Source organism: Streptomyces sp. NPDC051776 (assembly GCF_040681345.1).
GTDB lineage: Bacteria > Actinomycetota > Actinomycetes > Streptomycetales > Streptomycetaceae > Streptomyces.
Genome location: NZ_JBFAYQ010000011.1, coordinates 91,764 through 146,287, shown reverse-complemented (window position 1 = coordinate 146,287; position 54,524 = coordinate 91,764). Strand labels below are relative to the sequence as shown.

Sequence of the window (54,524 nt, the reverse complement as noted above, 5' to 3'; positions counted from 1 at the left end):
GGTGGCCGGGTGGTGGCGCGTTGTGCGGTGAAGGACGGCTCGTTCAGCAAGCACAGCCAGGTCGAGGGCGGCGGCGCCCGAGCCGAAGGCGGCTCCAGCACAACCAGCAACGTGTTGCAGCAGGGTGTGGCGCAGGAGGGGCGGCAGAACAACAACTGCAACAGCCCCAACAGCAACACGGACATCACGGTGACGGGGGGCCGGGTGGATGCGCGCTGCGCGGACAAGGACTTTTCGTTCAGTAAGCACACCCTCGTCAAGGGCGGCGGTGCCCGGGGCGATGGCGGCAGTGCAGCGGCCTCCGTGGTCCAGCAGAGTGTGGCGCAGGAGGGCCGGCAGAACAACAACTGCAACAACCCAACCGAAGTCTCGGACCTCGACGTGATCGGTGGCCGGGTGGTGGCGCGTTGTGCGGTGAAGGACGGCTCGTTCAGCAAGCACAGCCAGGTCGAGGGCGGCGGCGCCCGAGCCGAAGGCGGCTCCACCACAGGCGGCGCCGTGGTGGAGCAGAACATTGCGCAGGAGGGGCGGCAGAACAACAACTGCAACAACCCCAACAGCGACTCGAGCACCACCGTGACCGGGGGCGGGTTGGCGTTGCGCTGTGAGAACAAGGACAGTTCGTTCAGCAAGCACACGCGTATCAAGGGTGGCGGCGCCCGAGCCGAAGGCGGCTCCAGTACAACCAGCACCGTGTCCCAGCAGAATGTGGCGCAGGAGGGGCGGCAGAATAACAACTGCAACAACCTCAACGGGTCGGACATCGCGGTGGAGGGTGGCCGATCGGAGGCGGACTGTAAGACGGTGAACCGGTCCGCGAGTCTGGGCACCGTGGAGATCGGCGGGGGTGCTCAGGCGGAGGGGGGCTCCAGCACAGGGGTGCTGTTCCAGCAGAATGTGGCGCAGGAGGGCCGGCAGAGCAACAACTGCAACAACGCCAACAACCTGAGCCTCACTGCTACGGGCTCCAACAGCACCTCCCAGTGCCGGGCCGTCGACAACTCCCGCAGCATCGGAACGGTCGACCAGTAGCCACAAGCTCCGGCTAGCTTGAGACGCCGACAGCTTCGGCCAGGTCAGGCAGCCCCTCAGGCTTGTCTGACCTGCCGGTTTTCAGCCGCGCAGCCGTAACCGCTATCGTTGTGCGGTATGCCTCCAACCGGATGAACCGGGCTCGGAGGCGAACCACCTCTTAATGGACCCGGAGAGAGCATGCCTCCCAAGAAGAAGAAGGTCACGGGGCTGATCAAGCTCCAGATCCAGGCCGGTGCCGCCAACCCGGCTCCGCCGGTCGGCCCCGCGCTGGGTCAGCACGGCGTCAACATCATGGAGTTCTGCAAGGCCTACAACGCGGCGACCGAGTCGCAGCGCGGCATGGTCGTGCCGGTGGAGATCACGGTCTACGAGGACCGTTCCTTCACCTTCATCACCAAGACTCCGCCGGCCGCGAAGCTGATCCTCAAGGCCGCAGGTGTGGAGAAGGGCTCCGGCGAGCCGCACAAGACCAAGGTCGCCAAGATCACTCGCGACCAGGTCCGCGACATCGCCAACACCAAGATGCCCGACCTGAACGCCAACGACCTGGACGCCGCCGAGAAGATCATCGCCGGCACCGCCCGTTCCATGGGCATCACGGTCGAGGGCTGATCCTCCCCGCACCACCCCCAGTGGAGGGGCCACGCGCCGGCCCGCACCACGACTCCATCAGACATAGGAGCAGCAGTGAAGCGCAGCAAGACTCTCCGCGCTGCGGACGCCAGGATCGACCGGGAGCGCCTGTACGCCCCGCTCGAGGCCGTCCGTCTCGCCAAGGAGACCTCCGCGACCAAGTTCGACGGCACAGTCGAGGTCGCCTTCCGTCTGGGCGTCGACCCCCGCAAGGCCGACCAGATGGTCCGCGGCACCGTGAACCTCCCGCACGGCACCGGCAAGACCGCCCGGGTCCTGGTCTTCGCGACCGGTGACCGTGCCGAGGCCGCGCGTGCCGCGGGCGCCGACATCGTCGGCGCCGACGAGCTCATCGACGAGGTGTCGAAGGGCCGTCTGGACTTCGACGCCGTCGTCGCCACCCCGGACCTCATGGGCAAGGTCGGCCGCCTCGGCCGCGTCCTCGGCCCGCGTGGTCTGATGCCGAACCCGAAGACCGGCACCGTCACCCCGGACGTCGCCAAGGCCGTCACCGAGATCAAGGGCGGCAAGATCGAGTTCCGTGTCGACAAGCACGCGAACCTGCACTTCATCATCGGCAAGGTCTCGTTCGACGAGGCCAAGCTGGTGGAGAACTACGGCGCAGCCCTGGAGGAGATCCTCCGTCTGAAGCCGTCCGCGGCGAAGGGCCGGTACATCAAGAAGGCCGCCATCAGCACCACGATGGGCCCCGGCATCCCGGTCGACGCCAATCGCACCCGCAACCTCCTCGTCGAGGAGGAACCCGCCTCCGTCTGATCCGGACGGCGGCCGCGGACCGTGCGGTCATGTGCACGCAGCGCCGGTCCCCGTATCTCCTCGGAGGCACGGGGGCCGGCTCTTTGCCGTGCTCAGGTTTCCTTCGGCTCCCCCGCCGGCCCCCGCGTACGGGCCGGGGGAGGGACGCTTGAGAGTTCACGGGCCTGGGCTCAAGGAGGGCGATTTGCCTGCGGGGGGCCTGCTCACGTACTCTCCTCGGGAAGCCAAAGACCGCTGGTCGTTGCTGTGTGCCCGCAAGGGTGTACGGCGGCCGAAGGATCCGCTCCGTGCGGGCGACCTGCGCAGGTGACTGTGGAGAGCTCCCGGCTGTTGTCCGGTCGAGCGACGCCCCGTGCGCCTGCGCCGGGGCGTTTCGTATGCGCTCAGCTCCTTCCTCGCGCGCCCGACGTGGGCGGTCCGGCGTTATGACCGGCCGGAATTGCCGGTCGAGGATCGCATCACCCGGAAGGAGGGCCGAGGCTCATGGCGAGTCCCGACAAGGTCGCAGCCGTTGCGGAGATCAAGGAGAAGTTCCAGAACTCCAATGCCGCTGTTGTCACCGCGTACACCGGTCTCAGCGTGGCACAGCTCAAGGACCTGCGCCGTTCTCTCGGTGAGAACGCTCAGTACCGAGTGGCGAAGAATACCCTGACCAAGATCGCGGCGAACGAGGCCGGGGTCAGTGAGCTGGACGAGTTCTTCGTCGGTTCCACGGCGGTCGCCTTTGTGACCGGTGACCCGGTCGAGGCGGCGAAGGGTCTTCGTGACTTCGCGAAGGAGAACCCCGCGCTCGTCATCAAGGGCGGTGTCCTTGACGGCAAGGCGCTGTCCGCCGACGACATCAAGAAGCTCGCGGACCTCGAGTCCCGTGAGGTGCTGCTCGCCAAGCTGGCCGGTGGCATGAAGGCGTCCATGGCCAAGGCCGCGGCGACCTTCCAGGCCCCGCTCTCGAAGTTCGCCCGCACCGCGGACGCGCTTCGCAGCAAGGTCGAGCAGGGCGGTGCCGGTACGCCGGCTCCCGCCGAGGCCGAGTCCGCCGAGTAATCACTCGCGCTCGGTCGCAGCGGGCCCGTACGCCCGCCGATATGTACACCCGGCACCAGCCGAATTAGTGGAAGGACCGCCAAAATGGCGAAGCTCAGCCAGGAAGACCTGCTCGAGCAGTTCAGCGAGATGACCCTCATCGAGCTCTCCGAGTTCGTGAAGGCGTTCGAGGAGAAGTTCGACGTCGAGGCCGCCGCCCCGGTCGCCGTCGCCGCCGCCGGTGCCCCCGGTGCTCCGGCCGTCGAGGCCGCCGAGGAGAAGGACGAGTTCGACGTCATCCTCACTGGCGCCGGCGACAAGAAGATCCAGGTCATCAAGGTCGTGCGGGAGCTGACCTCCCTGGGTCTGAAGGAGGCCAAGGACCTCGTCGACGGCACCCCGAAGCCGGTCCTCGAGAAGGTCAACAAGGAGCAGGCCGACAAGGCCGCCGAGTCCCTCAAGGGCGCCGGCGCCAGCGTCGAGGTCAAGTGACCTCGCGAGTCTGCTGACTCTTGCTCGTTCCGAGGGCGATCACCCGAAAGGGTGGTCGCCCTCGGGCGTCCCCGGACGGGGGTCCTTGCCCCTCGCGCGGTGACAGGTATGGTGATCTTCGATGCCCGTCCTGCCGGGCCCCTGGATGATCCCGAAGAGGGTGGGGGCCTTGACGAACGGCACGCAGCGCGCAATTCTCAGGACGCGTCGTTGACCGATCCAGGATCCGAGGCATGGATCGCAGACGAAGAGGGCAGGATCGATATGCGCTTCGAGCGCGTGGCTTGATGCAGGCGATGAAGAACAACAAGGGATGCATTCGCAGCTCCGGGGAACCGGTCTGGACATCAGTGGGCCAAGTGGCTACACTGACCCTTTGCGCTGCCTGTTAGCTGCTCCCTGCCCGTCACCAGGGGCACGCCCACGTTCGATCATTACTGAATGAACTCCCTGACCTGGGATTTCTCCGGGTGTGTATCGAACTGGACCGGTACGCGCGTAGTGAGTCCGAGCCCTCGGAAGGACCCCCTCTTGGCCGCCTCGCGCAACGCCTCGACTGCCAATACGAACAACGGCGCCAGCACCGCCCCGCTGCGCATCTCTTTTGCGAAGATCAAGGAGCCCCTCGAGGTTCCGAACCTCCTTGCGCTGCAAACCGAGAGCTTCGACTGGCTGCTCGGCAACGCCGCGTGGAAGGCTCGCGTCGAGTCGGCCCTGGACAGTGGACAGGACGTCCCCACCAAGTCCGGTCTGGAAGAGATCTTCGAAGAGATCTCCCCGATCGAGGATTTCTCGGGCTCGATGTCGCTGACCTTCCGCGACCACCGCTTCGAGCCGCCGAAGAACTCGATCGACGAGTGCAAGGAGCGCGACTTCACCTACGCGGCGCCGCTCTTCGTCACCGCAGAGTTCACCAACAACGAGACCGGTGAGATCAAGTCCCAGACGGTCTTCATGGGCGACTTCCCGCTCATGACCAACAAGGGCACCTTCGTGATCAACGGCACCGAGCGTGTCGTCGTGTCACAGCTGGTCCGCTCTCCCGGTGTCTACTTCGACTCCTCCATCGACAAGACGTCCGACAAGGACATCTTCTCCGCCAAGATCATCCCGTCCCGGGGTGCCTGGCTGGAGATGGAGATCGACAAGCGCGACATGGTCGGTGTGCGCATCGACCGCAAGCGCAAGCAGTCCGTGACCGTCCTGCTCAAGGCGCTCGGCTGGACCACCGAGCAGATCCTCGAGGAGTTCGGCGAGTACGAGTCCATGCGCGCCACCCTGGAGAAGGACCACACCCAGGGCCAGGACGACGCGCTGCTCGACATCTACCGCAAGCTGCGTCCGGGCGAGCCGCCGACGCGTGAGGCCGCGCAGACCCTGCTCGAGAACCTCTACTTCAACCCCAAGCGCTACGACCTCGCCAAGGTCGGCCGCTACAAGGTGAACAAGAAGCTCGGCGGGGACCAGCCGCTCGACGCCGGTGTGCTCACCGTCGACGACGTGATCGCCACCATCCGGTACCTGGTCAAGCTGCACGCGGGCGAGACCGAGACGGTCGGCGAGAACGGCACGCAGATCGTCGTCGAGACCGACGACATCGACCACTTCGGCAATCGGCGCCTGCGTAACGTCGGCGAGCTCATCCAGAACCAGGTCCGCACCGGCCTGGCCCGTATGGAGCGCGTCGTCCGCGAGCGCATGACCACGCAGGACGTCGAGGCGATCACGCCGCAGACCCTGATCAACATCCGGCCGGTCGTCGCCTCCATCAAGGAGTTCTTCGGCACCAGCCAGCTGTCGCAGTTCATGGACCAGACGAACCCGCTGTCGGGTCTGACCCACAAGCGTCGTCTGTCGGCGCTGGGCCCCGGTGGTCTGTCCCGTGAGCGGGCCGGCTTCGAGGTCCGGGACGTGCACCCGTCGCACTACGGCCGTATGTGCCCGATCGAGACCCCTGAGGGCCCGAACATCGGTCTCATCGGCTCGCTGGCCTCGTACGGCCGGGTCAACGCGTTCGGCTTCGTCGAGACCCCGTACCGCCGTGTCACCGACGGTGTCGTGACCGACGAGGTCGACTACCTCACCGCCGATGAGGAGGACCGCTTCGTCATCGCACAGGCCAACGCCCCGCTGACGGACGACCTCCGCTTCGCCGAGTCCCGTGTGCTCGTCCGCCGCCGTGGCGGCGAGGTCGACTACATCCCGGGCACCGAGGTCGACTACATGGACGTCTCGCCGCGCCAGATGGTGTCGGTCGCGACCGCCATGATCCCGTTCCTCGAGCACGACGACGCCAACCGCGCGCTCATGGGATCGAACATGATGCGCCAGGCCGTGCCGCTGATCAAGGCGGAGTCCCCGCTGGTCGGCACCGGCATGGAGTACCGCTGCGCGGTCGACGCCGGTGACGTGATCAAGGCCGAGAAGGACGGTGTGGTCCAGGAGGTCTCCGCCGACTACGTCACGGTGGCCAACGACGACGGCACGTACACCACGTACCGCGTCGCCAAGTTCAACCGCTCCAACCAGGGCACCTCCTTCAACCAGAAGGTCGTCGTGGACGAGGGCGCGCGGGTCATCGAGGGCCAGGTCCTCGCCGACGGTCCGTCCACGGACGAGGGCGAGATGGCGCTCGGCAAGAACCTGCTCGTGGCGTTCATGCCGTGGGAGGGCCACAACTACGAGGACGCGATCATCCTCAGCCAGCGGCTGGTGCAGGACGACGTCCTCTCCTCGATCCACATCGAGGAGCACGAGGTCGACGCCCGTGACACCAAGCTCGGCCCCGAGGAGATCACCCGGGACATCCCGAACGTCTCCGAGGAGGTCCTGGCCGACCTCGACGAGCGCGGCATCATCCGCATCGGTGCCGAGGTCGTCGCCGGCGACATCCTGGTCGGCAAGGTCACCCCGAAGGGTGAGACCGAGCTGACCCCGGAGGAGCGCCTGCTCCGCGCGATCTTTGGTGAGAAGGCCCGTGAGGTCCGGGACACCTCGCTGAAGGTGCCGCACGGCGAGACCGGCAAGGTCATCGGCGTCCGCGTCTTCGACCGCGAGGAGGGCGACGAGCTGCCCCCGGGCGTGAACCAGCTGGTCCGCGTCTACGTCGCGCAGAAGCGCAAGATCACCGACGGTGACAAGCTCGCCGGCCGTCACGGCAACAAGGGCGTCATCTCCAAGATCCTCCCGGTCGAGGACATGCCGTTCCTGGAGGACGGCACCCCGGTCGACATCATCCTCAACCCGCTCGGCGTCCCGTCCCGGATGAACCCGGGACAGGTCCTGGAGATCCACCTCGGCTGGCTCGCCAGCCAGGGCTGGAAGGTCGACGGCAACGAGGAGTGGATGGAGCGTCTGCGGGCCATCGGCGCCGACGACGTCGCGGCCGGCACCAACGTCGCCACCCCCGTCTTCGACGGCGCGCGCGAGGACGAGATCGCCGGTCTCTTCCAGGCCACGGTCCCCAACCGCGACGGTGAACGGATGGTGCTGCCCTCCGGCAAGGCCCGGCTGTTCGACGGCCGCTCCGGCGAGCCGTTCCCGGACCCGATCTCGGTCGGGTACATGTACATCCTCAAGCTGCACCACCTGGTCGACGACAAGCTGCACGCCCGGTCGACCGGCCCGTACTCGATGATCACCCAGCAGCCGCTGGGTGGTAAGGCCCAGTTCGGTGGCCAGCGGTTCGGCGAGATGGAGGTGTGGGCCCTCGAGGCCTACGGCGCCGCCTACGCCCTTCAGGAGCTGCTGACCATCAAGTCCGACGACGTCACCGGCCGCGTGAAGGTCTACGAGGCCATCGTCAAGGGCGAGAACATCCCTGAGCCCGGCATCCCCGAGTCCTTCAAGGTGCTCATCAAGGAGATGCAGTCCCTGTGCCTCAACGTGGAGGTGCTGTCCTCGGACGGCATGTCCATCGAGATGCGCGACACCGACGAGGACGTCTTCCGCGCTGCGGAGGAGCTCGGTATCGACCTGTCCCGGCGCGAGCCGAGCAGCGTCGAAGAGGTCTGACGGGTCTGGCCGGGATCCCCGAAAGGCCCCGGCCAACCCCGGACCCCGCCCCCCAGGCCCAGCGGGCGTGGGGGGACCCCCAGTCAGACTTCTGAACACGACCCCGAAAGAGGGATTGACGACAAGTGCTCGACGTCAACTTCTTCGACGAGCTGCGGATCGGCCTGGCCACTGCTGACGACATCCGTCAGTGGTCGCACGGCGAGGTCAAGAAGCCGGAGACCATCAACTACCGCACCCTCAAGCCCGAGAAGGACGGACTCTTCTGCGAGAAGATCTTCGGCCCCACCCGGGACTGGGAGTGCTACTGCGGAAAGTACAAGCGCGTCCGCTTCAAGGGCATCATCTGCGAGCGCTGCGGTGTCGAGGTCACTCGTGCCAAGGTGCGCCGTGAGCGGATGGGCCACATCGAGCTGGCCGCTCCCGTCACCCACATCTGGTACTTCAAGGGCGTCCCGTCGCGTCTGGGCTACCTGCTCGACCTCGCCCCGAAGGACCTCGAGAAGGTCATCTACTTCGCCGCCTACATGATCACGTGGGTGGACGAGGAGCGCCGCACGCGCGACCTGCCCTCCCTGGAGGCCCAGGTCTCCGTGGAGCGCCAGCAGGTCGAGCAGCGCCGCGACGCCGACCTCGAGGCCCGTGCCAAGAAGCTCGAGGCCGACCTGGCCGAGCTCGAGGCCGAGGGAGCCAAGGCCGATGTGCGCCGCAAGGTGCGCGAGGGCGCCGAGCGCGAGATGAAGCAGCTCCGCGACCGTGCCCAGCGCGAGATCGACCGTCTCGACGAGGTGTGGACCCGTTTCAAGAACCTCAAGGTCCAGGACCTCGAGGGCGACGAGCTGCTCTACCGCGAGCTGCGGGACCGCTTCGGCACGTACTTCGACGGCTCCATGGGTGCCGCCGCGCTGCAGAAGCGCCTGGAGACCTTCAACCTCGACGAGGAGGCCGAGCGCCTCCGCGAGATCATCCGGACCGGCAAGGGCCAGAAGAAGACCCGTGCGCTCAAGCGCCTCAAGGTCGTCTCCGCCTTCCTGCAGACCAGCAACAGCCCCAAGGGCATGGTGCTCGACTGCGTCCCGGTGATCCCGCCGGACCTGCGTCCGATGGTGCAGCTCGACGGTGGCCGCTTCGCGACCTCAGACCTCAACGACCTGTACCGCCGCGTCATCAACCGGAACAACCGCCTGAAGCGGCTTCTCGACCTCGGTGCGCCCGAGATCATCGTCAACAACGAGAAGCGCATGCTGCAGGAGGCCGTCGACGCGCTGTTCGACAACGGCCGCCGCGGTCGCCCGGTCACCGGGCCCGGCAACCGTCCGCTGAAGTCCCTGAGCGACATGCTCAAGGGCAAGCAGGGCCGGTTCCGTCAGAACCTGCTCGGTAAGCGCGTCGACTACTCGGCCCGTTCCGTCATCGTCGTCGGCCCGCAGCTCAAGCTGCACCAGTGCGGTCTGCCCAAGGCCATGGCGCTGGAGCTCTTCAAGCCGTTCGTGATGAAGCGCCTGGTGGACCTCAACCACGCGCAGAACATCAAGTCGGCCAAGCGCATGGTCGAGCGCGGCCGTACGGTCGTGTACGACGTGCTGGAAGAGGTCATCGCCGAGCACCCCGTGCTGCTCAACCGTGCGCCGACCCTGCACCGCCTCGGCATCCAGGCCTTCGAGCCGCAGCTCGTCGAGGGCAAGGCCATTCAGATCCACCCGCTCGTCTGCACCGCGTTCAACGCGGACTTCGACGGTGACCAGATGGCCGTGCACCTGCCGCTGTCCGCGGAGGCGCAGGCCGAGGCCCGCATCCTGATGCTGTCCTCGAACAACATCCTCAAGCCCGCCGACGGTCGCCCCGTCACCATGCCCACCCAGGACATGGTGCTCGGCCTCTTCTTCCTCACAACGGACGAGGAGGAGCGCGAAGTCAAGGGCGAGGGACGGTCGTTCGGCTCCACCGCCGAGGCGATCATGGCCTTCGACGCCCGCGAGCTCTCGCTCCAGGCGAAGATCGACATCCGCTTCCCGATCGGCACCGTCCCGCCGCGCGGCTGGACCCCGCCGGCGCCGGAGGAGGGCGAGCCGGAGTGGCAGCAGGGCGACAGCTTCCGGCTGCGGACGACTCTGGGCCGCGCGCTCTTCAATGAGCTGCTGCCCGAGGACTACCCGTTCGTCGACTACTCGGTGGGCAAGAAGCAGCTCTCCGAGATCGTCAACGACCTGGCCGAGCGCTACCCGAAGGTCATCGTGGCGGCGACGCTCGACAACCTGAAGGCGGCGGGCTTCCACTGGGCCACCCGGTCCGGTGTCACCGTGGCGTTCTCCGACATCGTCGGTCCGCCCGAGAAGCCGGCGATCCTCGAGAACTACGAGGAGCAGGCACTCAAGGTCCAGAAGCAGTTCGAGCGCGGTCTCATCACCAAGGACGAGCGCCACCAGGAGCTGGTCGTCATCTGGAACAAGGCCTCCAACGAGGTCTCCGAGGCGATGCAGCGCAACTTCCCGCGGACCAACTCGATCTTCATCATGATCGAGTCCGGTGCCCGAGGAAACATGATGCAGATGCGTCAGATCGCCGGTATGCGTGGTCTGGTGGCGAACGCCAAGAACGAGACCATCCCGCGTCCCATCAAGGCGTCGTACCGTGACGGTCTTTCCGTGCTGGAGTACTTCATCGCCACGCACGGTGCCCGTAAGGGTCTGGCGGACACCGCTCTGCGTACCGCCGACTCGGGTTACCTGACCCGTCGTCTGGTCGACGTCTCGCAGGACGTGATCATCCGCGAGGAGGACTGCGGCACCGACCGCGGCCTCAAGCTGGAGATCGCTTCCCGCGACACCGAGGGCGTCCTGCGCAAGGCGGAGAACGTCGAGACGAGCGTGTACGCGCGCTGCCTCGCCGAGGACATCGTCGTCGACGGCAAGGTGCTGGCCCCGGCCGGTACCGACCTGGGCGACGTGCTCATCGACGAGCTGGTCCGCTACGGCGTCGAGACGGTCAAGACCCGCTCGGTCCTGACCTGCGAGTCCGCGGTCGGCACGTGCGCGATGTGCTACGGCCGCTCGCTGGCCACCGGCAAGCTGGTCGACATCGGTGAGGCCGTCGGCATCATCGCGGCGCAGTCCATCGGTGAGCCCGGTACCCAGCTGACGATGCGTACTTTCCACACCGGTGGTGTGGCCGGTGACGACATCACCCAGGGTCTGCCCCGTGTCGTCGAGCTCTTCGAGGCGCGTACGCCCAAGGGCGTCGCCCCCATCTCGGAGGCGGCCGGCCGGGTCCGCATCGAGGAGACCGAGAAGACCAAGAAGATGGTCGTCACCCCGGACGACGGCAGCGACGAGACCTCGTACGGCGTCTCGAAGCGTGCCCGCCTCCTGGTGGGCGAGGGCGACCACGTCGAGGTCGGCCAGCCGCTGACCGTGGGTGCCATCAACCCGCACGACGTGCTGCGCATCCTCGGTCAGCGGGCCGTGCAGGTCCACCTGGTCGGCGAGGTGCAGAAGGTCTACAACTCGCAGGGTGTGTCGATCCACGACAAGCACATCGAGATCATCATCCGGCAGATGCTGCGCCGCGTGACGATCATCGAGTCCGGCGACGCCGAGCTGCTGCCCGGCGAGCTCGTGGAGCGCTCGCGCTTCGAGGGCGAGAACCGGCGCGTGGTGCAGGAAGGCGGCCACCCGGCCTCCGGCCGTCCGCAGCTCATGGGTATCACCAAGGCCTCGCTGGCGACCGAGTCCTGGCTGTCGGCGGCGTCCTTCCAGGAGACGACCAGGGTCCTGACCGACGCGGCGATCAACGCCAAGTCGGACTCCCTGATCGGCCTCAAGGAGAACGTGATCATCGGTAAGCTCATCCCGGCCGGTACGGGCCTGTCCCGCTACCGCAACATCCGGGTCGAGCCGACCGAGGAGGCGAAGGCCGCAATGTACTCGGCCGTCGGTTACGACGACATCGACTACTCGCCCTTCGGCACGGGCTCCGGCCAGGCGGTCCCGCTGGAGGACTACGACTACGGGCCGTACAACCAGTAAGGTCCGCAGGCACGTTGCCCACAGGGCGGTCCCCTTCGGGGGGCCGCTCTGCGGCATCTCTACAGGATCACCGGCCACGCCCAATGGCGGGGGAACTGCGCGAGGCAGCCGGACGTCGGGAATGATGGGGAGAGATTCCTGGGCGGGGAGGTGGGTGCGGTGTCGATGCAACCGTGGCCGGGTGGTGGACATCCGCAGCAGGGGCAGGCTCAGTCCTCGGTGATGCGGGCCTCGCACGCAGACCGGGAGCGCACGATCGATGTGCTCAAGGCCGGTTTCGCCGAGGGCCGCCTGTCCCAGCAGGAGTACGAACAGCGGCTGACGCGCGCTCACCATGCCCAGACCTACGGGCAGTTGCAGACGCTGGTCGCCGATCTGCCGCAGGGGCCCGGGAGCACGAGCGGCTACGCCTACCCCGTACGGCAACAGGTCGCTCCGACGTTCTGGGCGCCGCCGCCCCCGCCGCCGACCAACGGGTCGGCCACCGCCTCCATGGTGTGCGGCGTGCTGACGCCGGTCACGTGGGGTCTGACCGCGATTCCCGCGGTGATTCTCGGCCACAAGGCGCGGGCGGAGATGCGGCGTACGGGGGAGAGCGGCGAGGGGTACGCGACGGCCGGTCTGGTACTGGGCTATCTGGCGCTGGCCATCGGCATACTGGTGATCATCGGCGTGACGGTGGCTGCGGCGTCGACTTGACCCGCGCCGCGGCGCCCCGCGGTGCCAACTCCGCGGCGTAGCCGAGCAGGTGCCCGGAGTGTCCTAGCCAGGTGCTTTTGTTTTGACCGAAGCCGGTGCTATAGGTACGCTCTGACCTTGTGCCTGGGGTGTGCCCGGGTTCTTGTGCGTGCCATCCCAGCCATCGGCCGGGTGGGCCCCCTCCCGGACCGGGTCCGGGGGAGGACTCCGGCCGCACGGGACCGAGGCCGAATCGCCGATCACATCCGCGCTTTCCGTTTCACGGAGCAGGTGTGGGATCTGCGACACACCCGACCGCGTGGGTCGGAGAAGCCTCAGGTTAGCTTCACTAGACGGCACACAGAAACCGGAGAAACGGTGCCTACGATCCAGCAGCTGGTCCGCAAGGGCCGGCAGGACAAGGTCGAGAAGAACAAGACGCCCGCGCTCGAAGGATCCCCTCAGCGCCGCGGCGTCTGCACGCGTGTGTTCACGACCACCCCGAAGAAGCCGAACTCGGCCCTGCGTAAGGTCGCGCGTGTGCGTCTGACCAGCGGCATCGAGGTCACGGCCTACATCCCGGGTGAGGGACACAACCTGCAGGAGCACTCCATCGTGCTCGTGCGTGGTGGCCGTGTGAAGGACCTGCCGGGTGTTCGCTACAAGATCATCCGCGGTTCGCTCGACACCCAGGGTGTCAAGAACCGCAAGCAGGCCCGCAGCCGTTACGGCGCCAAGAAGGAGAAGTAAGCATGCCTCGTAAGGGCCCCGCCCCGAAGCGCCCGGTCATCATCGACCCGGTCTACGGTTCTCCTCTGGTCACCTCGCTCATCAACAAGGTGCTGCTGAACGGCAAGCGCTCCACCGCCGAGCGCATCGTGTACGGCGCCATGGAGGGCCTGCGCGAGAAGACCGGCAACGACCCGGTCATCACGCTCAAGCGTGCTCTGGAGAACATCAAGCCGACCCTCGAGGTCAAGTCCCGTCGCGTCGGTGGCGCCACTTACCAGGTGCCGGTCGAGGTCAAGCCCGGCCGTGCCTCCACCCTCGCGCTGCGCTGGCTCGTCGGCTACTCGCGCGCCCGTCGTGAGAAGACCATGACCGAGCGTCTGATGAACGAGCTGCTGGACGCCAGCAACGGTCTGGGCGCCTCCGTCAAGCGTCGCGAGGACACCCACAAGATGGCCGAGTCCAACAAGGCCTTCGCGCACTACCGCTGGTAGTCGCTACCCCATCGAGATCCGAGAGAAGACTGAGCCTTATGGCCACCACTTCACTTGACCTGGCCAAGGTCCGCAATATCGGGATCATGGCCCACATCGACGCGGGCAAGACGACCACCACCGAGCGGATCCTGTTCTACACCGGTGTGAGCTACAAGATCGGTGAGGTCCACGACGGCGCTGCCACCATGGACTGGATGGAGCAGGAGCAGGAGCGCGGCATCACCATCACGTCCGCCGCGACCACCTGCCACTGGCCGCTGGACAACGTCGACCACACCATCAACATCATCGACACCCCGGGCCACGTCGACTTCACCGTCGAGGTGGAGCGCTCCCTGCGCGTGCTCGACGGTGCGGTGACGGTGTTCGACGGCGTTGCCGGTGTCGAGCCCCAGTCCGAGACGGTGTGGCGTCAGGCGGACCGCTACCGCGTGCCGCGCATCTGCTTCGTCAACAAGCTGGACCGGACCGGCGCAGAGTTCCACCGCTGTGTCGACATGATCGTCGACCGGCTGGGCGCGACGCCGCTCGTCATGCAGCTCCCGATCGGCGCCGAGGCCGACTTCAAGGGCGTCGTCGACCTGGTGAGCATGAAGGCCCTCGTGTGGTCCGCCGAGGCGACCAAGGGCGAGATGTACGACACCGTCGACATCCCCGACACCCACGCCGAGGCCGCCGACGAGTGGCGCGGCAAGCTGCTCGAGGCCGTCGCCGAGAACGACGAGGAGATGATGGAGCTGTACCTCGAGGGCCAGGAGCCCTCCGAGGAGCAGCTGATCGCGGCGATCCGCCGCATCACCATCAACTCCGGCAAGGGCGGCGACACCACGGTCACCCCGGTGTTCTGTGGTACCGCGTTCAAGAACAAGGGCGTTCAGCCCCTGCTCGACGCGGTCGTGCGCTACCTGCCGTCGCCGATCGACATCGAGGCGATCGAGGGACACGCGGTGAACAACCCCGAGGAGGTTGTGACCCGTAAGCCGTCCGAGGATGAGCCGTTCGCCGGTCTTGCGTTCAAGATCATGAGCGACCCGCACCTCGGCAAGCTCACCTTCGTCCGGGTGTACTCGGGCCGCATGGTGACCGGTACGCAGGTGCAGAACTCCGTCAAGGGCAAGAAGGAGCGCATCGGCAAGATCTACCGGATGCACGCGAACAAGCGTGAGGAGATCGAGTCGGTGGGTGCCGGTGACATCGTCGCCGTCATGGGTCTGAAGCAGACAACCACCGGTGAGACCCTCTGCGACGGTTCGAACCCGGTGATCCTGGAGTCGATGGACTTCCCGGCGCCCGTCATCCAGGTCGCGATCGAGCCCAAGTCGAAGGGCGACCAGGAGAAGCTGGGCGTCGCGATCCAGCGGTTGGCCGAGGAGGACCCGTCCTTCCAGGTCAACACCGACGAGGAGACCGGCCAGACGATCATCGCGGGCATGGGCGAGCTGCACCTCGACGTGCTGGTCGACCGTATGAAGCGCGAGTTCAGGGTCGAGGCGAACGTCGGCAAGCCGCAGGTCGCCTACCGCGAGACCCTCCGCAAGGCGGTCGACCGCGTCGACTACACGCACAAGAAGCAGACTGGTGGTTCCGGCCAGTTCGCAAAGGTGCAGATCGCGCTCGAGCCGCTCGAGGGCGACGGGTACGAGTTCGAGAACAAGGTCACCGGTGGCCGTATCCCGCGGGAGTACATCCCGTCCGTGGATGCCGGCTGCCAGGAGGCAATGGAGTTCGGTGTGCTGGCCGGCTACCCGCTGACCGGTGTGAAGGTGACGCTGCTCGACGGCGCCTACCACGACGTCGACTCCTCCGAACTCGCCTTCAAGATCGCCGGTTCGATGGCCTTCAAGGAGGCCGCCCGCAAGGCCAGTCCGGCCCTGCTCGAGCCGATGATGAAGGTCGAGGTCACGACGCCCGAGGATTACATGGGCGACGTGATCGGTGACATCAACTCCCGTCGCGGTCAGATCCAGTCCATGGAGGACCGGGCCGGCGCCAAGCTGGTCACCGGTCTGGTTCCGCTGTCGGAGATGTTCGGCTATGTCGGAGACCTGCGCAGCAAGACCTCCGGTCGTGCCAGTTACTCCATGCAGTTCGACTCTTACGCCGAGGTTCCGCGGAACGTGGCGGAGGAGATCATCGCGAAGGCCAAGGGTGAGTAACGGGGCTCCGCCCACGTTTCTTACGCTTTAGGCTGGAGCAAAGGCATCGGGGCAATCCGCCGCAAAGCAACCGCTTTGCGGCGGGGCCCCGCAGCCGGCCCCCAAGCGAATACGGCCAAGGGCATCCCCTCGGGGTCCTGGTCGATTCGGTAAGACCACCTGAACCCACTCGCAAAGCGCGGGTGGAGTACAGCACCAGTCCACAGGAGGACCCCAGTGGCGAAGGCGAAGTTCGAGCGGACTAAGCCGCACGTCAACATCGGCACCATCGGTCACATCGACCACGGTAAGACCACTCTTACCGCGGCGATCACCAAGGTGCTGCACGACGCGTACCCGGAGCTGAACGAGGCCTCGGCGTTTGACCAGATCGACAAGGCTCCCGAGGAGCGCCAGCGCGGTATCACCATCTCCATCGCGCACGTCGAGTACCAGACCGAGACGCGTCACTATGCCCACGTTGACTGCCCGGGTCACGCGGACTACATCAAGAACATGATCACCGGTGCGGCGCAGATGGACGGCGCCATCCTCGTGGTCGCCGCCACCGACGGCCCGATGCCGCAGACCAAGGAGCACGTGCTCCTGGCCCGTCAGGTCGGCGTTCCCTACATCGTCGTCGCCCTGAACAAGGCCGACATGGTCGACGACGAGGAGATCCTGGAGCTCGTCGAGCTCGAGGTCCGTGAGCTGCTGTCCGAGTACGAGTTCCCGGGCGACGACGTTCCGGTCGTCAAGGTCTCGGCGCTCAAGGCGCTCGAGGGCGACAAGGAGTGGGGCGAGTCCGTCCTCAACCTGATGAAGGCTGTGGACGAGTCCATCCCGCAGCCGGAGCGCGATGTCGACAAGCCGTTCCTGATGCCGATCGAGGACGTCTTCACCATCACCGGCCGCGGCACGGTCGTCACCGGCCGAATCGAGCGTGGTGTCCTCAAGGTCAACGAGAACGTCGACATCATCGGCATCAAGCCGGAGAAGACCTCCACCACGGTCACCGGTATCGAGATGTTCCGCAAGCTGCTCGACGAGGGCCAGGCCGGTGAGAACGTCGGTCTGCTCCTCCGCGGCATCAAGCGCGAGGACGTCGAGCGCGGCCAGGTCATCATCAAGCCGGGCTCGGTCACCCCGCACACCGAGTTCGAGGCCCAGGCCTACATCCTGTCGAAGGACGAGGGCGGCCGCCACACCCCGTTCTTCAACAACTACCGCCCGCAGTTCTACTTCCGTACGACTGACGTGACCGGCGTCGTGACCCTCCCCGAGGGCACCGAGATGGTCATGCCGGGCGACAACACCACCATGTCCGTCCAGCTGATCCAGCCGGTCGCCATGGAGGAGGGCCTCAAGTTCGCCATCCGTGAGGGTGGCCGGACCGTGGGCGCCGGCCAGGTCACCAAGATCAACAAGTGACCTGCCGCTCCTAGGAGCACCGGGGAAGGGCTCGTACGGTTTCGTCCGTGCGGGCCCTTCGCGTTGCTCGCGCGAAGCCAGGACATGCAGCTGATGCTTGGTCAAAATCCGTTCGTGGAACGGGACCCGGGTGTCCTGAGTCATGGCGTGGGGCGATCCGATCGGGGTCATGGTGAGCGCTCCCCCTCGTCTGCGGAGGGCGAGCGCGTCGAGATCGACTTCGACGTCAACCCACGCTCCATCCGGTGTCCGACGCCGACGAACACGGCGTCCGTTTCCCGGAGTTGCTCGCCGAGCCGGCCAAGGACGCGCTTGTCGGCTCCGGGGCCAGGTGTCCGTTCCCTGCGCCGCTACGGAAACAACGGGCACCCGGTGTCCAGGCGATGAGCGCCGCCCATATTGCGCCTCACCCGGGAGCGGTCACCGTCCTCGTCGGCGACGACAGGCTGACCTGTGTCCCTGCGGGCGCGGGCCCCGAAGGGGGGGCCGGGCACCGGTGAATCGCGCGTGGCCTGGCCGGGAGGGCGCGACACACGGAATACGCGTCGGGAACAGGGCGACTGCCTCTGACGGGGCGGCGGCCGGAAGTGCGGGAGCGGTTGCCGCGGAAACGGCACGCGCCAGGAGGTTCCGTGGATCGGGGAGCCGGTCCTGAGGAGATCAGCCGCCCGGCCCCTCGTACGGCCCCGGCTGCGATGCCTCGGCCGGGGTGGTGAGGTAGCCTCCTCGGCTCGATTCGCGACCACCTGGCCCCATATGGCACACTGTCCAGGTTGCTCGGTTGAGTGCCGATGCTGCGCGCCTCCCGCCGGGAGGACTGGAAGCGAGTCCCGCAGTACTCGTCGTCCCTGATCAGGGGCGGAAGTACGGGAATCTTCCGGGAAGCGTCAGCGGGGTACCGACCAGGCGCCCGGTGGGTGTCCTCCCCCGGTCCAGCGGTCTCGTGGCCGCATCCCCCAGCAGGGAAATCCTTCGGGAAATCAGCTGTGAAGGGATTGCGACACGCCCGACCGCGGGGGTCGGAGGGTCGGAAAGTCGCCGGGTCCCAGAGCGTTACGAGAGACAGGACTACGAAGCAGCCATGGCGGGACAGAAGATCCGCATCCGGCTCAAGGCCTACGACCACGAGGTCATCGACTCCTCGGCGAAGAAGATCGTCGAGACGGTGACCCGCACTGGTGCGTCGGTCGCGGGCCCGGTGCCGCTGCCCACAGAGAAGAACGTGTACTGCGTCATCAAGTCGCCGCACAAGTACAAGGACTCGCGCGAGCACTTCGAGATGCGTACGCACAAGCGCCTCATCGACATCCTCGACCCCACGCCGAAGACCGTCGACTCGCTCATGCGTCTCGACCTGCCGGCCGGCGTCGACATCGAGATCAAGCTCTGAGGTGACGCGCGAGATGGCTAAGCAGATCAAGGGCGTCCTGGGCGAGAAGCTCGGTATGACGCAGGTGTGGGACGAGAACAACCGCGTCGTCCCGGTCACCGTCGTCAAGGCCGGCCCCTGCGTCGTGACCCAGGTCCGCACCAACGACGCCGACGGCTACGACGCCGTCCAGATCGCCTTCGGCGAGATCGACCCGCGCAAGGTGAACAAGCCCCTAAAGGGCCACTTCGCCAAGGCCGACGTCACCCCGCGCCGCCACCTGGTGGAGCTGCGTACCACCGACGCCGGTGAGTACACGCTCGGCCAGGAGGTCACCGCCGAGGTGTTCGAGTCCGGTGTCAAGGTCGACGTGACCGGCACCAGCAAGGGCAAGGGCACCGCCGGTGTCATGAAGCGCCACGGCTTCGGCGGCCTCGGTGCCGGCCACGGCACGCAGCGCAAGCACCGCTCGCCCGGCTCCATTGGTGGCTGCGCCACGCCGGGCCGCGTGTTCAAGGGCCTGCGCATGGCCGGCCGCATGGGCAACGAGCGGGTCACCACCCAGAACCTGACCGTCCACGCCGTTGACGCGGAGAAGGGCCTGCTGCTCATCAAGGGCGCAGTTCCTGGTCCGAACGGCGGCCTCGTCCTGGTCCGTACCGCGGCCAAGGGGGCCTGAGGTAACCGATGAGCACCATTGACATCCTTTCGCCGGCAGGCGACAAGGCCGGGTCCGTCGAGCTCCCCGCGGAGATCTTCGACGTGCAGGTCAGCATTCCGCTGATCCACCAGGTCGTCGTCGCCCAGCTGGCCGCTGCCCGCCAGGGCACGCACAAGACCAAGACGCGCGGCGAGGTCCGCGGCGGTGGCAGGAAGCCCTACCGCCAGAAGGGCACCGGCCGCGCCCGCCAGGGCTCGACCCGTGCGCCGCAGTTCGCCGGTGGTGGCACCGTGCACGGTCCCGTGCCGCGTGACTACTCGCAGCGGACCCCGAAGAAGATGAAGGCCGCCGCGCTCCGCGGTGCCCTCTCCGACCGGGCGCGTCACAACCGCATCCACATCGTCTCCGGCGTGGTCGAGGGCGAGATCTCCACCAAGGCCGCGAAGACCCTGTTCGGCAAGATCAGCGAGCGCAAGAACCTGCTCCTGGTCGTCGAGCGGTCCGACGAGGCCGCGTGGCTGTCCGCCCGCAACCTGCCCCAGGTCCACATCCTGGAGCCGGGCCAGCTCAACACGTACGACGTGCTCGTCTCCGACGACGTGGTCTTCACCAAGGCCGCCTTCGAGTCCTTCGTGGCTGGTCCCAAGGCCGCTCAGCTCGAAGGGAGCGACGCCTGATGACTGAGGCGACCGCTGTCACCAGCAAGACCTTCACGGACCCCCGCGACGTTCTCGTCAAGCCGGTGGTCTCGGAGAAGAGCTACGCGCTGCTGGACGAGAACAAGTACACGTTCATCGTCGACCCGCGTGCGAACAAGACCCAGATCAAGCAGGCCGTCGAGGCGGTCTTCTCGGTCAAGGTCACCGGGGTCAACACGATCAACCGCCAGGGCAAGCGCAAGCGCACCCGCACCGGTTTCGGCAAGCGCAAGGACACCAAGCGCGCCATCGTGACCCTCGCCGAGGGCGACCGTATCGACATCTTCGGCGGCCCGGTCTCCTAACGGAGTCCGAGTCGTCCGATATCGGACGAGGACTGAGAAATGGGTATCCGCAAGTACAAGCCGACGACCCCGGGCCGTCGTGGCTCCAGCGTCGCCGACTTCGTCGAGATCACGCGGTCCACGCCGGAGAAGTCGCTGGTCCGCCCGCTGCACAGCAAGGGCGGCCGTAACAACGCCGGTCGTGTGACCGTTCGCCACCAGGGCGGTGGCCACAAGCGCGCCTTCCGCGTGATCGACTTCCGTCGTCACGACAAGGACGGCGTGCCGGCCAAGGTCGCGCACATCGAGTACGACCCGAACCGCACCGCGCGCATCGCGCTCCTGCACTACGCGGACGGCGACAAGCGCTACATCCTCGCCCCGGCCCGCCTGGGTCAGGGCGACCGGGTGGAGAACGGCCCCGGTGCCGACATCAAGCCCGGCAACAACCTCCCGCTGCGCAACATCCCGGTGGGTACGGTCATCCACGCCATCGAGCTGCGCCCCGGCGGCGGCGCGAAGATCGCCCGTTCCGCGGGCTCTTCCGTCCAGCTGCTGGCGAAGGAGGGCACCTACGCCCACCTGCGCATGCCCTCCGGCGAGGTCCGTCTGGTCGACATTCGCTGCCGCGCCACCGTTGGCGAGGTCGGCAACGCCGAGCAGTCGAACATCAACTGGGGCAAGGCCGGCCGTATGCGCTGGAAGGGCGTCCGCCCGACCGTCCGCGGTGTCGCCATGAACCCCGTCGACCACCCGCACGGTGGTGGTGAGGGCAAGACCTCCGGTGGTCGCCACCCGGTCTCGCCGTGGGGTCAGAAGGAGGGCCGTACGCGCTCGCCGAAGAAGGCCAGCAACAAGTACATCGTCCGCCGCCGCAAGACGAACAAGAAGCGCTAGGAGCAGGTTCGATGCCGCGCAGTCTCAAGAAGGGGCCTTTCGTCGACGACCACCTCAGCAAGAAGGTGGACGCTCAGAACGACGCAGGCACCAAGAACGTCATCAAGACCTGGTCTCGCCGCTCGATGATCGTCCCGGCCATGCTCGGCCACACGATCGCGGTGCACGACGGCCGCAAGCACGTCCCGGTGTTCGTCACCGAGTCGATGGTCGGCCACAAGCTCGGCGAGTTCGCGCCGACCCGCACCTTCCGCGGCCACGAGAAGGACGACCGCAAGTCGCGTCGTCGCTGATCTGCGGAACAAGCGAAGACCGATGACAGACACCGAAGGGACAACCATGGAAGCCAGGGCCCAGGCGCGGTACATCCGCGTCACGCCCATGAAGGCCCGCCGCGTGGTGGACCTCATCCGTGGCATGGATGCCACGGAGGCTCAGGCGGTCCTGCGATTCGCTCCGCAGGCCGCGAGCGTGCCGGTCGGCAAGGTGCTGGACAGCGCCATTGCCAACGCCGCGCACAACTACGACCACACCGACGCCGGCAGCCTCTTCATCTCCGAGGCGTACGTCGACGAGGGCCCGACCCTGAAGCGGTTCCGTCCGCGCGCCCAGGGCCGTGCCTACCGGATCCGCAAGCGGACCAGCCACATCACCGTGGTCGTCAGCAGCAAGGAAGGAACCCGGTAATGGGCCAGAAGGTTAACCCGCACGGGTTCCGGCTCGGCATCACCACGGACTTCAAGTCCCGGTGGTACGCCGACAAGCTGTACAAGGACTACGTCAAGGAAGACGTCGCCATCCGCCGGATGATGACGAAGGGCATGGAGCGCGCCGGTATCTCCAAGGTGGAGATCGAGCGCACCCGTGACCGCGTCCGCGTCGACATCCACACCGCCCGGCCGGGCATCGTCATCGGCCGCCGCGGCGCGGAGGCCGACCGTATCCGCGGCGAGCTGGAGAAGCTCACCGGCAAGCAGGTCCAGCTGAACATCCTCGAGGTCAAGAACCCCGAGACCGATGCCCAGCTGGTCGCGCAGGCGGTCGCCGAGCAGCTCTCCTCCCGCGTCTCCTTCCGTCGCGCCATGCGCAAGAGCATGCAGTCGACGATGAAGGCCGGCGCCAAGGGCATCAAGATCCAGTGCGGTGGCCGTCTCGGCGGCGCCGAGATGTCCCGCTCGGAGTTCTACCGCGAGGGCCGTGTGCCCCTGCACACGCTCCGTGCGAACGTCGACTACGGCTTCTTCGAGGCAAAGACGACCTTCGGCCGTATCGGTGTGAAGGTCTGGATCTACAAGGGCGACGTCAAGAACATCGCCGAGGTCCGCGCCGAGAACGCGGCCGCCCGCGCCGGCAACCGCCCGTCGCGCGGTGCCGGTGACCGTCCGGCCCGTGGTGGCCGCGGTGGCGAGCGCGGCCGCGGCCGCAAGCCGCAGCAGCAGTCGGCCCCGGCTGCCGAGGCCCCCAAGGCCGAGGCTCCCGCCGCTGCCGCTCCGGCTGCCGAGGCTGGTTCCTCCAACAGCGCCGGAACGGAGGCCTGACCGTCATGCTGATCCCCCGTAGGGTCAAGCACCGTAAGCAGCACCACCCGAAGCGCAGTGGTATGGCCAAGGGCGGCACCGAGCTTGCGTTCGGCGAGTACGGCATCCAGGCGGTGACTCCGGCCTACGTGACGAACCGCCAGATCGAGTCGGCTCGTATCGCCATGACCCGCCACATCAAGCGTGGCGGCAAGGTCTGGATCAACATCTACCCGGACCGCCCGCTCACGAAGAAGCCGGCGGAGACCCGCATGGGTTCCGGTAAGGGTTCTCCGGAGTGGTGGGTCGCGAACGTCAAGCCCGGTCGGGTGATGTTCGAGCTGTCCTACCCGAACGAGAAGATTGCTCGCGAGGCGCTCACCCGCGCCGCGCACAAGCTTCCGATGAAGTGCCGGATCGTGCGGCGCGAGGCAGGTGAGTCGTGATGGCGGCCGGAACCAAGGCGTCCGAGCTGCGCGAGCTGAACAACGAGGACCTCGTTGCCAAGCTTCGTGAGGCCAAGGAGGAGCTGTTCAACCTCCGCTTCCAGGCGGCGACCGGACAGCTCGAGAACCACGGCCGGCTGAAGGCCGTTCGCAAGGACATCGCCCGGATCTACACCCTGATGCGGGAGCGCGAGCTCGGCATCGAGACGGTGGAGAGCGCCTGATGAGCGAGAAGAATGTGACTGAGACGAACGACCGCGGCTTCCGCAAGACCCGTGAGGGCCTCGTCGTCAGCGACAAGATGGACAAGACCGTCGTCGTCGCCGTCGAGGACCGCGTCAAGCACGCGCTGTACGGCAAGGTCATCCGCCGTACGAACAAGCTCAAGGCGCACGACGAGCAGAACGCCGCGGGTATCGGCGACCGCGTCCTCCTCATGGAGACCCGGCCGCTGTCCGCGACCAAGCGCTGGCGCGTCGTCGAGATCCTCGAGAAGGCCAAGTAGGCAATTCCCGCAAGGGGATTCCAAAGAAAGTCAGCCTGAAGGCAACAGCCTTCTGGACAGTTCCGCCAGGCTCGGCAGGGGCCGTGACACGGCCCCTGCCGGGAACCGGCAGACGATCAGGAGATAGACGTGATCCAGCAGGAGTCGCGACTGCGTGTCGCCGACAACACTGGTGCGAAGGAAATCCTTTGCATCCGTGTTCTCGGCGGTTCCGGTCGCCGCTACGCGGGCATCGGTGACGTCATCGTCGCCACCGTCAAGGACGCGATCCCCGGTGGCAACGTGAAGAAGGGCGACGTCGTCAAGGCGGTCATCGTGCGCACCGTGAAGGAGCGCCGCCGCCCGGACGGCTCGTACATCCGCTTCGACGAGAACGCGGCCGTCATCCTCAAGAACGATGGCGACCCCCGCGGCACCCGTATCTTCGGCCCCGTGGGCCGCGAGCTGCGCGAGAAGAAGTTCATGAAGATCATCTCGCTCGCGCCGGAGGTGCTGTAACCGATGAAGATCAAGAAGGGCGACCTGGTCCAGGTCATCACCGGTAAGGACAAGGGCAAGCAGGGCAAGGTCATTCAGGCCTACCCCCGCGAGGACCGCGTTCTGGTCGAGGGTGTCAACCGGGTCAAGAAGCACACCAAGGCCGGCCAGACCGCTCGTGGTTCGAAGACCGGCGGCATTGTGACGACCGAGGCCCCGATCCACGTGAGCAATGTGCAGCTCGTGGTGGAGAAGGACGGCAACAAGGTCGTCACCCGCGTCGGGTACCGCTTCGACGACGAGGGCAACAAGATCCGCGTTGCCAAGCGGACCGGTGAGGACATCTGATGACTGCCACCACCAACGCGCCGCGTCTCAAGACGCGCTACCGCGAAGAGATCCAGGGCAAGCTGAAGGACGAGTTCTCCTACGAGAACGTCATGCAGATCCCTGGTCTGACCAAGATCGTGGTCAACATGGGTGTGGGCGACGCCGCCCGCGACTCCAAGCTGATCGAGGGCGCCATCCGCGACCTCGCCACGATCACCGGCCAGAAGCCGGCCGTCACCAAGGCCCGTAAGTCCATCGCGCAGTTCAAGCTGCGCGAGGGCCAGCCGATCGGTGCCCATGTCACCCTCCGCGGTGACCGCATGTGGGAGTTCCTGGACCGCCTGCTGTCGCTGGCGCTGCCGCGCATCCGCGACTTCCGTGGTCTGTCTCCGAAGCAGTTCGACGGTCGGGGCAACTACACCTTCGGTCTCACCGAGCAGGTCATGTTCCACGAGATCGACCAGGACAAGATCGACCGTACCCGGGGTATGGACATCACCGTGGTCACCACGGCGACCAACGACGATGAGGGCCGCGCTCTCCTTCGTCACCTCGGCTTCCCGTTCAAGGAGGCGTGAGCGAGATGGCGAAGAAGGCTCTTATTGCCAAGGCTGCTCGCAAGCCCAAGTTCGGTGTGCGCGCGTACACCCGCTGCCAGCGCTGCGGCCGTCCGCACTCCGTTTACCGCAAGTTCGGCCTCTGCCGCGTGTGCCTTCGTGAGATGGCTCACCGCGGCGAGCTGCCGGGCGTGACCAAGAGCTCCTGGTAACCAGCCTTACGGGCTGCTACCGGACTCTTGGTAAGCATCTGGTCGGCAGGAAGCCCTCCTCACGTCCCCTAGGATTGTGGGGTTGGGCGCCTGCCGCCCAAGACCGTCTTACTACGCCGTAGGTCCCCGCACCGCACCCGTCCCGGCTTGTTCCGGGGAGAGGGATGGAGCAGACAGGAAACCCCGGCGAGAGAGGCCGAAGGCCATCATGACCATGACCGATCCGATCGCAGACATGCTGACGCGTCTGCGAAACGCGAACTCGGCGTACCACGACTCCGTGTCGATGCCGCACAGCAAGATCAAGTCGCACATCGCGGAGATCCTCCAGCAGGAGGGCTTCATCACCGGCTGGAAGGTCGAGGACGCCGAGGTCGGCAAGAACCTCGTCCTCGAGCTGAAGTTCGGCCCCAACCGCGAGCGCTCGATCGCCGGTATCAAGCGGATTTCGAAGCCGGGTCTGCGGGTCTACGCAAAGTCCACCAATCTGCCGAAGGTGCTCGGCGGCCTGGGCGTGGCGATCATCTCCACGTCCCACGGTCTCCTCACCGACAAGCAGGCCAGCAAGAAGGGTGTGGGCGGGGAAGTCCTCGCCTACGTCTGGTAGTCGGGAACGGAGGAACAGCAATGTCGCGTATCGGCAAGCTCCCCATCCCGGTTCCCGCCGGCGTGGACGTCACCATCGATGGCCGGACGGTCTCGGTGAAGGGCCCCAAGGGTTCCCTCTCCCACACCGTCGCCGCGCCGATCGAGATCGCCAAGGGCGAGGACGGCACCCTCGCGGTGACCCGCCCCAACGACGAGCGTCAGAACAAGGCCCTCCACGGCCTGTCGCGCACGCTGGTGGCGAACATGATCACCGGTGTGACCACGGGATACGTCAAGAGGCTCGAGATCAGCGGTGTCGGCTACCGCGTCCAGGCCAAGGGCTCCAACCTGGAGTTCTCCCTGGGCTACAGCCACCCGATTCTCGTCGAGGCCCCCGAGGGCATCACCTTCAAGGTGGAGTCCCCGACCAAGCTGAGTGTCGAGGGCATCGACAAGCAGAAGGTCGGCGAGGTGGCCGCGAACATCCGCAAGCTGCGCAAGCCCGACCCGTACAAGGCCAAGGGCGTCAAGTACGAGGGCGAAGTCATCCGCCGCAAGGTCGGAAAGGCTGGTAAGTAAGCCATGGCATACGGTGTGAAGATCGCCAAGGGCAAGGCCTACAAGGCTGCCGCTCTCAAGCGTCGCCACATCCGCGTCCGCAAGCGGGTCTCCGGTACGCCGGAACGTCCGCGCCTGGTCGTGACGCGGTCCAACCGCCATATGGTCGCCCAGGTCATCGACGACATCGCGGGCCACACGCTGGCCTCGGCGTCGTCCCTGGACGCGTCGATCCGTGGTGGCGAGGGTGACAAGAGCGCGCAGGCCAAGCAGGTTGGCGCCCTGGTCGCCGAGCGGGCCAAGGCCGCCGGTATCGAGGCCGTCGTGTTCGACCGCGGTGGCAACAAGTACGCCGGGCGCATTGCAGCGCTGGCCGACGCCGCCCGCGAAGCCGGGCTCAGGTTCTGAGCCGGTTCCTACGCAAGCGGATTAGACGAGAGAGGTAATTCCAATGGCTGGACCCCAGCGCCGCGGTGGCGGCGCCGGTGGCGGCGAGCGGCGGGACCGGAAGGACCGGCGGGACGGCGGCGCTGCCGCCGAGAAGACCGCGTACGTCGAACGTGTCGTCGCGATCAACCGCGTCGCCAAGGTTGTGAAGGGTGGTCGTCGCTTCAGCTTCACCGCGCTGGTCGTGGTGGGCGACGGTGACGGCACCGTGGGTGTCGGATACGGGAAGGCCAAGGAGGTGCCGGCCGCCATCGCCAAGGGTGTTGAGGAGGCCAAGAAGCACTTCTTCAAGGTCCCGCGGATCCAGGGCACCATCCCGCATCCGATCCAGGGCGAGAAGGCTGCGGGCGTCGTCCTGCTCAAGCCGGCTTCCCCCGGTACCGGTGTGATCGCCGGCGGTCCTGTGCGCGCCGTTCTGGAGTGTGCGGGCATCCACGACGTGCTGAGCAAGTCGCTCGGCTCGGCGAACCCGATCAACATCGTGCACGCCACGGTGGAGGCTCTCCAGGGGCTGCAGCGTCCCGAGGAGATCGCCGCCCGTCGCGGCCTGCCGCTGGAGGATGTCGCTCCCGCCGCTCTGCTGCGGGCGCGTGCCGGGGCGGGTGCGTAATGGCTCGCCTCAAGATCACGCAGACGAAGTCCTACATCGGCAGCAAGCAGAACCACCGCGACACCCTGCGTTCGCTCGGGCTCAAGCGCCTGAACGACGTGGTTGTCAAGGAGGACCGTCCCGAGATCCGCGGCATGGCCAACACCGTGCGCCACCTCGTGACGGTTGAGGAGGTCGACTGACATGGCGGAGGAGAAGCCGCTGAAGGTCCACAACCTCCGGCCCGCCCCGGGCGCCAAGACCGCCAAGACCCGTGTCGGTCGTGGTGAGGCGTCCAAGGGTAAGACCGCAGGTCGTGGCACCAAGGGCACCAAGGCCCGCTACCAGGTTCCGGAGCGCTTCGAGGGTGGGCAGATGCCCCTCCACATGCGTCTCCCGAAGCTCAAGGGCTTCAAGAACCCGTTCCGCACCGAGTACCAGGTCGTCAACCTGGACAAGCTGGCCGCGCTCTACCCGCAGGGTGGCGAGGTCACGGTGGCCGACCTGGTCGCCAAGGGTGCGGTGCGCAAGAACCAGCTCGTGAAGGTGCTGGGTACCGGCGAGGTCTCCGTGGCGCTGCAGGTGACGGTCGACGCCGTCTCCGGCTCCGCCAAGGAGAAGATCACCGCAGCCGGCGGTACCGTCACCGAGCTCGTCTGAGCGCGATGACGCATTCGACCGGGGATGTCTCACATGAGGCATCCCCGGTTGGTCGTTCCACGGGACACAGGTGCGCCGGTAAGGTGGCGTGCACTGTTGCTTGCAGCACCTGGGGCCCCGCCCCGGGCCGCGCGGTCCGCAGCCGCGCGGCTTTTGACTGATCAGTACTCGTCGTTTTCCAGACCGTCACCTCTCGCGCAGATACGCGGGGGTCGCAGGAGGCACCGTGCTCACCGCGTTCGCCCGGGCGTTCAAGACGCCCGACCTGCGCAAGAAGCTGCTCTTCACGCTGGGCATCATTGTGTTGTTCCGGCTCGGGGCGCACATTCCGATCCCCGGGGTCAGCTACCCGAACGTCAACTACTGCATGAAGCAGGCCGAAGGCAGCCAGGGGCTGTTCGGCCTGGTCAACATGTTCAGCGGTGGCGCTCTGCTGCAGATCACGATCTTTGCGCTCGGCATCATGCCGTACATCACGGCGAGCATCATCCTGCAGCTGCTGACCGTGGTCATTCCACGGCTGGAGGCCCTGAAGAAGGAGGGGCAGTCCGGGCAGGCGAAGATCACGCAGTACACGCGTTATCTGACGGTCGCCCTCGCCGTACTCCAGGGCACCGGGCTGGTGGCCACCGCCCGCTCCGGCACCCTCTTCCCGCGCTGTGACCGCGCGGGGCAGATCATCCCGGACCAGTCGATCTTCGTGACCATCACCATGGTCATCACCATGACCGCGGGTACGGCGCTGATCATGTGGCTCGGCGAGCTGATCACCGACCGCGGCATCGGCAACGGCATGTCGATCCTGATGTTCATCTCGATCGCCGCCGGTTTCCCGCAGGCGCTGTGGGCGATCAAGCTCGAGGGCAAGATCATCGGCGGATGGCTCGAGTTCGGCGTGGTGATTCTGGTCGGCCTGGCAATGGTCGGACTGGTGGTCTTCGTCGAGCAGGCGCAGCGCCGTATTCCCGTGCAGTACGCAAAACGAATGATCGGCCGCAGGTCCTACGGCGGTACGTCTACGTACATCCCGCTGAAGGTCAACCAGGCGGGTGTGATTCCCGTCATCTTCGCGTCCTCACTGCTCTACATCCCGGCTCTGATCGTTCAGTTCAGTGGATCGCAGGCGGGCTGGGCGACGTGGATTCAGCAGCACTTGGTCAAGGGGAACCACCCCTATTACATGATCACATACTTTGTCCTCATTGTTTTCTTCGCCTTCTTCTATGTGGCCATCTCGTTCAACCCCGAGGAAGTCGCCGACAACATGAAGAAGTATGGTGGCTTCATCCCGGGCATCCGGGCTGGTCGACCCACTGCTGAGTACCTGAGCTACGTGCTCAATCGGATCACCTGGCCGGGGTCGCTGTACCTGGGCTTGATCGCACTAGTGCCGACAACGGCGTTGGCAGGTTTCGGAGCGAACCAGAACTTCCCGTTCGGCGGGACCAGCATCCTGATCATCGTGGGTGTGGGCCTGGAGACCGTAAAGCAGATCGAGAGCCAGCTTCAGCAGCGTAACTACGAAGGGTTCCTCCGCTGATGCGAATCGTCCTCGTCGGGCCTCCCGGGGCCGGCAAGGGTACGCAGGCCGCGTACCTCGCCGAGAACCTGTCGATCCCGCACATCTCCACGGGCGACCTGTTCCGCGCCAACATCAGCCAAGGCACGCCCCTTGGCCGTCAGGCGAAGGAATTCATGGACGCCGGCGAGTTGGTACCGGACGAGGTGACCATCGGCATGGCCAAGGACCGGCTCGAGCAGCCCGACGCGGGGAACGGCTGTCTGCTCGACGGGTTCCCCCGCAACCTCACCCAGGCCAAGGCCCTCGACCAGATCCTCGAGGAGAAGGGCATCGGGCTCGACGCGGTGCTCGATCTGGAGGTCCCCGAGGAAGAGGTCGTCAAGCGGATCGCGGGTCGCCGCACCTGCCGCAACAACAGCGCGCACACCTTCCACGTCGAGTACAAGCCGCCGAAGGCCGAGGGCGTCTGCGACGAGTGCGGCGGTGAGCTGTACCAGCGCGAGGACGACAGCGAGGAGACGGTCCGCAAGCGCCTCGAGGTCTACCACGAGCAGACCGAGCCGATCATCGACTACTACAAGACCCAGGGCCTGGTCGTGACGATTCCGGCCCTCGGCAAGGTCGCAGAGGTCACGCAGCGGGCCATGGAGGCCCTGCGGCAGCAGGCCGCCTAGAGTTCCGACGGCGTCAGACGGCCGCGGTGTCCTCGACGGACGCCGCGGCTGTCCGCTGCCGGGAGCCGTTACCGTAGAGCGGTAACCGATGATGGAGCACAACAGTGGAGGGCAACCACCTCCGCGGAAGCGGCGGCTGGGCCGCCCGGAGGAGCCGTACGCCGATGGTAGAGATCAAGACCCCGGACCAGATCGCGAAGATGCGCGAGGCGGGGCTGGTCGTGGCCGCGGTGCACGCGGCTTGCCGGGAGGCCGCCGTCCCGGGCGCCACCACCAAGGACCTGGACGACGCCGCGCGCAAGGTGCTCGCCGAGCACGGCGCCAAGTCCAACTTCCTTGGCTACGGCGGCTTTCCCGCCACCATCTGCACCTCGGTCAACGAGGTCGTGGTCCACGGGATCCCTGACACCGCGACCGTGCTGAGGGACGGCGACCTCATCTCCATCGACGCAGGCGCCATCGTCGACGGCTGGCACGGCGATGCGGCGATCACCGTCTTCGTCGGCTCCGGTCACGCTCCGGAACTGCATGAACTCAGCCGGGTGACCGAGGAGTCCATGTGGGCGGGCATCGCCGCGGTCAAGCAGGGCAACCGGCTCGTCGACATCTCCAAGGCGATCGAGGGCTACATTCGCCGCCAGCCGCGCCCGGCCACCGGGAAGTACGGAATCATCGAGGACTACGGCGGCCACGGCATCGGCTCCCAGATGCACATGGATCCGCATCTGCTCAACTACGTGGACCGCAGGCGCGGTCGAGGGCCCAGGCTGGTGCCCGGGTTCTGCATCGCGATCGAGCCGATGGTGAGCCTCGGCACCCCGCGTACCCATGTCCTCGAGGACGACTGGACGGTCAAGACCGATGACGGGACATGGAGCAGTCACTGGGAGCACTCGGTCGCGCTGACCGAGGAAGGCCCCCTGGTGCTGACCGCCGTGGACGGCGGCAAGGCCAAGCTCGCCGAGCTGGGCGTCACCGCGGCTCCCGATCCGCTGGGTTAAGGATCTTGGTCGCCGGGCAGATTCCAGGCCCGATTCGTCTTTCCGGATGCCCTGACGTAGACTGATGCGTCGGCTCTCGTGCATCCGCATGTCCGCATGCGCGCGCGAGAGCTGATCAAGGTAGCCGATTCGAAGGGCGAAGCGTGGCCAAGAAGCAAGGTGCCATCGAGATTGAGGGCACCGTGATCGAGTCCCTCCCGAACGCCATGTTCAAGGTGGAGCTCCAGAACGGTCACAAGGTCCTCGCGCACATCAGCGGCAAGATGCGGATGCACTACATCCGTATCCTCCCGGATGACCGGGTCGTTGTGGAGCTGTCTCCGTACGACCTGACGCGCGGCCGGATCGTCTACCGCTACAAGTAGATCTTGCCCGCCCCCTCCCGTGGGGTGGCGCACTGACCCGGAGAACCTCACATCCCATGAAGGTCAAGCCGAGCGTCAAGAAGATCTGCGACAAGTGCAAGGTGATCCGCCGACACGGCCGGGTCATGGTCATCTGCGACAACCTGCGCCACAAGCAGCGCCAGGGCTGACGCACGCCGACCTGCACTCCGCAGTTCTTCGCGCGACGCACGCGACAACACGTACATACGCAGTCACCCGATTCCGCCCCCGAGGCGGGTCGACACCCTCGGTCGGAGGCCGGGGACCCGGTACGTACCTGGTACGGCGGCCGGGACCGGTGCTGCGGAAGACCTCCGCAAGTCAACAGGAGCCATGAATGGCACGCCTTGCAGGCGTTGACCTTCCGCGCGAGAAGCGCGTGGAGGTTGCCCTCACCTACGTCTTCGGCATCGGGCGCACCCGCGCCCAGGAGACGCTGAAGAACACCGGTGTGAACCCCGACACCCGCGTTCGCGACCTGGCCGAGGAGGACCTGGTCAAGATCCGCGAGTACGTCGACGCGAACTACAAGACCGAGGGTGACCTCCGTCGCGAGATCCAGGCCGACATCCGCCGCAAGGTCGAGATCGGCTGCTACCAGGGTCTCCGCCACCGCCGTGGCCTTCCGGTCCACGGTCAGCGCACTCACACCAACGCCCGCACCCGCAAGGGCCCGCGTCGCGCGATCGCCGGCAAGAAGAAGCCGGGCAAGAAGTAGTCCTCACCGGACGCTGCCGAGCGGTCCGAGCTGTAGGACCGACCACCTCCACAGGAGAAGATTCACTCAATGCCTCCGAAGAGCCGTACGGCCGGCGCCAAGAAGGTGCGCCGCAAGGAGAAGAAGAACGTCGCCCACGGGCACGCTCACATCAAGAGCACGTTCAACAACACGATCGTCTCGATCACCGACCCGACCGGGAACGTGATCTCTTGGGCCTCGGCCGGCCATGTCGGCTTCAAGGGCTCGCGCAAGTCCACCCCCTTCGCCGCGCAGATGGCCGCCGAGTCGGCCGCCCGCCGTGCGCAGGAGCACGGCATGCGCAAGGTCGACGTCTTCGTCAAGGGTCCCGGCTCCGGCCGTGAGACCGCGATCCGCTCCCTCCAGGCCACCGGCCTCGAGGTCGGTTCGATCCAGGACGTCACCCCCACCCCGCACAACGGATGCCGCCCGCCGAAGCGCCGCCGCGTCTGATCATCTGAGGTAGGAGACAAGACAACAATGGCGCGTTACACCGGGGCCGACTGCAAGCGTTGCCGTCGGGAGAAGCAGAAGCTCTTCCTCAAGGGGAGCAAGTGCGAGAGCGCGAAGTGCCCGATCGAGATCCGTCCTTACCCCCCGGGTGAGCATGGGCGCGGGCGCACCAAGGACAGCGAGTACCTGCTGCAGAAGCGTGAGAAGCAGAAGGCCGCTCGGATCTACGGTGTCCTCGAGAAGCAGTTCCGTGGTTACTTCCAGGAGGCCAACCGCAGGACCGGCAAGACCGGTGAGAACCTGCTGCGCATCCTGGAGACCCGTCTCGACAACGTGGTCTACCGGGCCGGCTTCGCCAAGTCCCGTGACCACGCCCGTCAGCTGGTCCGCCACGGGCACATCCTCGTGAACGGCCGCAAGACCGACATCCCGTCGGCCCGCGTCACCGTGAACGACATCATCGAGGTCCGCGAGTCCTCCCGGAACCTGACCCCCTTCCAGGTGGCCCAGGCCGAGGCGGGTGACAGGACCGTCCCGGCGTGGCTGGAGGCGATCCCGTCCAAGCTGCGGATTCTCGTGCACTCCATGCCCGAGCGTCAGGCGATCGACACGCAGGTGCAGGAGCAGCTCATCGTCGAGCTCTACTCGAAGTAGTAGCTCGGTCTCGGGCGGTACGGCCCCGTTCGGGTCGTACCGCCCGTACCCTTGCAGTATCGACCTCGGGCTGCCGCCCGGGGCTCGGCATCAAATAGCGGGTGCCGAAGACTGGAGGCAACTTCCATGCTGATCGCTCAGCGTCCCTCTCTGACCGAAGAGGTCGTGGACGAATTCCGCTCACGGTTCGTGATCGAGCCGCTGGAGCCGGGTTTCGGCTACACCCTCGGCAACTCCCTGCGTCGTACGCTCCTCTCCTCGATCCCCGGTGCCGCCGTGACGAGCATCCGGATCGACGGTGTCCTGCACGAGTTCACCACCGTGCCGGGCGTCAAGGAGGACGTCACCGACCTGATCCTCAACATCAAGCAGCTCGTGGTCTCCTCGGAGCACGACGAGCCGGTCGTGATGTACCTGCGCAAGCAGGGCCCGGGTCTGGTCACCGCCGCCGACATCGCCCCGCCGGCCGGCGTCGAGGTCCACAACCCGGATCTCGTCCTCGCCACCCTGAACGGCAAGGGCAAGCTCGAGATGGAGCTGACCGTCGAGCGCGGTCGCGGCTACGTCTCAGCGGTGCAGAACAAGCAGCTCGGCCAGGAGATCGGCCGGATCCCGGTCGACTCGATCTACAGCCCGGTGCTCAAGGTCACCTACAAGGTCGAGGCGACGCGTGTCGAGCAGCGCACCGACTTCGACAAGCTGATCGTCGACGTCGAGACCAAGCAGGCCATGCGCCCCCGCGATGCCATGGCGTCGGCCGGCAAGACCCTGGTCGAGCTGTTCGGCCTGGCCCGCGAGCTCAACATCGACGCCGAGGGCATCGACATGGGCCCGTCCCCGACGGACGCCGCCCTGGCCGCCGATCTCGCGCTCCCGATCGAGGAGCTCGAACTCACGGTCCGCTCGTACAACTGCCTCAAGCGCGAGGGCATCCACACGGTGGGCGAGCTGGTGGCCCGCTCGGAGGCCGACCTGCTCGACATCCGCAACTTCGGTGCGAAGTCGATCGACGAGGTCAAGGCGAAGCTGGCCGGCATGGGCCTGGCCCTCAAGGACAGCCCGCCCGGATTCGACCCGACCGCCGCCGCCGACGCGTTCGGCGCGGAGGACGAGGGCGACACCGGTTTCGTGGAGACCGAGCAGTACTGAACCTCCCTCCTTCCGCCGTCCTCGGCGCAGGAGGGGCCCACGGCTGGGGTACCCGGTGGATCGCCGGGTGCCCCGCCGCCGGGGACGAGGCAGTGTCCCCGGTCGCCGGACGGGCCTGATTTTTGATCTTCCGGCGGGCAATCGCCCGTACGGACCCTGACACCGGTACCTGACACGGCCGGTGCAGACATCGAGGAGAAACACCATGCCGAAGCCCGCCAAGGGCGCCCGTATGGGCGGCAGCGCTGCGCACGAGCGGCTCATGCTGGCGAACCTCGCCACCGCGCTGTTCGAGCACGGCCGCATCAGGACCACCGAGGCCAAGGCCCGCCGCCTGCGCCCGGTGGCCGAGCGTCTGATCACCAAGGCGAAGAAGGGCGACCTTCACAACCGTCGTCTGGTGCTGCAGACGATCCGCGACAAGGGTGTCGTCCACACCCTGTTCACGGAGATCGGCCCGCGCTACGAGAACCGTCCGGGCGGCTACACCCGGATCACCAAGATCGGCAACCGTCGTGGCGACAACGCGCCCATGGCGGTCATCGAGCTGGTCGAGGCTCTGACCGTGCAGCAGGCGGCGGTGGGTGAGGCCGAGGCCGCCACCAAGCGCTCCGCCAAGGACGCTGCCGGTGACCAGGCCGTCGCGGACCTCAAGAAGGAGAAGGCGGCTCCGGCCGCCGACGCCAAGGACGAGGCCGCCGAGGCCGCGGCCGAGCCCGCCGCGGAAGCGTCCGACGAGGACGGCAAGGACGCCTGAGCCCCTTCCCCGCGCGAGCGGCGGAGCCGGACGCCTGAGCCGTTCCGGTGGCTTTCGGAGGGCCCGCACCCAGTTCCGGCTGGGGGCGGGCCCTTCCGCATGGAGAGGAACCTGTGGGTGAGTGACGAGGTGGAGCCCGGCTTCGTACGGGTCCGGCTGGACTGTGGTTACGACGGCAAGGACTTCTCGGGCTGGGCGCGGCAGCGGGAGCGCCGTACGGTGCAGGGCGAGCTGGAGAGCGCCCTGCAGACCGTGATGCGGCTGCCGGAGCCGGTCGAGCTGACGGTCGCCGGGCGTACGGACGCGGGCGTGCACGCACGCGGGCAGGTCGCGCACGTCGATCTGGCCGAGGAGGTGTGGGCCGAGCACCGCGAGAGGCTGCTGCGACGGCTCGCCGGCCGTCTCCCGCACGACGTCCGGGTGTGGAGCGTGGCGGAGGCAGCCGAGGGATTCAACGCGCGGTTCTCGGCGATCTGGCGCCGTTACGCGTACCGGGTCGGCGACCAGCGGGGTGGGGTGGACCCGCTGCGCCGCGGCCATGTGCTGTGGCACGACTGGCCGCTCGACGTCGCGGCGATGAACCGGGCGGCGAAGCGGCTGCTCGGCGAGCACGACTTCGCCGCGTACTGCAAGAAGCGCGAGGGCGCGACGACGATCCGCAAGCTGCTCGACCTGCACTGGGAGCGGCCCGCCCGGGGTCATGAGGACGCCGGCCTCGTGGTGGCCACGGTCCGGGCGGACGCCTTCTGCCACAACATGGTGCGTGCGCTGGTCGGGGCGCTGCTGCTCGTCGGTGACGGTCACCGTCCGGTCGACTTCCCGCGCGAGGTCCTGGCGGGGCGGGTGCGCCACTCCGCGGTCAATGTGGTGCGGCCCCACGGGCTGACTCTGGAAGAGGTCGGCTACCCGCCCGACGACCAGCTCGCGGCGCGCAATCTGGCGGCGCGGAACAAACGGACCCTGCCGGGGGACGCGACGAGGGCCGTGGGAGCGGGCTGCTGCTGAGCAGGCGCCCGTGGCGCGCCCGGACGCGGCCTCTACCGGATCGGACCGGCACGCGGCGGGGTCCGCCGGGACCGCCGCCCGGACTACGCCGACGTGTCGTGCGACCAGATGTGGGTGCACGCCGGACACTGCAGATGCACCACGTGACCATGGCTGGCCAGCAGGTAACGCCAGTGGTCCGCGCAGGTGCGGCCGCCCAGGCAGGCGCCGCAGTCGAGGTGGTCCTCGCAGCGGGGGCAGGGGAGCCAGGCACGGCGGGACCTGTCGGCGTCGGGGTCAAGCGGAAGCACGGCCGTCCTCGGGACGCGCCGGCAGGACGCCTTCGGCCACCAGGCGGTCGTAGATCTCCTGCTGGCGTTCATCGAGGTTCGAGTAGAGCATCCGGTAGGCCTCGTCCTCGGCTTCCATGACCGCGGCGGGGTCCCACTCCGGGCCCATGGCGGCGAGGACCTCGGCGCGGCGGCGCGCCTCCTCACGGGTGAGGTCGATCTCGAATATGTGAGGTTCAGGGGCGCTGTCGTGGGCCATGGCGGAGCTTTCGCTTGCTGAATAGGAATACCTGCTTCCGTGCCTATCACCCGCGGGGCCGCCGGAGGAAGGCGGGAACGGGAGATCCGCGTCACTGGTGACGCGGGGCGATCCGGGCCTTACGCAGGGAGAGCTCCGGTTCGCTCACGCCCGGCGGGGCCGACGGCGCCAGGCGCGCAGCAGCTGTCCGCCGACGTAGAGCGTGGCGCAGGTCGCGAGTACGGCCCGCAGGGCACCGACGCCGGGCGCCCACCAGGCGTAGACCGTGGTGGGGACGAAGACGAGCAGGGCGGTCGAGCGCAGGGCCCACCACCGGGTGGGCAGGCGGGCGGAGCCGGCTCTTCGGCCGTTCTCCTCGGGCATCGCCCCCGGCCTGGCCGTCACCGTTTCCCGCAGGCCGGTGAGCAGGCCGCGACGGGCGATGACCTGCGCGCCGGGGAAGCCGTCGAGGACATCCGTGCGCTCGCCGTAACCGGTGGGCGGAGCCGGCAGGCCGAGCGCCCGGACCAGGTCGGCCTGGCGGCGTGGCGCCTCGTCGGACCCCCGCAGCAGTGCCGTAAGGGGCCGGGTGTCGGCGACGTTGAATGCGGCGGCCAGGGTGCGGGCGGTCGCGGTGGCGTCCTCCAGGGACGGGATCGCCGCAGCCGGGTCCCACTGGTGGCCGGCCGTGCGCCTGCCGCGCTGGAAGACCGTGAAGCCGGTCCGGTCGCCGCTGCGGTGGAGGACGATCGCCGGCCACTTCTCACCCGTGGTCAGGGTGTCGACGGCGGCGATGAGCGGTTCCTCGCCGAGGAGGGTGCCGCGCCGGGGCGTCCCCGGTTCGGCGGCCAGCTCCACGTACGTGGCCGAGGTCCCGGCCGGGGCGACGCGTAGCGAGGCATTGCACATCAGGGCGGCCTGGGCGACCTTGTGCGGCACGGCCGCGCAGATGGCGAGCGTGCGCGGGGCCCATTCGGGTTGGACGGGCGGTGCGATGCGTGGCTGGTGCGGCCTGCCGAAGAACGGCGTCTGCATGGCGACTTGCATGCGCACACCCGTACGGAAGCCGAGGAACTCCTTGCGCGGGTCGCCGAAGTAGGCCCAGGGCAAGCGGCGGGCGTGCACGCCGATCGCCCGGAACATGTCAAGGGCGACCGTCCACCGGCCGGCGCGGAGCAGCACCAGGGCGAGGTGGTTGCGGACCCCGGCGATCTCCGGGTCGCCGGGCTCGTACCAGGAGGAGAGCTCCAGGGCGCGGTCGACCGCCGCGTCGATGCGGTCCCCGGCGATCGGGCCGTCCTGGACGCGGTCGGCCACGACCTCGTACTCGACGGCGGCGAGTAGCGGGAGGGCGTGCAGCTGGGAGCCGGGCAGGGCCGCGTCGGCGGCGTGCTCGGCGAAGGCGAACATCTCCTCGTGCGAGCCGTACCACTTCTCGCTCACGTACTGGAGCGCGGTGCTGTGGCAGCCGAAGTGGTGCGGGGCGCGCTCGACGGCCTCGCGCCAGTAGGCGTCGAAGACCTCGCGCGGTGCCTGGACGCCGCGCGCGTGGGTGAGGGCGATGCGCCAGGGCACGGGATCGGTCGGGTTGAGGTCCGCGGCCGCCCGTATGACCGGGATGGCGTCCTCCAGGAGCGCGAAGAAGGCGCGGAACTGCTCCCGTGACACTTCGGATGCGCGCGCTGCGCCGCGGACGCGCCAGGCCTGGTCGATGCAGAGGCCGGCTTTGACGAGGACGGCGTCCGGGTCCTCCGGGGACGCGGCGAGCCAGGCGTCCAGCCAGCCGGGGTTGTGCACGGCGAACTCGGCCAGGGCGGAGACGTATGTGTCGCGCCGCTCCCACTCGGCTCCGAGCCGCGTGGAGGCGAGCAGAGCGCGGGCGGGGGCGAAGTCGCCCGCGCCCGCGGCGGTGAGCGCGGCGCGCAGCGGTGTCTCCGGCGCGTCCAGGACCACGGCCTCGTCGGGCGGCAGGTCGGAGCCGACGCGCGCGCCGTGGCGCAGCATGCGCGGGAAGGCGATCAGGGCACGGAGGGAGGGCACGGTCGTTCATTCAACGACCCGCGCCGCGCTTCTGACCAGGGGGTTCCGGTGACGATGCGATATCGGTCGAAAGTCTGTACCGGTACGTATCCCCGCCATGGTGCGGACGGATTCGTTCCGATTCTGCCCTGGCCTGCGGTCAGTTCGCCGATTGCGCGGTCGCCGCCGCCGACGCCTGGTCCTCGCCGCGGTCCACGATGCGGCTGAAGGTGTAGTCGGCGATGTCCTTGCCGGCCTGCCGGGCCTTGGTGTCGGAGGCGGTCACCGCTTTGCCCGAGGTGAAGCCGGACACCGTGAAGTAGGCATAGCGGCCAATGGCGTTGGCGGTCAGACGGCAGGCCGTGGCACGGCAGAAGGACGGAATGCCGTCGCCGGCGAGCGACTGCACATTCCCGTTCGCCTGCTGCTTGGCCTTCGTCGCCCGCACATCGGTGTCGAACACCGCGACGCCGACGGTCACCGCGACGCCGCCGCGCTTGAAGCTCGCCCGGATCACGCGGGTGCACTCGTTGCGGTTGAGCGCGGTCGCAAGGCTGCCGGAGACGGCGGAGGCGCAGTTCTTGGTGGAGGCCGTCGAGCCCCGGTCGTAGAGACGGCTGCTCATCGTCACGGACTCACGGGGGAAGAGGGTGCCGGCGCTGAGCGGGGCCTTGTCCTTCTTCGCGTTGGAGATGAAGTCGATGGGCTTCGGCGGGGGCGGTACGGAGACGTCCGAGAAGGTGGGTTCGGGCTGCTGCGGTTCGGCGGGTAGGGTCTCCGGCGTCGGCAGTGACTGCGGTTTGTCGTCGGAGTCGCCGGCGTTGACCAACGCCGTCGCCACGAGCACCGCGACCGCCGCGGTCGCGGCGGCGCCTCCGATGATGAGAGTCAGCCGCTGCTTGCGCCTGCGGGCCGCCGTCCGGTCGGCCATGGCTCCCCAGTCGGGTGTGCCCGACTGCTGCGAACCCCCTGGGCCGAAAGGCCCCCCTTGCCCAAAGCTCATGGCGCGCATCCTACGGAAGAAAAACGGGTTGGTGCGCGGATGGGTGGAAGCCCAGAATGCGCGGCATGGGGCACATCGAGGCGGCGCATGTGGAGTACTACCTGCCTGACGGGCGCGTTCTTTTCGCGGACGTCTCGTTCCGGGTGGGCGAGGGCGCGTCCGTGGCGCTGGTGGGGGCGAACGGCGCGGGGAAGACCACGCTGCTGCGGCTGCTGGCGGGGGAGCTCACGCCGCATGGCGGTTCGGTGACCACCAGCGGCGGCCTCGGTGTGATGCCCCAGTTCGTGGGCAGCGTGCACGACGAGCGGACCGTACGCGACCTGCTCGTCTCCGTGGCCCAGCCCCGCATCCGGCAGGCGGCGAAGGCCGTCGACGCCGCGGAGACGGCGATCATGACCGTCGACGACGAGGCCGCGCAGATGGCGTACGCACAGGCGCTCAGCGACTGGGCCGAGGCGCGGGGGTACGAGGCAGAGACGGTCTGGGACATGTGCACGACGGCCGCGCTCGGCGTCCCGTACGAGCAGGCGCAGTGGCGGCAGGTGCGGACGCTCTCCGGCGGCGAGCAGAAGCGGCTGGTGCTCGAGGCGCTGCTGCGGGGGACCGACGAGGTGCTGCTGCTCGACGAGCCGGACAACTACCTCGACGTCCCCGGCAAGCGCTGGCTGGAGGAGCGATTGCTGGAGACGCGGAAGACGGTGCTCTTCGTCTCGCACGACCGTGAACTGCTGGCCCGTTCCGCGGAGAAGATCGTCAGCGTGGAGCCGAGCCCCGCCGGGAGCGACGTCTGGGTGCACGGCGGAGGCTTCGCTACGTACCACGAGGCCCGGCGCGAGCGCTTCGCGCGCTTCGAGGAGCTGCGCCGCCGCTGGGACGAGCGGCATGCACAGCTCAAGCAGCTGGTGAACACGCTCAAGAACAAGGCGGCCTGCAACGACGGCCTCGCGTCCCGCTACCAGGCCGCCCAGACCCGGCTGCGCAAGTTCGAGGAGGCCGGGCCACCGCAGCAGCCGCCGCGTGAGCAGGACATCCGGATGCGTCTGCGGGGCGGGCGCACCGGTGTGCGCGCCGTGACAGCGAGGAACCTGGAGCTGACCGGTCTGATGAAGCCGTTCTCGCTGGAGGTCTTCTACGGCGAGCGGGTCGCGGTCCTGGGATCCAACGGCTCGGGGAAGTCGCACTTCCTGCGGCTGCTCGCCGGGGACCCGGTGGCGCACACGGGGGAGTGGAAGCTCGGCGCGCGCGTGGTGCCCGGCCACTTCGCGCAGACGAACGCGCACCCCGAGCTGGAGGGCCGCACCCTGGTCGACATTCTCTGGAAGGAACATGCCAAGGACCGGGGCGGCGCCATGTCCGTACTGCGCCGGTACGAGCTGGAGCGCCAGGGCGACCAGACCTTCGACCGGCTCTCCGGAGGCCAGCAGGCGCGCTTCCAGATCCTGATGCTGGAGCTGGCCGGGGCCACCGTCCTGCTCCTGGACGAGCCCACGGACAATCTGGACCTGGAGAGCGCGGAGGCGCTGCAGCAGGGCCTCGAGGCGTACGAGGGAACGGTCCTGGCCGTGACGCACGACCGCTGGTTCGCCCGCTCCTTCGACCGTTTCCTCGTCTTCGGCCAGGACGGAGTGGTGAGGGAGGCGGCGGAACCCGAGGGCACGCCTCATGCCCGGAGGGCTGCGAGGGAGGGATGAGGGGCGCGTGGTGCGGGCGGGATGGGCCCGTGCCGGGCGGGCCGAAGGGCGCCGCGAAGCGCGCGAGGGCGATTTTGACCCTCTCCTGCCGGGCCGGTATCCTGCCAGTTCGTTATGCGTACTGGCTTGCTCGTTCTCACGTGAGAGGCCGTTACGCCGGTCCACCGGGCCGATGACCAGCGGCATGCACTCGGAATGCGTCACCGACGTGCGGCCAGGGCTGTCGTGATCGTCCGGGTGGCCTTGTCAGGCCCCGTCCCCTCGGTTCCAGCGGACCTGGGGAGACCCCATCACTGAAGAAGCGAAGGCTACGACCGTGCGTACGTACAGCCCCAAGCCCGGCGACGTGACGCGTCAGTGGCACGTCATCGACGCCACCGACGTTGTTCTGGGCCGTCTGGCCACACAGGCCGCCACCCTTCTCCGGGGAAAGCACAAGCCGGTCTACGCGCCGCACGTTGACACTGGTGACTTCGTCATCATCATCAACGCTGACAAGGTGCACCTTTCCGGCAACAAGCGGACCCAGAAGATGGCCTACCGCCACTCCGGTTACCCGGGTGGTCTGCGGTCCGTCCGCTACGACGAACTGCTGGACAAGAACCCCGAGAAGGCCGTCGAGAAGGCCATCAAGGGCATGCTCCCGAAGAACACCCTGGGCCGTCAGATGCTCTCGAAGCTGAAGGTCTACTCCGGCTCCGAGCACCCGCACGGTGCCCAGCAGCCGGTCCCGTTCGAGATCAGCCAGGTCGCGCAGTAGTCCCGGCCACCCCTAAGACGAAGAGAATCTGAGGAGCATCGTGGCCGAGACCACCGCTGAGACCCCGATCGAAGAGGTCGAGGAGTACACCACCGAGACGCCCGAGCAGTCGGAGTACACCTCCGAGTCGCTCGCGTCCCGCTTCGGCGAGCCGCAGCCGGCCGCCGGCCTCGGGCGGCGCAAGAACGCCATTGCCCGCGTCCGCATCGTGCCGGGCAGCGGTCAGTGGAAGATCAACGGTCGCACCCTGGAGGAGTACTTCCCCAACAAGGTGCACCAGCAGGAAGTCAACGAGCCCTTCAAGGTGCTCGAGCTCGACGACCGTTACGACGTCGTCGCCCGCATCAACGGCGGTGGCGTGTCCGGTCAGGCCGGTGCGCTGCGCCTCGGTGTCGCTCGTGCGCTGAACGAGGCGGACGTGGACAACAACCGCGGCCCGCTCAAGAAGGCCGGCTTCCTCAGCCGCGACGACCGCGCCGTCGAGCGCAAGAAGTCGGGTCTGAAGAAGGCCCGTAAGGCGCCGCAGTACAGCAAGCGCTGATCGCTCGTTTCCATACGCCCGCCCCGGCGGCACTGCTTTGTGCCGTCGGGGCGGTCGTGTATGGACAGTCGGAGAGCGTATACAGACATGAGGCGCTCATACGCCGCTCGTTTCGACAGCAACTCGGAGGACACCAGTGGGACGACTCTTCGGCACGGACGGTGTGCGCGGTGTCGCGAACGCGGACCTGACGGCAGAGATGGCGCTCGGCCTGTCGGTCGCGGCGGCACATGTGCTCGGGGAAGAGATGTCGGGGCGAAGCCCTGTCCGGCCGGAGTGGCGGTCGGGTGACGGGCGGGCGGTTACGTTCGAAGGCCATCGCCCGACGGCCGTGGTGGGGCGTGATCCGCGCGCTTCCGGAGAGTTCTTGGAGGCCGCCGTCGTGGCGGGCCTCGCGAGCGCGGGCGTGGACGTTCTGCGCGTCGGTGTGCTGCCCACCCCCGCGGTGGCGTATCTCACCGGCGCGCTGGGCGCCGACCTCGGCGTGATGCTGTCCGCCAGCCACAACCCGATGCCCGACAACGGCATCAAGTTCTTCGCCCGCGGCGGGCACAAGCTCGCCGACGACCTGGAGGACCGGATCGAGTCGGTCTACGAGGAGCACAGGTCGGGCGAGCCGTGGGACCGGCCGACGGGCGAGGGCGTCGGCCGTGTACGCACCTACGACGAGGGGTTCGACAACTACGTCGCGCACCTCATCGGCGTTCTGCCGAACCGGCTCGACGGGTTGAAGGTCGTCCTGGACGAGGCGCACGGCGCGGCCTCGCGGGTCTCCCCGGAGGCGTTCGCGCGGGCGGGCGCCGATGTCGTCACCATCGGCGCGGACCCCGACGGCCTCAACATCAACGACAACTGCGGCTCCACGCACCTGGATCAGCTCCGCGCCGCGGTCGTCGAGCACGGAGCGGACCTGGGCATCGCGCACGACGGTGACGCGGACCGCTGCCTGGCGGTGGATGCGAAGGGCAACGATGTCGACGGCGACCAGATTCTCGCGGTCCTCGCCCTCGCGCTGCGCGAGGCGGACTCCCTGCGCAAGAACACCGTCGTCGCCACGGTCATGTCGAACCTGGGCTTCAAACTGGCCATGGAGCGCGAGGGCATCGAGCTGGTGCAGACGGCCGTCGGCGACCGCTATGTCCTTGAGTCGATGAAGAGCGAGGGCTACGCGCTGGGCGGCGAGCAGTCCGGTCACGTGATCATCCTCGACCACGCCACGACCGGCGACGGCACCCTGACAGGTCTGATGCTGGCTGCGCGGATGGCGGCCACCGGCCGCAGCCTGGCCGAGCTGGTGTCCGTGATGGACCGGCTGCCCCAGGTGCTGATCAACGTCCCGGACGTCGACAAGTCCCGCGTCGACACGTCTCCCGAGCTGGCGGCCGCCGTCGCCGACGCCGAACGCGAACTGGGCTCCACCGGGCGGGTTCTGCTGCGTCCCTCCGGTACGGAGCCGCTGGTACGGGTCATGGTCGAGGCCGCCGATACCGACCAGGCGCGGTCGGTGGCAGGGCGGCTGGCGGACGTGGTGAAGTCCGCGCTGGGCTGACCGGCCGACACCGCTGACGCCGAGCCGGGGTGTCCGTGCGGGCCGCGTGCCCGGCCGGTCACCCGGCCTGCGTCACGGCGCGCTTGCGCTGTCTCGTCCAGAAGAACTTCTGGGCGAGCAGCGTGAGCGTGCCCGCAACGACGATCCCGCCGAGATTCAGCAGCAGTTGCTCGGACGAGCCGCGGGCCTGCGCGAACTCGCCGTAGCTCAGCGCGACGGCGGCGTTGGCCGCGGCGGGGACGGTGGTGACGGAGATCGCCACGCCCACCAGGGCACCGGACTTCGCCGAAGTCAGCGACAGCGTCCCCGCGATGCCGGCAAGAACGGCCACGACGAACGAGAACATGTCCGGTTTCCAGATGAAGTCGGTGTTGGGGCGTTCCGCGGTGACGTCACCGGCCGAGAAGAGCCCGAACGCGTCCATCATCAGGCTGAATCCGGCCGTCAGCGCCATGGCGACTGCGAAGCCGACGAGCAGGGCAGCCAGGGAACGCCAGGCGAGCCGCGGGGCCCGCTGCACCAGGGCGGTGCAGATGCCCGCGAGCGGACCGAACTCCGGGCCGACGGCCATAGCGCCGACGATCAGGATCGCGTTGTCCAGCACCACACCGCAGGCGGCGATCATCGTCGCCACGGCGAGGAACGCCAAGTACGTGACAGAGAGCGTCGACTCCTCGTGCGTGGAATCCGCCAGATGCTCCCAGAGGACGGCGTCCGCGCCCTCGCCAGGGGCGTCCTGCTCCGCCCGGTCTGCCCGCTTGGACAGCGACAGGTCGATGTTCTCGACGGCGATCGCGCCGTCGTCCTCGATCCCCAGCTCGCGGAGTTCGCCCAGGAGTTCGTCCGCCGCCTCCCGGGCGACGTCGCACATCACGACGTCACCGGCGGGGTCACGGGCGGCCCCCGGCAGCAACGTCACATGCGTGGTCCCGACGTTGTCGTAGATGCGCGCCAGCACCGCTTCGGTGCGGTCGGCGGGCACGATCAGGCGAAGGTGCAGCATGGCCGCGCTCCTCCTCGCATCTCGTGGGGGTCTCAGAGTTTCCGCAGGGACAGGCGCTGGACCTTGTGGTCGGGGCCCTTGCGCAGGACGAGGTTGGCGCGCCCGCGCGTCGGGGCCACATTCTGTTCCAGGTTCGGCCGGTTGACGGTGCGCCAAATCATGCGGGCGTAATCCAGTGCCTCCTCCTCGGAGACCTGCCTGTACTTGCGGAAGTACGAGTGGGGGTCCTGGAACGCGGTCGCGCGCAGTTTGCGGAAGCGGCCGAGATACCACTGCTCGATGTCCTCGGTGCGGGCGTGCACATAGACGCTGAAGTCGAAGAAGTCGGCGAGCCCCAGGCGCGTACGGCCGTCCTTGCCGGGCAGGGCGGGCTGCAGGACGTTGAGGCCCTCGACGATGAGGATGTCGGGGCGGCGTACGGCCATGCGCTCGCCGGGCACGATGTCGTAGATCAGGTGTGAGTAGACGGGGGCTGTCACCTCGTCCTTGCCGGACTTCACATCGGCGACGAAGCGGGTGAGGGCGCGGCGGTCGTACGACTCGGGGAAGCCCTTGCGGGACATCAGGCCGCGCCGGTGCAACTCGGCGTTGGGGAGCAGGAATCCGTCGGTGGTGATCAGCTCCACGCGCGGGTGCTCCGGCCAGCGGGCGAGCAGCGCCTGGAGAAGGCGGGCGGTCGTCGACTTGCCGACGGCGACGCTGCCGGCGACGCCGATGACGAAGGGCGTGCCGGGCTGGGAGCCGTGGCCGCCTCCCGCCTCGCCGAGGAAGGTGTTGAGCGCTCCGCGGAGGTCGCTGGTGGCGCCCACGTACAGGTTGAGCAGCCGGGAGAGCGGGAGGTAGACGTCGCGCACCTCTTCGAGGTCGATCACGTCGCCGAGGCCGCGCAGCCGCTCGACCTCCTCGGCGGTCAGGGGCAGCGGGGTCTTCTCGCGCAGGGCGCTCCACTCGGCGCGGGTGAGGTCCACGTAGGGGCTGGTCTCGGACCGTCGCCGTTCGGGGCTGCGCGATGCTGCTGCCGTCGGTGAGGTGATCGTCACGTCCCTCATTGTCGGGGCTCGGGGGCGGGGGCGGGGCGTGGTGTCGCTCACGCCGCGTGGGCGTCCACCGGTGCCCGGGGTGGTTGTCCACAGGGCGCACGGAATGTCAGTGGTGTGCGTCACAGTTGTGGGAGATATGCGCCCGAGGCGGAAGTCCGCGATGCAAGGGGAGTTCAATGACGTACGCGATCCAGGCGGAGGGCCTGGTCAAACGGTTCAGGGAGACCGAGGCGCTGGCCGGTGTGGATCTGGCCGCGCGCACGGGCACCGTGCTCGGGATGCTGGGGCCCAACGGGGCGGGGAAGACCACCGCGGTCCGGATCTTCGCCACCTTGCTGAGGCCCGACGGCGGGAGAGCCGCGGTCGCCGGCCACGACGTGGTGCGGGAGGCCGGCCTGGTCCGTTCCGTCGTCGGGCTGACCGGGCAGTACGCGGCGGTCGACGAGAATCTCACCGGCACCGAGAACCTGCTGATGATCGGCCGGCTGCTGGGGATGCCGCGCCGTGAGGCGCGGGTGCGCTCGGCCGAGCTGCTGGAGCGCTTCCAGCTCAGCGATGCGGCGGGGCGGGCCACGAAGACGTACTCGGGTGGCATGCGGCGGCGCCTGGATCTGGCCGCGAGCCTGGTCGGCAGGCCGCAGATCCTCTTCCTCGACGAGCCCACCACCGGGCTCGACCCGCACAGCCGCGGCGAGCTGTGGGAGATGCTGCGCGGTCTGGTCGCCGAGGGCGTCACGGCCCTGCTGACCACCCAGTATCTGAACGAGGCGGATCAGCTCGCAGACGACATCGTGGTCATCGACAAAGGCAGGGTGATCGCCGAGGGCACGCCTCTTGAACTGAAGTCACAGGTCGGGGGCCAGGTGCTGCAGCTACAGCCGGTGCATGCGTCCGATCTGGCTCGGGCTCATGCACTGATAGCCGAGGCGGCGGGCCCGCAGACCCAGATCGAGGGCGATGTGATCACCGCTCCCGTGAACGACCCCGCGCTGATGCCCGCGGTCGTGCGACGGCTCGACCAGGCGGGGATCGCGGTGGGGGAGCTGGCGCTGCGCCGCTCGTCGCTCGACGAGGTGTTCCTGGCGCTGACCGGCCACCGTGCCGAGCCGCAGACGAGGGAGGGTGAGGAGCCCGCCGCGGGCGAGGACGCCTTCGAGAAGGTGAGCGTGTCATGACCGCCGCGACGATCACCGCTCCGCTGACCAAGAGCGGGCGGGTGCGGCTGGGTGCCGGGATACGACAGATGGCGACGATGGCCTGGCGGAGTTTGGTGTCGGTCAAGCACAACCCGCTCGAACTGGTCGACTACAGCGTCACGCCGATCATGTTCGTGTTCCTGTTCACGTATGTCTTCGGCGGTCAGATGGCCGGTTCTCCCAGGGAGTACTTGCAGTACGCGCTCCCCGGGATCATCGTGCAGAACACGCTGTTCATGAGCATGTACACGGCCATGGCGCTCAACACCGACCTGACCAAGGGCGTCTTCGACCGGCTGCGCAGCCTGCCGATAGCCCGGTCCGCGCCGTTGTTCGGCCGGATCACCGCCGATCTCGCCAAGCAGGTGTGGGCGATGCTGCTGATGATCGCGCTGGGCATGGTGCTGGGCTTCCGGGTCACCGGTGGTGTCGAGGGGTTCTTTGCGGCCTTGCTGCTGCTGGTCGTCTTCGCCGCGGCGGTGTCCTGGAGCGCGGTGCTCATCGGCATGCTCGCGGGCGACCCGGAGAAAGTCCAGGTCTTCGCCTTCGTGCTGATCTTCCCGATCACCTTCACCAGCAGTGCGTTCGTCCGTGTCGAAACGATGCCGGGCTGGCTCCAGGCGTGGGTCGACGTCAACCCCGTCACCCATCTCTCGGACGCCTTCCGCGGCTTGCTGGTGGGCGGGGAAGTGGCCGGGCCCGTGCTGTGGTCCCTGGTCTGGGCGGCAGGGATAGCAGCGGTGTTCCTCCCGCTGGCGATGCGGGCGTACCGGGCGCGGGTCTGAGTGCTGTATCCGGATTCCGGCCCCCGGGCTCGGTGGCCGGGGGGCGCGGGTGCGGGTCCCGGGGGCGCGCGTGCGGTGCCGGGGGGTGCGTGCGGTGCGCCGGGGCGCGGGTGCGGTGCCGGGGGGCGGGTGCGGGCGCCTCCGGCGTCCGCGCCGGGGCGCGAGGGCCCCGGTGCGCCGGGCCTCACGCATGAATGCTCCCGTTCCGGGATCGGGTTCGCGAAACGTCTGTACCTGGGGCGGGTTGGCCGCTACGGTCGCCACGGGGGGAAGCCGACGACGTCATCCCTGGGGGGTCGATGTCCGTACACATCCCGACTCGTATGCCCGTGCGCCTACGGGACCTCCGTCGGCGGAGGGCGGAGCGCGCCACCGCCGCCCGTCTCGCCGAGCGCGACCTCGCCGGCGTGATCCAGAGCGATCTGGCGGCCGAACTGCCGGACGAGGACGTACGGGAAGACCTCGACGACTCCCTCGACCTCTACGAGCCCGGGAGCAAGCCGCGCTGCGAGGAAGTGGAGTACATCGCCCTGCTCACGGAGGCCATCGAGCGGATGGAGCGCGGCCGGTGAACGATCCGGGGACGCACGCCACGTAGGCTGCCGCCATGTGCGGAATCGTTGGCTATGTGGGAGGGCAGTCCGCCCTCGATGTCGTGATCGCCGGTCTCAAGCGGCTGGAGTACCGGGGCTATGACTCGGCCGGGGTGGCCGTGCTCGCCGACGGCGGGCTCGCGGCCGCCAAGAAGGCGGGCAAGCTCGCCAATCTGGAGAAGGAGCTGGCCGACCGTCCGCTGCCGAGCGGCAACACCGGCATCGGCCACACCAGGTGGGCCACACACGGCGCTCCCAACGACGCCAACGCTCATCCCCACCTGGACAACGCCGGTCGCGTCGCCGTGGTCCACAACGGCATCATCGAGAACTTCGCCGCCCTGCGCGCCGAGCTGACCGACCGCGGCCATGAGCTGTCCTCCGAGACCGACACCGAGGTCGTCGCCCATCTGCTCGCCGAGTCCTTCTCCTCCTGCGGCGACCTGGCCGAGTCGATGCGGCAGGTCTGCCGGCAGCTCGAGGGCGCGTTCACGCTCGTCGCCGCCAGCGCGGACGAGCCGGACGTCGTCGTCGGGGCCCGCCGCAACTCGCCGCTCGTCGTGGGCGTCGGCGACGGCGAGTCCTTCCTCGCCTCCGACGTGGCCGCGTTCATCGCGCACACGCGCGAGGCGATCGAGCTCGGCCAGGACCAGGTCGTCGAACTCCGCCGCGACGGCGTCACCGTGACCGACTTCGACGGCGCGCCCGCCGAGGTGCGCGAGTACCACGTCGACTGGGACGCCTCAGCCGCCGAGAAGGGCGGCTACGACTACTTCATGCTCAAGGAGATCGCCGAACAGCCGAAGGCCGTCGCCGACACGCTTCTGGGCCGGATCGACGCGGCCGGCTCGCTCTCGCTCGACGAGGTCCGCATCCCCGACTCCGTCCTGCGCGAAGTCGACAAGGTCGTGATCGTGGCGTGCGGAACAGCGTTCCACGCGGGCATGATCGCCAAGTACGCGATCGAGCACTGGACCCGGATCCCCTGCGAGACCGAGCTGGCGAGCGAGTTCCGGTACCGCGACCCGATCCTCGACCCGCGGACGCTCGTCATCGCCATCTCGCAGTCCGGCGAGACCATGGACACGCTGATGGCGCTGCGGCACGCGCGGGAACAGGGCGCAAAGGTGCTGGCCATCTGCAACACCAACGGCTCGACGATCCCCCGCGAGTCGGACGCCGTCCTCTACACGCACGCCGGCCCCGAGGTCGCGGTCGCCTCGACCAAGGCCTTCCTCACCCAGCTCGTGGCCTGCTACCTGGTGGCGCTGTACCTGGGTCAGGTGCGGGGTACGAAGTGGGGCGACGAGGTCCGCTCCATGATCCGCGAGCTGTCGGCGATCAGCACACAGGTCGAGCAGGTGCTGGACACCATGGAGCCCGTACGTGAGCTGGCGCGGACTCTTGCGCGGAAGAACACGGTCCTCTTCCTCGGGCGGCACGTCGGCTACCCCGTGGCGCTGGAGGGCGCGCTCAAGCTCAAGGAACTCGCGTACATGCACGCCGAGGGCTTCGCGGCGGGCGAGTTGAAGCACGGGCCGATCGCGCTGATCGAGGACGACCTGCCGGTGGTCGTGGTCGTGCCCTCGCCGCGGGGACGCTCCGTCCTGCATGACAAGATCGTCTCCAACATCCAGGAGATCAGGGCCCGGGGAGCCCGCACGATCGTGATCGCGGAGGAGGGTGACGACACGGTCGTGCCGTATGCGGATCACCTCATCCGTGTCCCCGCCACCCCGACCCTGCTCCAGCCGCTGGTCGCAACCGTGCCGCTGCAGGTCTTCGCCTGCGAACTGGCCACGGCCCGCGGCAACGAGGTGGACCAGCCGCGCAACCTCGCCAAGTCGGTCACGGTCGAGTGACCCGAACGGCGAGGCGATCGGCGGCCGGGGCGTCGACCCCGACCCGACGGCATGGGCGGTGACCCCGGTGGCCCGAGCGGTCTGGGCGGGGACTCCGGCGGTCTGGGAGGTGACCCAGGCGGCCCAGGCGGCCGGGGCGTTGACCGGGGCGTCGACCCCGACGGCATGGGCGGTGACCCCGGTGGCCCGGGCGGTCTGGGCGGTGGCCCCGGCGGCCGGATACGCGAACGGAATGGGGCGGGCGTGATCATCGGCGTGGGCATCGACGTGGCCGAGATCGACCGCTTCGAGGCGGCACTGGAGCGTACGCCCGGCCTCGCGCGCCGCCTCTTCGTCGAAGCGGAACTGTCGCTGCCCAGCGGCGAGCGCCGCGGAGTCGCCTCCTTGGCGGCACGGTTCGCCGCCAAGGAGGCCCTGGCCAAGGCCCTCGGCGCCCCCGCGGGCCTGCACTGGACGGACGCCGAGATCGTCACGGAGGACAGCGGCCGCCCGCGGCTGCGCGTCACCGGCACGATCGCCGCCCGTGCCTCCGAACTGGGCGTCCGGGACTGGCACGTCTCGCTCAGCCACGACGCGGGGGTGGCGTCGGCGGTGGTCATCGCCGAGGGCTGACCGGCTGACGTCCTACGGTGGCACGCCCGCGCCGCTGCGCGACGCACTGGATCGCCGCCTGCCCGTGCGCTGTCGCCGTGCGCGAATCGCCTCGTCCTGGGTGCCCTGGGCAGCATCGCCGTTCGCTGGCACACCGACGGCAATCCCCAGGGGGTCGCGGTGATATCGGAGTTGGGCAACGTCCATGCGGGTGTCCTACGAGGTCGCCGCATTCGTACAGCGGCATGGTCGCGTCCCTGCGGTGCCGGGTGGCCGGGTGGCCGGGTGGCCGAGCGGGCGTGGGGGCAGGGGGCCGAGTGGGGCAAGGCGCCGAGTGGCCGGGTCGCCGGGCGCCGCACGGCTGCCGTTCCCGAGCGCGCCGCCGCTCGGCCCGTCCGCAGGTCCATCCGGCGCCGCAGCTCCGCTGCATCCCCCGCCGGGAACACCGTTCCCGCCCCGGCGGGAAGATCGCGCCGGGACCGGGCGCCGCATCCTGGCCTTGGGAAGACTGGGGGCATGAGGACTGCCTACAGCGTGGAGACCGTACGGGGTGCCGAGCGGGAGTTGATGGCGCGGCTGCCCGAAGGGGCGCTCATGCAGCGCGCCGCGGCCGGGCTGGCCGCCGCCTGCGCCGATCTGCTGGGACGGGTGTACGGCGCCCGAGTCGTGCTCCTCGTCGGCAGCGGCGACAACGGCGGCGACGCCCTCTACGCCGGTGCCCGTCTCGCGCGCCGCGGCGCCGGAGTCACCGCCGTCCTGCTCGCCCCCGACCGCACCCACTCCGGCGGCCTCGCAGCGCTGCGCGCAGCCGGGGGCCGCGCGCTCCCCGCGGCCGAGAAGGGCGGTGGGGAGGACCAAGGGGAAGACCGCGGGGACGACCGTGAGCAAGGCCGTTGGGAAGACCGCGGGGAGGACGAACGTCTCCTCGCCCGCGCCGATCTGGTCCTCGACGGAATCGTCGGGATCGGCGGGCGTGGCGGTCTCCGTCCAGGCGCCGCCCGGCTGGCCGCCGCCGCCCACGCTTCCCGTGCCGGAGTCGTCGCCGTCGACCTGCCCAGCGGCATCAACGCGGACTCCGGTGAGGTCAAGGGCCCCGCCGTGCAGGCCGACGCGACCGTCACCTTCGGCGCGTACAAGCCCGGGCTGCTGATCGATCCAGCCGCCGAACGGACCGGCGCCCTGCGCCTCGTCGACATCGGCCTCGACCCGTATCTGCCGGACGAGCCGGATGTGGAGGCCCTGCAGCACGCGGACGTCGCCCGGATGCTGCCGGTGCCGGCGGCCGAGAGCGACAAGTACCGGCGCGGCGTGATCGGTGTGGTGGCGGGCTCGGCGCGCTACCCGGGCGCGGCCGTGCTCGCGGTGGCGGGTGCGCTGCGGGGCGGCGCGGGCGCCGTACGGTACGTCGGCCCGGCCGCCGATGCCGTAATCGCCCGCTTCCCCGAGACACTCGTACACGCGGGGCCGCCCGCGAAGGCGGGCCGCGTCCAGGCGTGGATCGTCGGCCCGGGCCTCGGCGACGGTTCGGACGCCCGGCAGTCGCTGGACGACGTCATCGCCTCCGACGTCCCCGTGCTCGTCGACGCCGATGGGCTGCGTCTGCTCGACCGCGAACGCGTCCGCGCGCGCCGCGCGCCCACCGTGCTCACCCCGCACGCGGGCGAGGCAGCCGCGCTGCTCGGCGTCGCGCGCGAGGAGGTCGAGGCGGCGCGGCTGGCATCGGTACGGCGGCTGGCGTCGCACTACGGGGCCACGGCGCTGCTCAAGGGCTCGACGACGCTGGTCGCCGACCCGTCCGGCGGGCCGGTACGAGCCAACCCGACCGGGACCGGCTGGCTGGCCACGGCCGGCAGCGGCGATGTGCTGTCGGGGCTGGCGGGCGCGTTCCTCGCCTCCGGTCCCGGGGCGCGGGACGCGGCGTCGGCCGCCGCCTACGTGCACGGCCTCGCCGGCCGCATCGCCGCCGGCCGCGAAGGCGCCCCGATCGGCGCCTCGGACGTGGCGGCGAGCCTTGCCGCGGCATGGCGGGACATCGCCGCAACGGCCTGATCGCCGCAACGGCCTGAGACCACCGCACGTGGCTCGTCCCCCACTCCCTGAAGTGGGGCCGCCTCAACGCGCCGCGTCGCCGAGGTGTCCGTACTGCGAGGTGTCCGTACTGCGAGGTGTCAGTACTCCGAGGCGGCCCGTACAGCACCGGCCCCCCCGCGTACGCCTGCCGGGCGGAGTAGGCGTGGCATCGGGGTGGAGTCGCGTCCCGGGCAGTGGCCTCGCCGTGGCCCGGCGGCATGGGTGATTCCGTTCGGTTCGGATCGTGCCGCCGTGCGGTGGCGCCGCACCCGCGCGCACCCGCGCCCGGCCCTGGAGGCGACGGAATGCGGTCAGTGGTCAAGAGGAGCGGACGGTCGCTGGCGACTGCCGTCGCCGTGGCGGCGCTGCTGCCCCTGGCGGTCGGCGGTGCCCGGGCCGCGGCCGACCCCGTGCTCCCGGGCCGCCGGGGTCCCGACGTCGCAGTGCCGCTCGAAGGGCTCGTGCCGGGTGTCCCGCCCGGGCCTGGTGAGCAGCACATCGACACCCCCGATCAGGCCCTCCCGCCGGTGATCCCGCACACGGCCGGGAAGCCGTCCGGTAAGGACGCGGGCGGCAACGGGCCCAACCGGCAGGACGAATCCGGCAATCCGGCTCCCGCAGCCCCCGCAGCCCCCGCAGCCCCCGCAGCCCCCGCAGCCCCCGCAGCCCCCGCAGCCCCCGCAGCCCCCGCAGCCCCCGCAGCCCCCGCA

61 protein-coding genes and 1 pseudogene are annotated in these 54,524 nt (G+C 68.4%); 56 read left to right on the top strand and 6 right to left on the bottom strand.

Features of this window, described 5'->3' with window-relative positions; genetic code table 11:
* The 45 genes from AB0M26_RS12130 to truA form a co-directional block, all read left to right on the top strand.
* The coding region (locus AB0M26_RS12130; protein ID WP_365258549.1) for a hypothetical protein at positions 1-1,032 on the top strand (1,032 nt) is incomplete at its 5' end.
* A 180-nt stretch (positions 1,033-1,212) separates the two neighbouring features.
* The gene (gene rplK / locus AB0M26_RS12125) at positions 1,213-1,647 is read left to right on the top strand and encodes a 50S ribosomal protein L11 (RefSeq protein WP_365258546.1); all 435 of its coding nucleotides are present in this window, start codon (positions 1,213-1,215) and stop codon (positions 1,645-1,647) included.
* 75 nt (positions 1,648-1,722) lie between these two features.
* Positions 1,723-2,445 (top strand): 50S ribosomal protein L1, encoded by a 723-nt coding sequence (rplA, locus tag AB0M26_RS12120; protein WP_365258543.1) that lies wholly within the window; start codon positions 1,723-1,725, stop codon positions 2,443-2,445.
* A gap of 483 nt (positions 2,446-2,928) precedes the next feature.
* Complete coding sequence (rplJ, locus tag AB0M26_RS12115) at positions 2,929-3,489, top strand: 50S ribosomal protein L10 (protein ID WP_365258540.1); 561 nt, start codon at positions 2,929-2,931, stop codon at positions 3,487-3,489.
* Between the two features lie 84 nt (positions 3,490-3,573).
* Positions 3,574-3,960 carry a 50S ribosomal protein L7/L12 gene (rplL, locus tag AB0M26_RS12110; protein ID WP_365258537.1) on the top strand — a complete coding sequence of 129 codons (387 nt, stop codon included), beginning with the start codon at positions 3,574-3,576 and terminating at the stop codon, positions 3,958-3,960.
* 108 nt (positions 3,961-4,068) lie between these two features.
* The gene (locus tag AB0M26_RS12105; protein WP_365258535.1) at positions 4,069-4,248 is read left to right on the top strand and encodes a hypothetical protein; all 180 of its coding nucleotides are present in this window, start codon (positions 4,069-4,071) and stop codon (positions 4,246-4,248) included.
* A 243-nt stretch (positions 4,249-4,491) separates the two neighbouring features.
* Complete coding sequence (rpoB, locus tag AB0M26_RS12100; RefSeq protein ID WP_365258532.1) at positions 4,492-7,974, top strand: DNA-directed RNA polymerase subunit beta; 3,483 nt, start codon at positions 4,492-4,494, stop codon at positions 7,972-7,974.
* 125 nt (positions 7,975-8,099) lie between these two features.
* Complete coding sequence (locus tag AB0M26_RS12095; protein WP_365258529.1) at positions 8,100-11,999, top strand: DNA-directed RNA polymerase subunit beta'; 3,900 nt, start codon at positions 8,100-8,102, stop codon at positions 11,997-11,999.
* A 222-nt stretch (positions 12,000-12,221) separates the two neighbouring features.
* Positions 12,222-12,698, top strand: a complete 477-nt coding sequence (locus tag AB0M26_RS12090) for a DUF1707 and DUF4190 domain-containing protein (protein ID WP_365258644.1) — start codon at positions 12,222-12,224, stop codon at positions 12,696-12,698.
* Between the two features lie 357 nt (positions 12,699-13,055).
* On the top strand, positions 13,056-13,427 hold the full coding sequence (gene rpsL, locus AB0M26_RS12085; RefSeq protein ID WP_003948652.1) for a 30S ribosomal protein S12: 372 nt from the start codon (positions 13,056-13,058) through the stop codon (positions 13,425-13,427).
* Positions 13,428-13,429: 2 nt separating this feature from the next.
* Positions 13,430-13,900: a 30S ribosomal protein S7 gene (rpsG, locus tag AB0M26_RS12080; RefSeq protein WP_019707816.1), complete on the top strand. Its 471-nt coding sequence runs from the start codon at positions 13,430-13,432 to the stop codon at positions 13,898-13,900.
* Positions 13,901-13,938: 38 nt separating this feature from the next.
* Positions 13,939-16,059, top strand: coding sequence for an elongation factor G (fusA, locus tag AB0M26_RS12075; RefSeq protein ID WP_365258526.1), 2,121 nt, complete (start codon positions 13,939-13,941; stop codon positions 16,057-16,059).
* Between the two features lie 216 nt (positions 16,060-16,275).
* The gene (tuf, locus tag AB0M26_RS12070; RefSeq protein WP_365258523.1) at positions 16,276-17,469 is read left to right on the top strand and encodes an elongation factor Tu; all 1,194 of its coding nucleotides are present in this window, start codon (positions 16,276-16,278) and stop codon (positions 17,467-17,469) included.
* A 1,081-nt stretch (positions 17,470-18,550) separates the two neighbouring features.
* The gene (gene rpsJ / locus AB0M26_RS12065) at positions 18,551-18,859 is read left to right on the top strand and encodes a 30S ribosomal protein S10 (RefSeq protein ID WP_003948644.1); all 309 of its coding nucleotides are present in this window, start codon (positions 18,551-18,553) and stop codon (positions 18,857-18,859) included.
* A gap of 13 nt (positions 18,860-18,872) precedes the next feature.
* Positions 18,873-19,517, top strand: a complete 645-nt coding sequence (gene rplC / locus AB0M26_RS12060) for a 50S ribosomal protein L3 (RefSeq protein WP_365258520.1) — start codon at positions 18,873-18,875, stop codon at positions 19,515-19,517.
* Between the two features lie 8 nt (positions 19,518-19,525).
* A complete protein-coding gene (rplD, locus tag AB0M26_RS12055) occupies positions 19,526-20,176 on the top strand; it encodes a 50S ribosomal protein L4 (RefSeq protein WP_365258517.1) in 651 nt (216 codons plus the stop codon).
* Positions 20,176-20,502 (top strand): 50S ribosomal protein L23, encoded by a 327-nt coding sequence (rplW, locus tag AB0M26_RS12050; protein ID WP_262705012.1) that lies wholly within the window; start codon positions 20,176-20,178, stop codon positions 20,500-20,502. Before rplD ends, rplW begins: the two co-directional genes overlap by 1 nt.
* A 39-nt stretch (positions 20,503-20,541) precedes the next feature.
* Complete coding sequence (gene rplB, locus AB0M26_RS12045; protein ID WP_365258514.1) at positions 20,542-21,378, top strand: 50S ribosomal protein L2; 837 nt, start codon at positions 20,542-20,544, stop codon at positions 21,376-21,378.
* 11 nt (positions 21,379-21,389) lie between these two features.
* Entirely contained in the window at positions 21,390-21,671 is a 282-nt protein-coding gene (gene rpsS, locus AB0M26_RS12040) for a 30S ribosomal protein S19 (RefSeq protein ID WP_365258512.1), read from the top strand.
* 46 nt (positions 21,672-21,717) lie between these two features.
* Positions 21,718-22,065, top strand: coding sequence for a 50S ribosomal protein L22 (rplV, locus tag AB0M26_RS12035; protein WP_032926743.1), 348 nt, complete (start codon positions 21,718-21,720; stop codon positions 22,063-22,065).
* A complete protein-coding gene (rpsC, locus tag AB0M26_RS12030) occupies positions 22,065-22,916 on the top strand; it encodes a 30S ribosomal protein S3 (RefSeq protein WP_365258508.1) in 852 nt (283 codons plus the stop codon). The genes rplV and rpsC overlap by 1 nt, the downstream gene beginning before the upstream one ends.
* Positions 22,917-22,921: 5 nt before the next feature.
* Positions 22,922-23,341, top strand: a complete 420-nt coding sequence (rplP, locus tag AB0M26_RS12025; protein ID WP_055470929.1) for a 50S ribosomal protein L16 — start codon at positions 22,922-22,924, stop codon at positions 23,339-23,341.
* The gene (gene rpmC, locus AB0M26_RS12020; RefSeq protein WP_065963002.1) at positions 23,341-23,565 is read left to right on the top strand and encodes a 50S ribosomal protein L29; all 225 of its coding nucleotides are present in this window, start codon (positions 23,341-23,343) and stop codon (positions 23,563-23,565) included. The genes rplP and rpmC overlap by 1 nt, the downstream gene beginning before the upstream one ends.
* On the top strand, positions 23,565-23,846 hold the full coding sequence (gene rpsQ, locus AB0M26_RS12015) for a 30S ribosomal protein S17 (RefSeq protein WP_055470927.1): 282 nt from the start codon (positions 23,565-23,567) through the stop codon (positions 23,844-23,846). Before rpmC ends, rpsQ begins: the two co-directional genes overlap by 1 nt.
* A 129-nt stretch (positions 23,847-23,975) precedes the next feature.
* Complete coding sequence (gene rplN / locus AB0M26_RS12010; protein ID WP_003998823.1) at positions 23,976-24,344, top strand: 50S ribosomal protein L14; 369 nt, start codon at positions 23,976-23,978, stop codon at positions 24,342-24,344.
* Positions 24,345-24,347: 3 nt separating this feature from the next.
* Complete coding sequence (rplX, locus tag AB0M26_RS12005; protein WP_365258503.1) at positions 24,348-24,671, top strand: 50S ribosomal protein L24; 324 nt, start codon at positions 24,348-24,350, stop codon at positions 24,669-24,671.
* Positions 24,671-25,231, top strand: coding sequence for a 50S ribosomal protein L5 (gene rplE / locus AB0M26_RS12000; protein WP_360853544.1), 561 nt, complete (start codon positions 24,671-24,673; stop codon positions 25,229-25,231). The genes rplX and rplE overlap by 1 nt, the downstream gene beginning before the upstream one ends.
* Positions 25,232-25,236: 5 nt before the next feature.
* Positions 25,237-25,422, top strand: coding sequence for a type Z 30S ribosomal protein S14 (locus tag AB0M26_RS11995; protein ID WP_003956452.1), 186 nt, complete (start codon positions 25,237-25,239; stop codon positions 25,420-25,422).
* Positions 25,423-25,630: 208 nt separating this feature from the next.
* Entirely contained in the window at positions 25,631-26,029 is a 399-nt protein-coding gene (gene rpsH / locus AB0M26_RS11990; protein ID WP_360853547.1) for a 30S ribosomal protein S8, read from the top strand.
* A 20-nt stretch (positions 26,030-26,049) separates the two neighbouring features.
* Positions 26,050-26,589 (top strand): 50S ribosomal protein L6, encoded by a 540-nt coding sequence (rplF, locus tag AB0M26_RS11985; RefSeq protein WP_365258499.1) that lies wholly within the window; start codon positions 26,050-26,052, stop codon positions 26,587-26,589.
* Between the two features lie 3 nt (positions 26,590-26,592).
* The gene (gene rplR, locus AB0M26_RS11980) at positions 26,593-26,976 is read left to right on the top strand and encodes a 50S ribosomal protein L18 (protein ID WP_365258496.1); all 384 of its coding nucleotides are present in this window, start codon (positions 26,593-26,595) and stop codon (positions 26,974-26,976) included.
* 43 nt (positions 26,977-27,019) lie between these two features.
* Positions 27,020-27,625: a 30S ribosomal protein S5 gene (gene rpsE / locus AB0M26_RS11975; RefSeq protein ID WP_365258493.1), complete on the top strand. Its 606-nt coding sequence runs from the start codon at positions 27,020-27,022 to the stop codon at positions 27,623-27,625.
* Complete coding sequence (rpmD, locus tag AB0M26_RS11970; protein WP_351511179.1) at positions 27,625-27,807, top strand: 50S ribosomal protein L30; 183 nt, start codon at positions 27,625-27,627, stop codon at positions 27,805-27,807. The genes rpsE and rpmD overlap by 1 nt, the downstream gene beginning before the upstream one ends.
* Before the next feature lies 1 nt (position 27,808).
* Positions 27,809-28,264, top strand: coding sequence for a 50S ribosomal protein L15 (gene rplO, locus AB0M26_RS11965; RefSeq protein ID WP_365258490.1), 456 nt, complete (start codon positions 27,809-27,811; stop codon positions 28,262-28,264).
* A 226-nt stretch (positions 28,265-28,490) separates the two neighbouring features.
* Positions 28,491-29,804 carry a preprotein translocase subunit SecY gene (secY, locus tag AB0M26_RS11960; RefSeq protein ID WP_365258487.1) on the top strand — a complete coding sequence of 438 codons (1,314 nt, stop codon included), beginning with the start codon at positions 28,491-28,493 and terminating at the stop codon, positions 29,802-29,804.
* The gene (locus AB0M26_RS11955; protein WP_365258484.1) at positions 29,804-30,460 is read left to right on the top strand and encodes an adenylate kinase; all 657 of its coding nucleotides are present in this window, start codon (positions 29,804-29,806) and stop codon (positions 30,458-30,460) included. The genes secY and AB0M26_RS11955 overlap by 1 nt, the downstream gene beginning before the upstream one ends.
* 164 nt (positions 30,461-30,624) lie before the next feature.
* Positions 30,625-31,461: a type I methionyl aminopeptidase gene (gene map / locus AB0M26_RS11950; protein WP_365258482.1), complete on the top strand. Its 837-nt coding sequence runs from the start codon at positions 30,625-30,627 to the stop codon at positions 31,459-31,461.
* Positions 31,462-31,604: 143 nt separating this feature from the next.
* Positions 31,605-31,826 (top strand): translation initiation factor IF-1, encoded by a 222-nt coding sequence (infA, locus tag AB0M26_RS11945; RefSeq protein ID WP_003956442.1) that lies wholly within the window; start codon positions 31,605-31,607, stop codon positions 31,824-31,826.
* A 56-nt stretch (positions 31,827-31,882) separates the two neighbouring features.
* A complete protein-coding gene (gene rpmJ, locus AB0M26_RS11940; protein ID WP_003956441.1) occupies positions 31,883-31,996 on the top strand; it encodes a 50S ribosomal protein L36 in 114 nt (37 codons plus the stop codon).
* Positions 31,997-32,184: 188 nt separating this feature from the next.
* Complete coding sequence (rpsM, locus tag AB0M26_RS11935; RefSeq protein ID WP_365258479.1) at positions 32,185-32,565, top strand: 30S ribosomal protein S13; 381 nt, start codon at positions 32,185-32,187, stop codon at positions 32,563-32,565.
* A 69-nt stretch (positions 32,566-32,634) separates the two neighbouring features.
* On the top strand, positions 32,635-33,039 hold the full coding sequence (gene rpsK, locus AB0M26_RS11930; RefSeq protein ID WP_009715860.1) for a 30S ribosomal protein S11: 405 nt from the start codon (positions 32,635-32,637) through the stop codon (positions 33,037-33,039).
* Positions 33,040-33,066: 27 nt separating this feature from the next.
* Positions 33,067-33,693, top strand: a complete 627-nt coding sequence (gene rpsD / locus AB0M26_RS11925) for a 30S ribosomal protein S4 (protein ID WP_365258475.1) — start codon at positions 33,067-33,069, stop codon at positions 33,691-33,693.
* Positions 33,694-33,819: 126 nt separating this feature from the next.
* Positions 33,820-34,842, top strand: coding sequence for a DNA-directed RNA polymerase subunit alpha (locus AB0M26_RS11920; protein ID WP_360853578.1), 1,023 nt, complete (start codon positions 33,820-33,822; stop codon positions 34,840-34,842).
* Positions 34,843-35,047: 205 nt separating this feature from the next.
* The gene (gene rplQ, locus AB0M26_RS11915) at positions 35,048-35,599 is read left to right on the top strand and encodes a 50S ribosomal protein L17 (protein WP_365258470.1); all 552 of its coding nucleotides are present in this window, start codon (positions 35,048-35,050) and stop codon (positions 35,597-35,599) included.
* Between the two features lie 117 nt (positions 35,600-35,716).
* Entirely contained in the window at positions 35,717-36,604 is an 888-nt protein-coding gene (gene truA / locus AB0M26_RS11910) for a tRNA pseudouridine(38-40) synthase TruA (protein WP_365258467.1), read from the top strand.
* A gap of 83 nt (positions 36,605-36,687) precedes the next feature.
* On the opposite strand, the gene AB0M26_RS11905 is transcribed toward truA, so the two are convergent.
* The 4 genes from AB0M26_RS11905 to AB0M26_RS11890 all read right to left on the bottom strand — a co-directional run bounded on the left by AB0M26_RS11905 (position 36,688) and on the right by AB0M26_RS11890 (position 40,061).
* A complete protein-coding gene (locus tag AB0M26_RS11905; protein ID WP_365258464.1) occupies positions 36,688-36,894 on the bottom strand; it encodes a hypothetical protein in 207 nt (68 codons plus the stop codon).
* Positions 36,881-37,132, bottom strand: a complete 252-nt coding sequence (locus tag AB0M26_RS11900) for a DUF6400 family protein (protein WP_365258461.1) — start codon at positions 37,130-37,132, stop codon at positions 36,881-36,883. The genes AB0M26_RS11905 and AB0M26_RS11900 overlap by 14 nt, the downstream gene beginning before the upstream one ends.
* 144 nt (positions 37,133-37,276) lie before the next feature.
* Positions 37,277-39,151 (bottom strand): hypothetical protein, encoded by a 1,875-nt coding sequence (locus AB0M26_RS11895; protein WP_365258458.1) that lies wholly within the window; start codon positions 39,149-39,151, stop codon positions 37,277-37,279.
* Positions 39,152-39,290: 139 nt separating this feature from the next.
* The gene (locus tag AB0M26_RS11890; RefSeq protein ID WP_365258455.1) at positions 39,291-40,061 is read right to left on the bottom strand and encodes a hypothetical protein; all 771 of its coding nucleotides are present in this window, start codon (positions 40,059-40,061) and stop codon (positions 39,291-39,293) included.
* 137 nt (positions 40,062-40,198) lie between these two features.
* Between AB0M26_RS11890 and AB0M26_RS11885 the strand changes: the two genes are divergently transcribed.
* From AB0M26_RS11885 to glmM, 4 genes are all read left to right on the top strand, one after another.
* Complete coding sequence (locus AB0M26_RS11885) at positions 40,199-41,824, top strand: ATP-binding cassette domain-containing protein (protein ID WP_365258452.1); 1,626 nt, start codon at positions 40,199-40,201, stop codon at positions 41,822-41,824.
* 316 nt (positions 41,825-42,140) lie between these two features.
* On the top strand, positions 42,141-42,584 hold the full coding sequence (gene rplM, locus AB0M26_RS11880) for a 50S ribosomal protein L13 (protein ID WP_360853602.1): 444 nt from the start codon (positions 42,141-42,143) through the stop codon (positions 42,582-42,584).
* Between the two features lie 40 nt (positions 42,585-42,624).
* Positions 42,625-43,125, top strand: coding sequence for a 30S ribosomal protein S9 (gene rpsI / locus AB0M26_RS11875; RefSeq protein WP_360853605.1), 501 nt, complete (start codon positions 42,625-42,627; stop codon positions 43,123-43,125).
* 136 nt (positions 43,126-43,261) lie between these two features.
* Complete coding sequence (glmM, locus tag AB0M26_RS11870; protein ID WP_365258448.1) at positions 43,262-44,674, top strand: phosphoglucosamine mutase; 1,413 nt, start codon at positions 43,262-43,264, stop codon at positions 44,672-44,674.
* Between the two features lie 58 nt (positions 44,675-44,732).
* On the opposite strand, the gene AB0M26_RS11865 is transcribed toward glmM, so the two are convergent.
* Both AB0M26_RS11865 and coaA read right to left on the bottom strand, forming a co-directional pair.
* Positions 44,733-45,677, bottom strand: a complete 945-nt coding sequence (locus AB0M26_RS11865) for a DUF389 domain-containing protein (protein ID WP_365258445.1) — start codon at positions 45,675-45,677, stop codon at positions 44,733-44,735.
* A 32-nt stretch (positions 45,678-45,709) separates the two neighbouring features.
* Entirely contained in the window at positions 45,710-46,726 is a 1,017-nt protein-coding gene (coaA, locus tag AB0M26_RS11860; protein ID WP_365258641.1) for a type I pantothenate kinase, read from the bottom strand.
* Positions 46,727-46,893: 167 nt separating this feature from the next.
* Here coaA and AB0M26_RS11855 point away from each other — a divergent pair, with 167 nt between their 5' ends.
* The 7 genes and pseudogenes from AB0M26_RS11855 to AB0M26_RS11825 form a co-directional block, all read left to right on the top strand.
* Positions 46,894-47,892: an ATP-binding cassette domain-containing protein gene (locus tag AB0M26_RS11855; RefSeq protein ID WP_365258442.1), complete on the top strand. Its 999-nt coding sequence runs from the start codon at positions 46,894-46,896 to the stop codon at positions 47,890-47,892.
* Entirely contained in the window at positions 47,889-48,698 is an 810-nt protein-coding gene (locus tag AB0M26_RS11850; RefSeq protein WP_365258439.1) for an ABC transporter permease, read from the top strand. The genes AB0M26_RS11855 and AB0M26_RS11850 overlap by 4 nt, the downstream gene beginning before the upstream one ends.
* A 299-nt stretch (positions 48,699-48,997) precedes the next feature.
* Positions 48,998-49,270, top strand: coding sequence for a hypothetical protein (locus AB0M26_RS11845; protein ID WP_365258436.1), 273 nt, complete (start codon positions 48,998-49,000; stop codon positions 49,268-49,270).
* A 35-nt stretch (positions 49,271-49,305) separates the two neighbouring features.
* Positions 49,306-51,153: a glutamine--fructose-6-phosphate transaminase (isomerizing) gene (glmS, locus tag AB0M26_RS11840; protein WP_365258433.1), complete on the top strand. Its 1,848-nt coding sequence runs from the start codon at positions 49,306-49,308 to the stop codon at positions 51,151-51,153.
* A gap of 243 nt (positions 51,154-51,396) precedes the next feature.
* The gene (locus AB0M26_RS11835) at positions 51,397-51,765 is read left to right on the top strand and encodes a holo-ACP synthase (RefSeq protein ID WP_365258638.1); all 369 of its coding nucleotides are present in this window, start codon (positions 51,397-51,399) and stop codon (positions 51,763-51,765) included.
* Positions 51,766-52,260: 495 nt separating this feature from the next.
* Positions 52,261-53,793, top strand: a complete 1,533-nt coding sequence (locus tag AB0M26_RS11830) for an NAD(P)H-hydrate dehydratase (RefSeq protein WP_365258430.1) — start codon at positions 52,261-52,263, stop codon at positions 53,791-53,793.
* Between the two features lie 335 nt (positions 53,794-54,128).
* A pseudogene (locus AB0M26_RS11825) lies at positions 54,129-54,524 on the top strand (hypothetical protein); the annotation flags it as partial.

What these genes read in the sequence shown, in the direction of transcription:
- rplD (WP_365258517.1), top strand. Translation starts at nt 19,526, where the DNA reads ATGAGCACCATTGACATCCTTTCGCCGGCAGGCGACAAGGCCGGGTCC.
- glmS (WP_365258433.1), top strand. Translation starts at nt 49,306, where the DNA reads ATGTGCGGAATCGTTGGCTATGTGGGAGGGCAGTCCGCCCTCGATGTC.
- map (WP_365258482.1), top strand. Translation starts at nt 30,625, where the DNA reads ATGGTAGAGATCAAGACCCCGGACCAGATCGCGAAGATGCGCGAGGCG.
- AB0M26_RS11955 (WP_365258484.1), top strand. Translation starts at nt 29,804, where the DNA reads ATGCGAATCGTCCTCGTCGGGCCTCCCGGGGCCGGCAAGGGTACGCAG.
- AB0M26_RS11845 (WP_365258436.1), top strand. Translation starts at nt 48,998, where the DNA reads ATGTCCGTACACATCCCGACTCGTATGCCCGTGCGCCTACGGGACCTC.
- rplE (WP_360853544.1), top strand. Translation starts at nt 24,671, where the DNA reads ATGACTGCCACCACCAACGCGCCGCGTCTCAAGACGCGCTACCGCGAA.
- rplO (WP_365258490.1), top strand. Translation starts at nt 27,809, where the DNA reads ATGGCGGAGGAGAAGCCGCTGAAGGTCCACAACCTCCGGCCCGCCCCG.
- rpmC (WP_065963002.1), top strand. Translation starts at nt 23,341, where the DNA reads ATGGCGGCCGGAACCAAGGCGTCCGAGCTGCGCGAGCTGAACAACGAG.
- rplQ (WP_365258470.1), top strand. Translation starts at nt 35,048, where the DNA reads ATGCCGAAGCCCGCCAAGGGCGCCCGTATGGGCGGCAGCGCTGCGCAC.
- rpsJ (WP_003948644.1), top strand. Translation starts at nt 18,551, where the DNA reads ATGGCGGGACAGAAGATCCGCATCCGGCTCAAGGCCTACGACCACGAG.
- rplC (WP_365258520.1), top strand. Translation starts at nt 18,873, where the DNA reads ATGGCTAAGCAGATCAAGGGCGTCCTGGGCGAGAAGCTCGGTATGACG.
- rplL (WP_365258537.1), top strand. Translation starts at nt 3,574, where the DNA reads ATGGCGAAGCTCAGCCAGGAAGACCTGCTCGAGCAGTTCAGCGAGATG.
- rpmD (WP_351511179.1), top strand. Translation starts at nt 27,625, where the DNA reads ATGGCTCGCCTCAAGATCACGCAGACGAAGTCCTACATCGGCAGCAAG.
- AB0M26_RS11855 (WP_365258442.1), top strand. Translation starts at nt 46,894, where the DNA reads ATGACGTACGCGATCCAGGCGGAGGGCCTGGTCAAACGGTTCAGGGAG.
- AB0M26_RS11920 (WP_360853578.1), top strand. Translation starts at nt 33,820, where the DNA reads ATGCTGATCGCTCAGCGTCCCTCTCTGACCGAAGAGGTCGTGGACGAA.
- AB0M26_RS11850 (WP_365258439.1), top strand. Translation starts at nt 47,889, where the DNA reads ATGACCGCCGCGACGATCACCGCTCCGCTGACCAAGAGCGGGCGGGTG.
- AB0M26_RS11995 (WP_003956452.1), top strand. Translation starts at nt 25,237, where the DNA reads ATGGCGAAGAAGGCTCTTATTGCCAAGGCTGCTCGCAAGCCCAAGTTC.
- rplW (WP_262705012.1), top strand. Translation starts at nt 20,176, where the DNA reads ATGACTGAGGCGACCGCTGTCACCAGCAAGACCTTCACGGACCCCCGC.
- AB0M26_RS11865 (WP_365258445.1), bottom strand. Translation starts at nt 45,677, where the DNA reads ATGCTGCACCTTCGCCTGATCGTGCCCGCCGACCGCACCGAAGCGGTG.
- rpsS (WP_365258512.1), top strand. Translation starts at nt 21,390, where the DNA reads ATGCCGCGCAGTCTCAAGAAGGGGCCTTTCGTCGACGACCACCTCAGC.
- rplK (WP_365258546.1), top strand. Translation starts at nt 1,213, where the DNA reads ATGCCTCCCAAGAAGAAGAAGGTCACGGGGCTGATCAAGCTCCAGATC.
- rpsQ (WP_055470927.1), top strand. Translation starts at nt 23,565, where the DNA reads ATGAGCGAGAAGAATGTGACTGAGACGAACGACCGCGGCTTCCGCAAG.
- rpsK (WP_009715860.1), top strand. Translation starts at nt 32,635, where the DNA reads ATGCCTCCGAAGAGCCGTACGGCCGGCGCCAAGAAGGTGCGCCGCAAG.
- rpsG (WP_019707816.1), top strand. Translation starts at nt 13,430, where the DNA reads ATGCCTCGTAAGGGCCCCGCCCCGAAGCGCCCGGTCATCATCGACCCG.
- rplJ (WP_365258540.1), top strand. Translation starts at nt 2,929, where the DNA reads ATGGCGAGTCCCGACAAGGTCGCAGCCGTTGCGGAGATCAAGGAGAAG.
- AB0M26_RS11885 (WP_365258452.1), top strand. Translation starts at nt 40,199, where the DNA reads ATGGGGCACATCGAGGCGGCGCATGTGGAGTACTACCTGCCTGACGGG.
- rpsD (WP_365258475.1), top strand. Translation starts at nt 33,067, where the DNA reads ATGGCGCGTTACACCGGGGCCGACTGCAAGCGTTGCCGTCGGGAGAAG.
- rpmJ (WP_003956441.1), top strand. Translation starts at nt 31,883, where the DNA reads ATGAAGGTCAAGCCGAGCGTCAAGAAGATCTGCGACAAGTGCAAGGTG.
- AB0M26_RS11890 (WP_365258455.1), bottom strand. Translation starts at nt 40,061, where the DNA reads ATGGCCGACCGGACGGCGGCCCGCAGGCGCAAGCAGCGGCTGACTCTC.
- coaA (WP_365258641.1), bottom strand. Translation starts at nt 46,726, where the DNA reads ATGAGGGACGTGACGATCACCTCACCGACGGCAGCAGCATCGCGCAGC.
- AB0M26_RS12090 (WP_365258644.1), top strand. Translation starts at nt 12,222, where the DNA reads ATGCGGGCCTCGCACGCAGACCGGGAGCGCACGATCGATGTGCTCAAG.
- rplB (WP_365258514.1), top strand. Translation starts at nt 20,542, where the DNA reads ATGGGTATCCGCAAGTACAAGCCGACGACCCCGGGCCGTCGTGGCTCC.
- rplF (WP_365258499.1), top strand. Translation starts at nt 26,050, where the DNA reads ATGTCGCGTATCGGCAAGCTCCCCATCCCGGTTCCCGCCGGCGTGGAC.
- rpsC (WP_365258508.1), top strand. Translation starts at nt 22,065, where the DNA reads ATGGGCCAGAAGGTTAACCCGCACGGGTTCCGGCTCGGCATCACCACG.
- rplX (WP_365258503.1), top strand. Translation starts at nt 24,348, where the DNA reads ATGAAGATCAAGAAGGGCGACCTGGTCCAGGTCATCACCGGTAAGGAC.
- rpsE (WP_365258493.1), top strand. Translation starts at nt 27,020, where the DNA reads ATGGCTGGACCCCAGCGCCGCGGTGGCGGCGCCGGTGGCGGCGAGCGG.
- AB0M26_RS11900 (WP_365258461.1), bottom strand. Translation starts at nt 37,132, where the DNA reads ATGGCCCACGACAGCGCCCCTGAACCTCACATATTCGAGATCGACCTC.
- fusA (WP_365258526.1), top strand. Translation starts at nt 13,939, where the DNA reads ATGGCCACCACTTCACTTGACCTGGCCAAGGTCCGCAATATCGGGATC.
- rpsH (WP_360853547.1), top strand. Translation starts at nt 25,631, where the DNA reads ATGACCATGACCGATCCGATCGCAGACATGCTGACGCGTCTGCGAAAC.
- AB0M26_RS11830 (WP_365258430.1), top strand. Translation starts at nt 52,261, where the DNA reads ATGAGGACTGCCTACAGCGTGGAGACCGTACGGGGTGCCGAGCGGGAG.
- rpsM (WP_365258479.1), top strand. Translation starts at nt 32,185, where the DNA reads ATGGCACGCCTTGCAGGCGTTGACCTTCCGCGCGAGAAGCGCGTGGAG.
- rplR (WP_365258496.1), top strand. Translation starts at nt 26,593, where the DNA reads ATGGCATACGGTGTGAAGATCGCCAAGGGCAAGGCCTACAAGGCTGCC.
- rplP (WP_055470929.1), top strand. Translation starts at nt 22,922, where the DNA reads ATGCTGATCCCCCGTAGGGTCAAGCACCGTAAGCAGCACCACCCGAAG.
- AB0M26_RS12105 (WP_365258535.1), top strand. Translation starts at nt 4,069, where the DNA reads ATGGTGATCTTCGATGCCCGTCCTGCCGGGCCCCTGGATGATCCCGAA.
- rplV (WP_032926743.1), top strand. Translation starts at nt 21,718, where the DNA reads ATGGAAGCCAGGGCCCAGGCGCGGTACATCCGCGTCACGCCCATGAAG.